This window comes from Burkholderia territorii, assembly GCF_902833055.1.
GTDB lineage: Bacteria > Pseudomonadota > Gammaproteobacteria > Burkholderiales > Burkholderiaceae > Burkholderia > Burkholderia territorii.
The window spans coordinates 1-56,056 of sequence record NZ_CADFEJ010000029.1; the positions used below are offsets into that span (position 1 = coordinate 1).

The window sequence follows — 56,056 nt, forward strand, 5'->3', positions numbered from 1 at the left end:
GACCTGCGCGCGAAGCACATCACGGGCAAGGCAGCGGAAGCGGCGCTGGGCGCGGCACACATCACGGTGAACAAGAACGCGATCCCGAACGATCCGGAAAAGCCGTTCGTGACGAGCGGGATTCGCCTGGGCTCGCCGGCGATGACGACGCGCGGCTTCGGCCCGGCGGAAGCGGAACAGGTCGGCAACCTGATCGCCGATGTGCTCGAGAACCCGGAAGATGCAGCGACGATCGAGCGCGTGCGCGCGCAAGTGGCCGAGCTGACGAAGCGCTTCCCGGTTTATCGCTGATCCGGCATGCGCTGCCCGTTCTGCCGGCACGAGGACACGCAGGTCGTCGACTCGCGCGTGTCCGAAGATGGCGCCGCGATTCGTCGGCGCCGTCGCTGCTCGGCTTGCGACAAGCGCTTCACGACATACGAGCGGGTCGAGCTGAACCTGCCGGCCGTCGTGAAGAAGGACGGCAGCCGCACGGAATTCGACCGTCGCAAGATCGTCGCCAGCATGCAACTCGCGCTGCGCAAGCGGCCGGTTGCGGCTGACGCGATCGACGCGGCGGTTGCCCGCATCGAATATCAATTGCTCGCGACCGGCGAGCGTGAAGTGCGTAGCGAGAAGCTCGGCGAACTCGTGATGAACGAGTTGCGCGGCCTCGATACGATTGCCTATGTCCGTTTCGCATCGGTTTATCGCCGGTTCGAGGATGTTTCCGAATTTGCCGACGTGATCGAAGAGTTCCGTCGCGCGTCCCCCTCCAAGCCTCCGCGTAAGCGCTGACGCGCTGCGTCCGTTCATCGTCTTCTCCGTGGGTTCAGTTCGCGCCGATTGTGTCGGCCGCGATCGCATGTCGCCAGTCGGCCGTTCGGCCAATGGCGCGTAGCCGCTTGCGTCGCTACAGTCGTCTCATCACGTTGACGGAGGGCGATGGCGATGGGACGGCACCGATCGTGCGTTGAACGATGCATGCAATGCAGCGGCGGCTTTACGCTCGTCGAGCTGATGGTCGCGATCGCGCTGGCGGCCGCGATCGGACTATACGCAGTGCCCGCATTCGATCAGTGGCACATGCGCGAACGTGTGGATGCACGCGCGCGCGCGTTGCTCGGCGCGCTGTCGTTCGCGCGCACCGAGGCGACACGTCTCGGCGTGCGCGTGACGCTGTGCAGGGCCGGGCGCGACGGCGACTGCATGCATTCCGGCGAGCGGTGTGACCTCGCGGGATGGTCGTGCGGCTGGCTCGTCAGCGGGCATTTCGACGGACGATCGCGCGTGCTGCGGCGCTATCCGCGCGATGCAGACATTGCGGTCGCGGGGGCGGCGCACGATCTGGCATTTGCTCCGCCGGCGGGCCAGGTGCTTGGCGGGATCAGGCGTTTCGAGCTGCGTCCTCAGCGCATGCTGTCCGGTGACGACACACGCGTGTCGCGCTGCATCCGGATCGCGGCGGGCGGCCGCGCGCGCGTCGTCACCGGTCGTTGCGAAGCGGCATGACGCGCGCACGCAAGTCGATGCACGGCACGTCGCTGCTCGAAGCGGTGCTCGCCGTCGCGCTGCTCGCGGCGGTGATGCTGGCCGTGACCGGCAGCCAGCTTGCGATGACGCGCGCGCAGCGGGCGACGATCTGGCGTGAACGCGCGCTGTGGCTGGCCGATGCTCGCATTGAGAGCCGGCGCGCAATGGCAGGCGCTGACGATGGCATCGCGGCGCTCGCGTCCGCATCATTGCCCGGCGGCACGAGCGCGCTCGACAATGGGCCGGCGGGAATCCGCTACGTGACGGTCGGCTGGCGTGAGCTCCGCGCTCATGCCGATGCGCCGCCATCGGCGCGCTGCGAAAGCGCACGCTCGGCGGTCGGGCCGCCGTCGTGCGTGCGGATGCCGTTTCGAGAGGCCGGGGCCGATGCCGATGAACGCTGATCGCCGCAGTCGCGCGCATACGCTGCTCGAAGTGCTGATCGCGATGACGGTCGGTCTGCTCGTGCTAGCCGCTGCCGGTGCGCTGTACCACGCCCAGCGCGTCGCGCAGCGGCGAGCGGAAGACGGGTTCCGGATGCGCGATGCGGCCGCGACAGCACTGATGCTGATCGGCCAGCAGATCCAGATGGCCGGATTTCGCCCGCTCGATGTGGCAGGGCCGGCATCGTTGCCGCCGGTGTTCGGCTGTTCCGCGGGGCGTGTGCGAGGCAATGGAGCACAGGTGCACTGCGAAGCCATGCGCGCAGCATCGGACGCATTGCTCGTTCGGTATGTCGGCGATGCGGTGTCGACGTGGCCGACTATTGGGGCGCAGGTGTCGGATTGTCTCGGGCAGGGTGTCGGTGCTGCCGGTGAGCGGGCGCTCGTGGAAAACCGCTTCGACGCGCACGTCAGTCCGTCGACGGGCGAGCCCGAGTTGTACTGCGAGGGAAGCGGGCGCCCGGGCACGCCGCAACCCGTCGTGTCCGGCATCGACCAACTGCGCGTGCGCTACCTGCGTCGCGAAACCGCGCGGTTCGTCGACGCGGGAGCGATGGGCAGTGGCGACTGGCGCAATGTCGTTGCCTTGCATGTGTGCGTCCGTGCGCGTGGCGAACCGATCCACGAGCCGGCGCGTCATGTCGATTGCGACGGCCGCTCGGCCGTTTCGTCGGACGGCCGCGCGCATCTGGTGCTGCATCGAATCGTCGCGCTGCGCAATGACGCGGCCGCATTCACCGATCCCGGCGTTGACGCGGTGCTGGATCCTGGGGTGTTGCAATGATCTGCGCAAGCCGATTCGTAGACGAGCTTGCGACGCGAATCGCGGCAGGCAACGCAACGCAAGGCAGCACAACGCACCTCAACGCGGCGTGCCGCGCTGTCCCGCGACCTGCGACACGCGGTGATGCACCCATGCTGAGCGGAACGCGTTCCCGTATAGGCGTTCCGTCCACGGGCCGCGGCTGGCGTCGCGACGCCGGCCTGGCACTGCCTGCCGTGATCGCGGTCGGCGCGGCAGTCGCCGCGCTGACCGGCACATGGTTCGAATCCGCACTGACGGAATCGCGCCGCACGCGTGCATTGTCGGATCGGCTGATCGCATTTCACGCAGCCGATGCAGCACTGGCAGCCTGCACGGCGCGATTGCTCCGAGGCGGCGCGCCGTACATCGACGAATCCGCGTCAACCGTCGAACCGGACGCATGGCGGCGTGCGCCCGCGCTGAATGTCGCCGAAGCATTCGCACCATTCGCCTCATGGCCGATGGCGAGCGAGCCGCCGCGTTGCCTGATCGAAGCCTGGCGAGGTGTCGGTCCTCGAGGGAGTCGCGCTTATCTCATCACCGCATGTGGAGTCGGTGGCCATGCGTCAAGCGCGGTCTGGCTGCAGAGCCAGACCGCGCTGCGAGACGGCCGCATCGTTGCGCAACGCTGGCGTCGCGTCGCGGCGGTTCCTCGATGAAACGGCCTGCATCGATGCGCCGGTCAGCAGCGTTCACGTTGCTCGAACTGATGGTCGTGCTTGCGATCGTTGCCGTGCTGGCCGGGTGGGGTATCCCGTCGTATCGCGAGCATGTCGCGCGCACGCATCGCGCATCCGCAGTCGCCGCACTCTATCGCGCGGCGCAGTATCTCGAAACGCTTGATGGCGCGCCGCCACGCACGCTGCCACACGCATATTCGCACGCGCCCCCGGACGGGCAGGCGGTCTACGACGTGGCCCTGCGGCTAGCAGACGGCAATGGTGCGCCGGTGGCCTACGAACTCGTTGCCCGCCCGCTCGATGCAGGCCCGATGCGCGACGACGCATGCGGCGCGTTCACGCTGCGTGCTGATGGCACCAAAGGCAACGCGGGATCGAAAGCTGCAGAAGCCGATTCGCTGCAGCGGACCTGCTGGGGCGTGCGTTGATCACACGATCACACACGGAAAACGCGCATCGGCGTGAGGCCGTGCGCGCTGGTCGTAGCTCGTCAGTCGCCGTTCGCGGCGGTTTCGCGCTCGTCGCGCGACTGTTTCCAGATCCGGTAGACCTCCCAGGCTGCGAAGCCGACGGTGCCCCACTTCAACGCCGGGCCCGCGCTCGCGCGCAGCAGCGAGCGAACGGGTTTCGCCAGCACGAGCGACGCGAGCGAACTCAACATCGGGTACTGGTTGACGAGGTGGCCGAGGCTCGCATTCAGGTTCTTGGCGGACTGGCTGAACCTGGTGCCCGACAGGCCGGGGACGAACACCTTGAGCCAACTGAAGCGCGTGACGGCGTGGCGCACTTCGGCGGCGGCTTCGGCAAGCTCGAGCCGCTCGACCTCGGATCGCAGGATTAGCAATTCCTTGCGGAGCGCGCGATGCTGCGATGCGCTCCAGTTCGATCGCGACGAATGGGGGCGGGCGGAATGGCCCGTGACGTTCTGGCTCATGGCGCGTCGGCGAAGTAGGTGAGAGAGGGGAACGCGGTTGCGTTCACGGCTTGCCGCGGAAAATTTCGCGGTCTTTCTCGAGCTCGGCGAGCGTCGCCTCGAACACGGTCGGCGCGTCGCGCAGGCCCGAACGCGCCTTCCACGCACAGGCGATGGCCGCGATTGCGTATAGCGCGGTGATGGCGGCGAGCGACTGCCAGCGATAGGTATCCCAGAATGCAATCGCGACGAGCACGGTCAGGCTGATGAGCGCCATCGTCGCGAGCATCATGGCCGCGAGCCCGAGGAACAGCACGCCCATCAGGCGTTCCTTCTCCTCGGCGAGCTCGATGCCGACCAGTTCGAGGCGCGTTTGCAGCAGGCCGATCGCGGAGCCGACGAGGCGGCGCAGCGGTCCTTGGCCGGACGGCTGCGGGTGGGTGTCTGTCGTCATGGATGAGGCGCTTGTGCGCGCAATGAGCGGCTAGGGCAATGCCAGCCGGCGGCGAACCGCCGGCTAGCCTCGGCACTCACGCGCCGCACGGGGCGGCGCATGAGGAGCAACGGCGCTGCGCGCGTTACTTGCGGTTGATCAGCAGGCCGATCAGCACACCGACGCCCGCGGCGACGCCGATCGACGTCCACGGATGCTCATGCACGTAGTCGTCGGTCGCGCGCGCGGCCTTCTTGCCTTTCTCGACCACCACGACCTGGACGTCGGTTGCCTTTTCCTTGGCCTGCTTCAGGCGCGACATGGCTTTCTCGCGCAGCTCGGCCGCACGGTCGCCCGTGCTGCTCGCTGCCTGCTTGAGCAGATCCTCGGCGTCCGCGAGAACGGTTTTGATATCCGACATCAGTTTCTCCTTGTTGATTTCCGACATTGCAACTCCCTTCATGCTGTCATGCTGCAGGTTCACATCGTAGCGAAACCCCTGCCTGCTGGCGAGCCGGGAAGACACGCGGCGGCGGTGCAAGACTACATGGTAAATGACTCGTCAGCATTGACAGAGCCGCAAATGCTGCGAAAAGTTTCCGTTGCGGACGTCCGGACTGCCCGGATACCGGGTAAAAATGACAAAAAAGTATGAATATCAAACGGAATAATCGTTCGCACGGCCCATTGCTTCCCGTAAGCTGATGGACTGTCCCGCGCCGTCCGGCGCGCGGTTTCAACCAGCATCGTTCGAGGAGGGAACATCATGAGTCTGCGTCTTGGTGACATCGCACCGGATTTCGAGCAGGAATCGAGCCTGGGCCCGATCAAGTTTCACGAGTGGCTGGGCGACAGCTGGGGCGTCCTGTTCTCGCACCCGGCCGACTACACGCCGGTATGCACGACTGAACTCGGGCTGACCGCGAAGCTGAAGGGCGAATTCGAGAAGCGCAACGTGAAGGTGATCGCGCTGTCGGTCGACGGCGTCGAATCGCACAAGGGCTGGATCAACGACATCAACGAAACGCAGTCGACCGTCGTCGGCTTCCCGATCATCGCCGACGCGGACCGCAAGGTGTCGCAGCTGTACGACATGATCCATCCGAACGCGAACGAAACGCTGACGGTGCGCTCGCTGTTCGTGATCGATCCGAACAAGAAGGTGCGGCTCATCATCACCTATCCGGCGAGCACCGGCCGCAACTTCGACGAAGTGCTGCGCGTGATCGACTCGCTGCAGCTGACGGACAACTACAAGGTCGCGACGCCCGGCAACTGGAAGGACGGCGACGACGTCGTGATCGTGCCGTCGCTGCAGGATCCGGAAGAGCTGAAGAAGCGCTTCCCGAAGGGCTTCAACGCCGTGCGTCCGTACCTGCGCCTCACGCCGCAGCCGAACAAGTAAGCAGCGTCTGTCGCATCGGCGGCGCGTGACGAACGCGTGCCGATGAAAACGGCCCGCCGGGCAGCGATGCCGGGCGGGCCGTGTCGTTTTCGGCGGCGCCCGCATGACGAGACGGGTGCCGCGTATCGCGCCGGAATGATCAGAAGAAAGCCTGGATGCCCGTCTGCGCGCGGCCGAGGATCAGTGCGTGGATGTCGTGCGTGCCTTCGTACGTGTTCACCACTTCGAGGTTCACGAGATGGCGCGCGACGCCGAATTCGTCCGAGATGCCGTTGCCGCCGAGCATGTCCCGCGCGAGCCGCGCGATGTCGAGCGCCTTGCCGCACGAGTTGCGCTTCATGATCGACGTGATCTCGACGGCCGCCGTGCCTTCGTCCTTCATCCGGCCGAGACGCAGCACGCCCTGCAGGCCGAGCGTGATCTCGGTCTGCATGTCGGCGAGCTTCTTCTGGATCAGCTGGTTCGCGGCGAGCGGCCGGCCGAACTGCTTGCGATCGAGCACGTACTGGCGCGCGGTGTGCCAGCACGATTCGGCCGCGCCGAGCGCGCCCCAGGCGATCCCGTAGCGCGCCGAGTTCAGGCATGTGAACGGGCCGCGCAGGCCGCTCACGTTCGGCATCAGGTTCTCTTCGGGCACGAACACTTCATCGAGGACGATCTCGCCGGTGATTGACGCGCGCAGCCCGACCTTGCCGTGAATCGCGGGCGCCGACAGGCCCTTCCAGCCTTTTTCGAGAATGAAGCCGCGGATCGCGTCCTTGCCGTTTTCTTCCAGTTTCGCCCACACGACGAAGACATCGGCGATCGGCGAGTTGGTGATCCACATCTTCGCGCCGGACAGCGAGTAACCGCCGGGCACCTTCTTCGCGCGCGTGACCATGCTGCCCGGGTCGGAGCCGTGGTTCGGCTCGGTCAGCCCGAAGCAGCCGATCCATTCGCCGCTCGCGAGCTTCGGCAGGTATTTCTGCTTCTGTGCGTCGGAGCCGAATTCATGGATCGGCACCATCACGAGCGACGACTGCACGGACATCATCGAGCGGTAGCCGGAGTCGACGCGCTCGACTTCGCGCGCGATCAGCCCGTAACTCACGTAATTGAGACCGGGGCCACCGTATTCTTCCGGAATCGTCGGGCCGAGCAGGCCGATCTCGCCCATCTCGCGGAAGATCTCGGCGTCGGTGCGTTCATGGCGGAACGCCTCCGTGACGCGCGGCGCGAGCTTGTCGCGCGCGTATGCGTGCGCGGCATCGCGCACCATGCGTTCTTCCTCGGTCAGTTGCTGGTCGAGCAACAGCGGATCATCCCAATGAAAAGTTGCAGCAGTCATCGTGTCATCTCCTGTCGGCCAGAGTTAGCGCTTTAGCGCTTACTCTGGCCCCATACTTCGCGGTCGGCCAGAGTTTGGCACTTCAGCGCTTACTCTGGCCCCATGCTTCGCGGTCGGCCAGAGTTTGGCACTTCAGCGCCTGCTCTGGCTCCATGCTTAGCCGTCGGCCAGAGTTGGCGCTTTCAGCGCTTGCCCTGATCCCATCGTTTATGGTCGGTCCCGGGGTGTGGCGATTCGCTGCCTCGCCCGATGTCAAAAGTTCGCTTGACTAGAGTTCCGCTGTGCGGAACAATGTTTTGCAAAACGAACCCAGTGTAGCATCACATGGCGCTTTCAACCATCGACGAAACCACGATCGACGAACGCAAGTTCGTCGTAGCGCTCGCGCGCGGCCTCGACCTGCTGCGCGCATTCCGGCCCGGCGAGACGATGCTCGGCAATCGCGACTTCGCCGAGCGCACCGGCCTGCCCAAGGCGACGGTGAACCGGCTTGCCTATACGCTGACCGTGCTCGGTTACCTGCGTTATGACGAGACGCTCGGAAAGTATGCGCTCGACGCCGGCGTGCTGTCGCTCGGCTACGCGTTGCTGTCCGGCTCGGGGACGCTCGATCTCGCCCGCCCGCACATGCAAGCGCTCGCGCGCGAAATCGGCGCGGCCGTGTCGCTCGGCTGCCGCGACGGGCTCGACATGATCTATCTGGAGACGATCCGCAGCGAAACCGCGCTGACGCTCGGGCTTGCGCCCGGCTCGCGGCTGTCGATGCTGACGAGTTCGATGGGCCGTGCGTACCTGGCCGCGCAGCCGGAGGACGTGCGCCGCGCGCTCTATGCGGATCTGCACCGGGCGGCCGGCGGCGCGGCCGACGCGGATGCGCTCGTCGCGGCCGCGCAACAGGCGGTGGCCGAGTTCTCCGCGGGCGGATGCTGCTATTCGTTCCGCGCGTGGCACATGGACGTGAACGCGGCGGCCGTGCCGTTTCGCGAGCCGCGCGAGGGGCGCTGGCTGATCCTGAGCTGCAGCGGGCCCGCGTCGTCGATGGACGAGGACGTGTTCCGCACGCAGATCGGGCCGAAGCTGAAGGCGCTCGCGCAGCGACTCGGGCAGACAGTCTGAACCGGGCATCGCGAGCGGCGCGCCGCGTCGCGCCGCGCCGGCCGCCCGTCGGATGGGCGCCGCAGCCGGTTGCGCCGCGCGCGAACCGCGCTCATCATCGTCTACGGATTGCGCGACGACGACGAGGCTCGGGATGTCCCACCTGGAAACCATGGAAGGCGGTTGTGCATGCGGGGCGATCCGCTACCGGATCGCCGGCATTCCGGCCGATGCAGGCTTTTGCCATTGCCGGCTCTGTCAGCGCACGACGGGTGCGGCGGTCGTCGCGTCGGCATCGGTGCCGCTCGACGCATTCGAATACCTGCGTGGCGAGCCGACGGTCTATGCGTCGAGCGCCTGGGGCGAGCGGCGCTTTTGCGGCCGCTGCGGCGCGCAGCTGGAGTATCGTCTGGCCGATGCGCCGAAGACCGTGGAAATCAACTATGCGACGCTCGACGAACCCGCGCTGCTGCGTCCCGCGTGGCACGTCTGGTACGGGGATCGCTTCCCGGGCATCGAGATCGACGACGATCTGCCGAAATTCGACGACGGTGGAAGGGCATAGGCGGCGGTTGTCGATGCTGCCGGCGTCGACACGTTGCGCAAGCGTGTTGGACCTTCCACGGATGAGCAGAAGCAGAAGCGGAAGCGGAAGCGGAAGCGGAAGCGGAACCGGAACCGGAACCGGAACCGGCCGGCATCGCGCAACGATGCACGCCGCCCCCCGATTCCCGCCGCAATCACCGCCCCCGGACTGCGCCATCGGACGTTTCGCACCCAGCGCGGGCCGACGATTACCCGTTCACGCCGGGACGACCTTCGCGAACACCGGCCCCTGCATGAACCGCACGTCGTGCTGGCGCAGCAGCTCGCACTGCGTCTCGTCGACGACGCCATCGAAAATCAGCGGAATCCGCACGCGCTGCGCATACGCGACCAGCGCCTTCACCATCCCGTCACGCAGCGCGATGCCCGCATCCATCTTGATGTAGTCGGGCCGCGCCATCTCCGATTCGACCGCGAGGATCCGGCCCGGGTCGGGCAGCTTGTCCGCAACCTTGAAGCCGTGATGCTGGTAGCTGCGCGTCAGGTAGCCGAGGAAGGTCTTGTGCGCGACGGCGGCCGCCGGCAGCTCGATCACGATCCGCTCGGCCGGCAGCCCGAAACGCTGCAGAACCGACGAGAAATGCTTGCCGTGGTCGTACTTCACGCTCTTGAGCAGCCGTTCGTGCACGCGCAGGAACAGCAGCCCGTGGCGTTGCGCGCCGAAGAAGTTGATCGCGTGCAGCGCGCGCGACAGCCGGTCGATCGCGACGAGCGTCTGGTCGTCGACGGCCGAGTCGACCGGATCGTGCGCCGACCCCGTGACCAGCGTGACCGCCTGGAAGCCGAGTTCGTCGCCGTAACGCTCGATCGCGTCGGCGAACGACGTCGACTGCGGCGCGCCGGGCATCGTCACGTCGTAGATCGGCTCATAGGCGCTCGCGAGCGTGCGCTCCGGCAGCGTTGCACACGCGGTGCCGCCCTCGGCAAGCGCAAGGTGTTCGCGCAGATACGGCAATTGCCCGGCACGGACGACCAACTCGGGAATGTTGGGCGGAATCATCGGCGTAGGAAGGAAAAATGGCGGCCGAAAGGGCCGCCTCATGTCTTGATATTAGCAGCGCGCGCCCGGCTCGGCTTGGCGTTTCGCTCATATCGTTATCCCGTCCTCGCGTCGATGGCTAGGGTTTACGTTGATTTCACTATTCGTAATTGGTTTTACTATTCGTAAATCCAAGGATTTGTCGCCGATCAAGAAAAGCGGCGTTCGGCGCCCGGAGCGGCGCCGTTTCCCGAATCGGATCAACAGGAAGCAAGGAGCGAGACGTGGCGGTTGACAGCAGGTGGGCGAGGCAGGGCGGGCCGCGGCAGCGGCGGGCAACGGGCACGAGCGGGACGAAGCCGTGCGCGTCGGCGAGCGCACGGCGGGGCTGAGGAGCGGATGGCGACCATGAGCATCGATTACCAGACGCTGAAGTTCGACTACAAGCCGCGCGCGACGCGGGCCGGCGGCGACGACGCGGCCATTCACCCGGTGATCGTCGTCGGCGCGGGCCCGGTGGGCCTGTCGGCCGCGATCGACCTCGCGCAGCAGGGCGTGCCGGTCGTGCTGCTCGACGACGACGACACGCTGTCGACGGGCTCGCGCGCGATCTGCTTCGCGAAGCGCACGCTCGAGATCTTCGACCGGCTCGGCTGCGGCGAGCGCTTCGTCGACAAGGGCGTGAGCTGGCACGTCGGCAAGGTGTTCCTCCAGGACGAGCAGCTGTATGCGTTCGACCTGCTGCCGGAGGAAGGCCACGCGCGTCCGGCATTCATCAACCTGCAGCAGTACTACGTCGAAGGCTATCTGGCCGAGCGTGCGTTCGCGCTGCCGAACATCGACATCCGCTGGAAGCACAAGGTAACCGGTGTCGCGCAAGCGGCCGAACACGCGACGCTCACGGTCGAGACGCCGGAAGGCATCGAGACGCTGCGCGCGCAATACGTGATCGCGGCCGACGGCTCGCGCAGTCCGATACGCGCGGCCATGGGCCTCGAGAGCCGCGGCCGCACGTTCAAGGACCGTTTCCTGATCGCCGACGTGAAGATGAAGGCGGAATTCCCGACCGAGCGCTGGTTCTGGTTCGATCCGCCGTTCCACCGCAACCAGTCGGTGCTGCTGCATCGTCAGCCCGACAACGTGTGGCGCATCGACTTCCAGCTCGGCTGGGACGCGGACCCGGTCGCGGAGAAGCAGCCGGAGCGGGTCATTCCGCGCGTGCGCGCGCTGCTCGGGCCGGACGTCGAGTTCGAGCTCGAATGGGTGAGCGTCTATACGTTCCGCTGCCAGCGGATGGATACGTTCCGGCACGGCCGCGTGCTGTTCGCGGGCGATTCCGCGCACGGCGTGTCGCCGTTCGGCGCGCGCGGCGCGAACAGCGGCGTGCAGGACGCGGACAACCTCGCGTGGAAGCTGAAGCTCGTGCTCGACGGCCGCGCGGACGACCGCCTGCTCGACACGTATGCGAGCGAACGCGAATTCGCGGCCGACGAGAACATCCGCCACTCGACGCGCTCGACCGATTTCATCACGCCGAAGAGCGCGGTGTCGCGCGTGTTCCGCGACGCGACGCTGAAGCTTGCACGCGACTGCGAATTCGCGCGCAAGCTCGTGAACAGCGGCCGTCTGTCGGTGCCGGCCGTGCTCGCCGATTCGCCGCTGAATACGCCGGACCGCGCTGGCGACGCGTTCGCGTGCGCGATGCGCCCGGGCGCGGCGGCGGCCGATGCGCCGGTGCGCGCGCAGGGCCGGTCGGGCTGGCTGCTGCGGCACCTGGGCGACGGTTTCACGGGCGTGCTGTTCGGGCTGCCGGGCGACGCCGCCGCGCTCGCGCAGGCGCTCGACGGCCTGGCGCTGCCGGTGCGGCCGGTGTTGGTCGTGCCGGCCGGGCATGCGCAGCCGGTGGCCGGGGTCGACGTCGTGGAGGACGTCGACGGCCTCGCCGCGCAACGCTACGACGCGAAGCCGGGCACGTTTTACCTGCTGCGCCCCGACCAGCATGTCTGCGCGCGGATGCGCTCGCTCGAGCGCCACGCGATCGCCGACGCGCTGGCGCGCGCGACGTGCGCGCGCCCAACACCGCATTGAACACGACAACGATAACGGAGACACTCGTCATGCCCCGACTCGACACCCGCCCGCGCCTGGCCGATCCGGATGCGTTCTACGAAGCGCTGATCGACATGCATCGCGATTTGTCCGACGCCGACAGCCAGCTCGTCAACGCGAAGCTGATCCTGCTGCTCGCGAACCATATCGGCGATGCCGACGTGCTGCGCGAAGCGATGGCGCTCGCGCGCCAGGGCGTGACGCCGCCCGTGCATCCGACGGCCGAGGTGGCGCAATGAGCGCGGCGCCGGCCGACGCGCGCGTGCTCGAAGTCGAGCGCGTGATCGACGAGACCCACCGCCCGGGTTTTCACTGGATGCTGCTCGCGTTGTGCGGGCTGTGTCTCGTGATCGACGGCTTCGATGCGCAGGCGATGGGCTATGTTGCGCCCAGCGTGATCGCCGAATGGGGCGTGCCGAAGCAGGCGCTCGGGCCGGTGTTCAGCGCGAGCCTGTTCGGGATGCTGCTCGGCGCGCTCGGGCTGTCGGTGCTGGCCGACCGGATCGGGCGGCGCCCGGTGCTGATCGGCTCGACGCTGTTCTTCGCGGCGACGATGCTCGCGACGCCGTTCGCGGGTTCGATCCCGGTGCTGATGGCGCTGCGCTTCGTCACGGGCCTCGGCCTCGGCTGCATCATGCCGAACGCGATGGCGCTGGTCGGCGAATTCAGCCCGGCCGCGCATCGCGTGAAGCGGATGATGATCGTGTCGTGCGGCTTCACGCTCGGCGCCGCGATCGGCGGCTTCATCAGCGCGGCGTTGATTCCGGCGCTCGGCTGGCGCTCGGTGTTCTTCGTCGGCGGCGCGGTGCCGCTCGTGCTGACCGTCGCGATGCTCGCGCGGCTGCCCGAGTCGCTGCAGTTCCTGGTGCTGAAGGGGCGCGACGCGCACGCGCGCGCGTGGCTCGCGCGCTTCGCGCCGCAGGCCGGCATCGATGCGAACACGCGCATCGTCGTGCGCGAGCGTGCGGCGAGCGGCGCGCCGGTCGCCGAGCTGTTCCGCGAAGGCCGCTTGCCGGTCACGCTGCTGCTGTGGGCCATCAGCTTCATGAACCTGATCGACCTGTACTTCCTGTCGAACTGGCTGCCGACGGTGATGCGCGACGCGGGCTATTCGCCGGGCACGGCCGTGATCGTCGGCACGGTGCTGCAGACGGGCGGCGTGATCGGCACGCTGTCGCTCGGCTGGTTCATCGAACGCTACGGCTTCGTGCGCGTGCTGTTCGCGTGCTTCGCGTGCGCGGCCGTCTCGGTCGGGCTGATCGGCTCGGTCGCGCATGCGCTGCCGTGGCTGCTGATCGTCGTGTTCGCGGGCGGATTCTGCGTGGTCGGCGGGCAGCCGGCCGTGAATGCGCTCGCGGGCCAGTATTACCCGACGTCGCTGCGCTCGACCGGCATCGGCTGGAGCCTCGGCATCGGCCGGATCGGCTCGGTGCTCGGGCCGCTCGTCGGCGGACAACTGATTGCGCTGAACTGGACCAACGGCGCGTTGTTCCACGCGGCCGCGGTGCCCGTGCTGTGCTCGGCGCTGTTCGTGCTGGGACTGGCCGCCGTCGCGCGGCGCAGCGGTGCGCAGGCGCCGAACGCCGCCATGAATTGATGGAGAAAGGAAACGATGACGCTTGACCTGTCGAAACCGGCGCGAGCCGGCTACCTGAGCGGTTTCGCGAACGAATTCGCGACGGAGGCACTGCCCGGCGCGCTGCCGCACGGGCGCAACTCGCCGCAGCGCGCGCCGTACGGGCTGTATGCGGAGCAACTGTCGGGCACCGCGTTTACCGCGCCGCGCAGCCACAATCGCCGCTCGTGGCTGTACCGGATCCGGCCGGCGGCCGTGCACCGGCCGTTCGAGCCGTTCGCGAGCCCGCAACGGCTCGTGTCGGAATTCGGCGACTCGGCCGACGTGCCGCCGACGCCGCCGAACCAGCTGCGCTGGGATCCGCTGCCGATGCCGGTGGAGCCGACCGATTTCGTCGAAGGGCTCGTGACGATGGCCGGCAACGGCTCGGCGGCCGCGATGAACGGCTGCGCGATCCACCTGTACGCGGCGAACCGCTCGATGCAGGACCGCTTCTTCTACAGCGCCGACGGCGAACTGCTGATCGTGCCGCAACAGGGCCGGCTCTTCATCGCGACCGAATTCGGCCGGCTCGATGTCGAGCCGTTCGAGATCGCGGTGATCCCGCGCGGCGTGCGTTTTTCCGTCGCGCTGCCGGACGGCGACGCGCGCGGCTATATCTGCGAGAACTTCGGCGCGCTGCTGCGACTGCCCGACCTTGGGCCGATCGGTTCGAACGGGCTCGCGAACCCGCGCGATTTCCTCACGCCGCAGGCCGCGTACGAGGATCGCGAAGGCGCGTTCGAGCTGATCGCGAAGCTGAACGGGCGCCTGTGGCGCGCGGATATCGGACATTCGCCGTTCGACGTCGTCGCGTGGCACGGCAACTACGCGCCGTACAAATACGACCTGCGCCTGTTCAACACGATCGGCTCGATCAGCTACGACCATCCCGATCCGTCGATCTTCCTCGTGCTGCAGTCGCCGAGCGACACGCCCGGCGTCGACACGATCGACTTCGTGATTTTTCCGCCGCGCTGGCTCGCGGCCGAGGATACGTTCCGCCCGCCGTGGTTCCACCGCAACGTCGCGAGCGAGTTCATGGGTCTCGTGCACGGCGCGTACGACGCCAAGGCCGAAGGGTTCGTGCCGGGCGGCGCGAGCCTGCACAACTGCATGTCGGGCCACGGGCCGGATGCGGACACGTTCGAGAAGGCATCGGCGAGCGACACGACGAAGCCGCACAAGGTCGACGCGACGATGGCGTTCATGTTCGAAACCCGCACGTTGATCCGTCCGACGCGCTTCGCGCTCGACACCGCGCAGCTGCAGGCCGACTACTTCGAATGCTGGCAAGGCATCAAGAAACACTTCAATCCGGAGCAAAGATGAGCGACACCCAAGACTGGCGCGCGACGCTCGACCCCGCCCGCAAGAGCTGGGTCGACACGGCGAACGATCCCGCCTGCGATTTCCCGATCCAGAACCTGCCGTTCGGGATCTTCAGCGATCCGAATCAACCGGCGCGCCGCGCGGGCGTCGCACTCGGCGACCGCATCGTCGACCTCGCCGCGCTCGCGCGTGCGGGCCTCGTGACGCTGCCGGCCGGCGCCGACGTGTTTGCCGCGCCGACGCTCAATCCGTTCATCGCGCTCGGTCGCGACGCGTGGCGCAGCGTGCGCGTGCAGCTGTCGCAGCTGTTCTCGCGCGACGACGCGCGACTGCGCGATGACGCCGCGCTGCGCGCGCAAGTGCTCGTCGCGCAGCGCGATGCGACGCTGCACCTGCCGGTCGACATTCCCGGCTACACCGATTTCTATTCGTCGAAGGAGCATGCAACCAACGTCGGCTCGATGTTTCGCGATCCGAAGAATGCGTTGCTGCCGAACTGGTCCGAGATGCCGATCGGCTACAACGGCCGCGCGTCGTCGGTGGTCGTGAGCGGCACGCCGGTGCGGCGCCCCAACGGGCAACTGAAGCTGCCCGACCAGGAGCGCCCGGTGTTCGGCGCATGCCGCAAGCTCGACATCGAGCTGGAGACCGGGTTCATCGTCGGCAAGGGCAACGCGCTCGGCGAGCCGATCGCATGCGAGGATGCCGAAGCGCACATCTTCGGGATGGTGCTGCTGAACGACTGGAGCGCGCGCGACATCCAGCAGTGGGAATACGTGCCGCTCGGCCCGTTCAATGCGAAAACCTTCGCGACGACGATCTCGCCATGGATCGTCACGCTCGACGCGCTCGAACCGTTTCGCGTCGCGCAGCCCGAGCAGTCGCCGCAGCCGCTCGAATATCTGCGGCACGCCGGCAAGCACGCGTTCGACATCGCGCTGGAAGTAACGCTGCGCCCCGAAGGCGCCGCCGAGGCGACGTCGATCTGCCGCACCAACTTCCGGTACATGTACTGGACGATGGCGCAGCAGCTCGCGCATCACACGGTCGCGGGCTGCAACACGCGCGTCGGGGATCTGATGGGTTCGGGCACGATCAGCGGGCCGACGAAGGACTCGTTCGGCAGCCTGCTCGAACTGACGTGGAACGGCAAGGAACCGCTCGCGCTGAACGGCGGCGGCAGCCGCGCGTTCATTGAGGACGGCGACGAACTGACGCTCGCGGGCTGGTGCCAGGGCGACGGCTATCGCATCGGCTTCGGCGCGTGTGCCGGCAAGATCCTGCCGGCGCACGGCGCGTGACGGACTGCACCGCGACTCGCGACGCGTAGTAGCAAGGAGAAGGCGGCCCGCATCGCGCGGGCCGTTTTCGTTGTGGCGAAGGATGGCGATGCGCCTGTGCCGGTGCGCGGCGCTTGCGTCAGCGACAGTGCCAGCGTCAGACCGCGCGCTGCAACGCGGCGCGCCGCTCCCACAGCGCGGCCGCGACGAACGCGGCGACGCACACGACCAGCACGCCGATCAGCGCGTGGCTGCCCAGTTGCTCCATCAATGCGCCCGCAACCAGTGGGCCGCCGAAGCTCGCGGCGCTCCACGATGCCGACACGAGCGAGCTCGCGGTGACGAGCGCCGCGCCGCGGAAGCGTTCGCCGCACGCGACGAGCGACAGCGTGTAGATGCTGCCGGCCGCCGCGCCCAGCACGAACAGCAACGGCCAGCACAGCCACGGGTTCGCGATCACGAGCGGCAACAGCGGCAGGCCCGCGAGCACGATCCAGCCGGCGCCGAGGTGCACGCGTTCGCGGCCGAGCTTGTCGGCGAGCCAGCCGATCGGGAACTGCATCGCGGTGTCGCCGAACAGCATGATCGACGCGAGCAGCACGGCGGTCGCGCTCGCGACGCCGTGATCCATCGCATAGAGCGGCAGCAACGACAGCGCGAGCGTATCGAACAGCGCGAAGAAGCCGGTGCCGATGATCAGCGCGGGCATGCGCGGCAGCACGGCAAGCCAGCTGTCGTGCGCCGCGTGATGCGCGTCGTCGCCGGCGAGCGGCGCGCGCCGGATGGTCGCGAGCGTCGGCAGCGCGAGCAGGAACAGCGCGCCGCACAGCGCGAAGCGGATGCTCGTCGCGCCGGCGATCTGGCTGACCAGCACGGGCCCCGCCATCTGGAACAGCGTGAAATTGGTCGCGTAGATCGCGACCACGCGGCCGCGCGTCGAATCGTCGGCGAGCTGGTTGACCCACGCCTCGCCGATCGTAAACAGCAGCATCAGCGCCGCACCGCACAGCACGCGCAGCACGCCCCAGACGATCAGGTTCGACGTGAACTGCATGAGTGCCGTGGCCGCCGCGAGCAGCACGACCGACACGACGATCGCGCGGCGTGCGCCGATGCGCCGCGCGAGCGCGGTGACGAACGGGACGATCGCGAGGCCGCCCAGCGCCTGCGCGGCCGTCAGCATGCCGACGACGTTGGTGCCGTGCCCGGCTTCGGTCAGCGCGAGCGCGGTCAGTGGCATGGTGGCGCCGGTGCCGAGACCGACGACCGCGACGCTGAGGATCAGTGCGAGGAAATCGCGATTGAGAATGGCTTTCATCGGCCGCGATGCTACACCGCGAACCCTGAAAGGTCCATGAAGGCCATCAGGTTCGCATCGCGTTGCGTGCGCAACGAATGCGGCGGGCCGCGGCGGGCCGCCGCACCGGCGCGCGTCATACGTATCCGGTCGGCCCGCTCACCGGACGGCGTTCGAGCGACGCCGACCACAGCGTGAGCGCGAGCGCGGCGAGCGCCATCGCCGCGCCGACCCACGGCAGGTTCACGAGCGACACGCCGGAGCCGATCGCCATGCCGCCGAGCCATGCGCCCGTCGCGTTGCCGAGGTTGAACGCGCCCTGGTTCAGCGTCGACGCGAGGTTCGGCGCGTCGCTCGCGCGATCGACGATCAGGATCTGTAGCGGCGGCACGATCGCGAACGCGAGGATGCCCCACACGAAGATCGTCGCGAGCGCGGCGAACGGCACGTGCATCGTGCCCGCGAACAGCGCGAGGACGATGCCGATCAGCGCGAGCGTCGCAATCAGCGACGGCATGCGGCGCCAGTCTGCGAGCTTGCCGCCGAGCGTGCCGCCGACCGTCAGGCCGAGACCGAACAGCAGCAGCACGTAGGTGACCTGGCGCGGCGAGAAGCCCGTCACGTCCTCGAGGATCGGCGTGATGTACGTGAACACGCTGAACAGGCTCGCGGACGCAAGCACGCTGATGCCGAGCACCATCAGCACCTGCGGGTGCTTGAGCACGCCGAATTCGCGCGTGATGCTGGTCTCGGGCATCGCGAGGTTCTTCGGCAGGCACACCGCGAGCGCGGCGGCCGCGGCAACGCCGATGCCGGTGACGGCCCAGAACGTCGCGCGCCAGCCATATGCCTGGCCGAGCGCGGTGCCGAGCGGCACGCCGAGCACGTTCGCGAGCGTGAGGCCGGTAAACATCAGCGCGATCGCCTGCGCACGCCGGTTCGGCGCGACGAGGTTGCTCGCGACCACCGAGCCGATGCCGAAGAACGCGCCATGACAGAACGCGGTGACCACGCGCGCGGCCATCAGCACCGCGTAGCCGGGCGCGATCGCGCAGAACAGGTTGCCCGCGATGAACAGCCCGATCAGGCCCATCAGCGCGCGCTTGCGCGGCATCTTCGCGGTGACGACCGCGAGGATCGGCGCGCCGATCGTCACGCCGAGCGCGTAGCCCGACACGAGCATGCCGGCCGCCGGAATCGACACGCCGAGGTCGCGGGCGACGTTGGGCAGCAGCCCCATGATCACGAACTCGGTGGTACCGATTCCAAATGCGGCGACGGCAAGGGCGAAAAGAGGTAATGGCATCGCGGTGGGCTGCGGAAAAGGTCGCGGCCCGGGAGCCGGCGCGGGATGCGCGGGACGGGCAGGGCGGGAGAGGTCAGCCACGATTCTACTTCAGTGAAAACCCCTATGCTTGGGGCCAAAACAGGTGTTGCCGGCGTGCGACGCGGTCACGGCCGCGTGCACCACAGTGTGGGATTGCGTGCGGGTTCGGCCGCGAATTCGGGGCGCAACGAAGCCGGGGGCGCGGCCATTGCGCGCGTATTGCCTTAGGGGAGCCCGGCCGACCGGCGATTCGGTCAGCGCTGCGGCGGGGCGCCGCCTGCCGTCGAGCCGGAGTGGTCATCCGGTTCGGCGACGGCGGGCGATGGCGATGACGGCGATGACGATTCGGCCGTCATGCCGGCGTGTGCCGTCGCGCAAGCGGCGGCCTGCGTCGCCGGCGCGTCCCAGCCGTTTTCGAACAGGCAGGCCTCGATCGGCATCCGCGCGGCCCAGCGCTCCTGTTCGAGCATCGGTTTCGCATAGAACGCATCGACGTGCCCGACGCACAGCACGGCGATCGGCTTCGCGCCGGCCGGCATGCCGAGCAGCGTGCGCAGCGCGTCGACGTCGAACAGCGACACCCAGCCCATCCCGAGCCCTTCCGCGCGCGCGGCAAGCCACATGTTCTGGATCGCGCACGCGGCGGACGCGAGGTCCATCTCCGGCAGCGTGCGGCGGCCGAATACATGGCGCTCGCGATCGTCGGTCAGCGCGACGACGAGCAACTCGCCGCATTCGCGCACGCCTTCGACCTTCAGCCGCATGAATTCGTCCTGCCGCTCGCCGAGTGCGTCGGCGGTGGCGCGGCGCTCGGTCTCGACCAGCGCGTGGATCGCGGTGCGCAGCGCGGGGTCGGTGATGCGGATGAAGCGCCATGGCTGCATGAAGCCGACGCTCGGCGCGTGGTGCGCGGCGCGCAGCAGCCGCGCGAGCGTGGCCGGATCGACGGGCGCCGGCGTGAAGTGGCGCATGTCGCGCCGTTCGAAGATGGCGCGGTAGACCGCGGCGATGGCGGAGTCGTCGAAACGCATGAGCGGCGCAAGCAAGGAGGAGTCGGCGCAACGATAGCAGACGCCGGGCATGCGGCGTTACATCAGTCGAAACAAAATGATGAACCGTTGACGGATTGCGTGCGCCGGGCGCCGGCGCTCAACGCCCGGTCGTGACGACGTTGGTCGGCGTGCCGGCGTGCCATGCCTCGATGTTTCGCAACGTCGTGTGCGCGATCTCGGCGAGCGCCTCGCGCGTGAAGAACGCCTGGTGCGACGTGACGATGACGTTCGGGAACGTCAGCAGGCGCGCGAGTACGTCGTCCTGCAGCGGCAGGTCGGAGTGATCCTCGAAGAACAGGCCGCTTTCCTCCTCGTACACGTCGAGCCCGAGATGGCCGAGCTGGCCGCTCTTGAGCGCGTCGACCAGCGCCTGCGCGTCGACGAGGCCGCCGCGGCCGGTATTGATCAGCATCGCGCCGTGCTTCATCCGCGCGAGCGTCTGCGCGTTGATCAGATGGTGCGTCGACGGCAGCAGCGGGCAGTGCAGGCTGACGATGTCCGCGTGGTGCAGCAGCTCGTCGAGTTCGACGTAGCGCGCGCCGAACGCGATCAATTCGTCGTCGTACGGCGGCATCGAGTGCGCGAGCACGTGCATGCCGAAGCCCATCATGATCTTCGCGAACACGCTGCCGATCAGGCCGGTGCCGATCACGCCGACGGTCTTGCCGTGCAGGTCGAAGCCGAGCAGGCCGTTCAGCGAGAAGTCGCCTTCGCGCGTGCGTGCGACCGCGCGCGGCAGCCGGCGGTTGAGCGCGAGGATCAGCGCGACCGCATGTTCGGCAACCGCATGCGGTGAATACGCGGGCACGCGCACGGCGGCGATGCCGAGCCGCTCGGCGGCTGCCAGGTCGACGTGGTTGAAACCCGCCGAGCGCAGCGCGATCAGTCGCGTGCCGCCGTCGGCGAGCCGTTCGAGCACGGCCGCGTCGACGGTGTCGTTGACGAACGGACAGACGACCTCGTAGCCGTGCGCGAGGATCGCGGTTTCCGCGTCGAGGTGCGACGGCTGGAAGTGCAGCCGATAGCCGAATTGCCGGTTGGCGGCGGTAAACGATTCGTCGTCGTACTGCCGGCTGCTGAACAGGATCACGCGCACGCTGCACCTCCGATGGCTGACGCGTGCAGTTTACTGCAGGCCCGTTTGCCGGCCGGTGACGATGTCGGCGCGATCGGGCGTGCGCAGGAAGCCGTAGCCGGCGCGCTCGCGGGCCGTCTGCGCGCCGAAATGCTCGAGCACGTGCTCGACGAAGCTGCGCGTGCGGGCCGGCACGTACTGGCGGTTCGGGTAGACGACGGAGAGCTGCGCGTCCGGGTCGTCGATCCGGAAGGTGGGCAACAGCCGAACGAGCGCGCCGGTGGCCAGCGCATCGGCGATGCTCGGCTCGGGCAGCACCGCGATGCCCGAGCCGGCGACGGCTGCCGCCTGCACGAGCGCCAGCTGGTTGACCGTGCAGGTCGGGCGCACCGTGATCGAGTGCGTGGCGCCGTCGTGGCCGACCAGCCGCCACGTGGGCGCATGCTGGTGCGGCGCGAGCGTGACCCAGTCGTGGCCCGGCAGGTCCTCGGGGGCGCGTGGCTCGCCGCGCCGTTCGAGATACGCGGGCGCCGCGCACGCGACGAACGGGTTCGGCGCGAGTGCGTGGCCGATGAGCGTCGGGTTGCCGTCGAGCCGGTCGCCCGTCGCGATGCCGACGTCGTAGCCGGAATCGAGCACGTCGAGCGGCCCTTCGGCGACGGTGAGCTGCACGCGCAGTTCGGGGTAGCGGTGCCGGAAGCTGTTGACGAGCGGCGTGAGCGCGAGCGGCGACAGCAGCCCCGACGCGACGACCCGCAGCGTGCCGGCCGGCTCGCGCACGGCGTGCGTGACGGACGCCTCGAGATGGTCGAATTCCTCGAGCAGCGCCCGGCAGCCGTCGAGGTAGCGCAGGCCGGCCTCGGTCAGCGACAGGTTGCGCGTGGTGCGGTGAATCAACCGCGTGTTCAGGTGAGACTCGAGCATCGCGATCGAGCGCGTGACGAGCGCGTTGGAGACGCCTAGATGGTGCGCGGCGCGCCGGAAGCTCTGCTGTTCGGCGACGCAGACGAACACACGCATGGTCTGAATCTGGTTCATGGCTCGCGAATTTCTGGCCCGGTTGATTGATTTTGGTTGTGATTTTTCGTTGTACGACCTGGAAAGCCGTCGCGTGACACCAGGTTCTGGCCCGTATCGAAAAATCCGTTTTCGATTCTGCAGACGATTGTTCAATACGGAACCGATATCCGTCAACCTGAGAAAACGGGCGGGTTGCGTGAAATCGAAATCGCGGGTATCGATTTAGCGGATCGATGCTGTGTGCGGGTGCCGGGAATAGCGGGAAGTGTATTAGGCGAAACTCCGCGTGATTCGAATATTTCCCATATAAATCAATGCATTGTTCGCGGTTATGGGTGGCCGGGGGAGCTAATGGGGGAAATCGGTCACCAATAGATGCTGCGATAGTGGATGTTTTTGCACAGGTCCGGTTTTCGTCGACCGATTCCACTCTGCGCGATTTTTATCGTGATGAACCGGTATTCCGGTCGATACGTGTATCGCGCAGAACGAGCGCATCGGGAGTGCCTCGCATTACCGTCCGAGAAAATCGCGGACATCGAACTGCCGATGGAACCGTTTCGCATGCGCATCGCAATGGCGCGGCATTGCGAAACCCGCTCGTGCGGCGCACGCGCGGCCGGCTGGCCCGGTCCGTCGACCGGGCCAGCGTCTCGCTGTCCGGCCGCGCGTGCCTCTTGCGCGCGGGCGCGGAACGCGGAATGATCGATCAGTTCGCCGTGCCGTGCGGCGAACGACGTCCAAGCGTTTTCTTCCTTCCTCCTTTACCAGCCATGTCCATCGATTACTCGCCGATTCCCTGTCCCGTCGTCGTGCCGCTCGACGCGATCCTGCCCGAAGAACCGCTGCTGATGATGGGGGCCGGCCCGGTCCCGATCCCGGCCGCCGTCGCGAAGGCGAACACGATCGTGATCAACCACCTCGGCGCGACGATGGCGAAGATCATCGAGCAGGTGAAGGAGATGGCGCGCTACGTGTTCCAGACCCGCACGAAATGGGTGCTCGGCGTGGCCGGCCCCGGCTCCGCCGCGATGGAAATGGCGATTTCGAACCTCGCGTGGCGCGGCACGCGCGTGCTGTCGATCCGCAACGGCTTCTTCAGCGCGCGGATGGCCGAGATGGCCACGCGCGTCGGCGCCGACGTCGCCACGCTCGAGGTGGCCGACCGCTCGGTCGCGAGCCTCGACGAGATCGCCGACGCGATCGCACGCGAGCGGCCCGAGATCGTCACGATCGTGCAGGGCGAGACGTCGAACACCGTGTGGAACCGCGATCTGCGCGACATCGCGGCGCTCGCGAAGGCGGCCGGCGCGCTGGTCGTGGTCGACGCGGTGTGCACGCTGTCGACGATGCCGCTCGAGATGGACGCGTGGGGCATCGACGCGGTGATCACCGGCGGCCAGAAAGGGCTGTCGTCGATTCCGGGCGTGTCGCTGATCGCATTCTCCGACGCCGCGTGGGAGCGGATGAAGCAGCGTCCGGAACCGAATGCGCACTGGTGCCTGGACATGGCGCTCGCGGAGAACTTCTGGCACAACGCGGGGTATCACTACACGGCGCCGGTGTCGGGCGTGCTTGCGCTGCACGAGGCGCTGCGTCTCGTGTGCGCGGAGACGCTCGAAAGCCGCTTCGCGCGCCACCTGCGCTGCTCGCTCGCGCTGCAGGCCGGCGTCGAGGCGATGGGGCTCTCGCTCTATGCGCCGAAAGACTGCCGGCTCAATTCGGTGGTCGGGATCGAGACGCCCGAAGGGCTCACGCCGGGCATGGTGTGCGGTCACATCTCGAAGCAGTACCAGGTCGAGATCTCGGGCTCGTTCGGCTTGCCGATCGTGCGGATCGGGCAGATGGGCGAACAGTGCCGCGAACACAACCTGTTCCGCACGCTGCACGCGTTCGGCCGCACGATGGTCGACCTGAAGGTGCCGGTCGATTTGCCGGCCGGCGTGGCCGCGCTCGAGCAGGAACTGTCGCGGCGCGGGACGTAAGCGCGGAGAGGCGAGGCGGGTGCGCTGCACGAAACCGCCTCGTGGGCAGCCGGGCCGCGGCGCCTAGCCGCCCTGCATCGCGCGCCGATACGCGTTCGGCGTCGTGCCGTGCGCGTCGCGAAAGCGGTGGCTGAAGTGGCCGGCGTTCGCGTAGCCGCATTCGGCCGCGACCTGCGCGAGCGGTAGGGCCGTCGTGCGCAGCAGCAGTCGCGCCCGCGCGAGCCGCTGCTCGGCCACCCACGCGTGCGGCGCACGGCCGAACGACAGCCTGAACATCCGCGAAAAATGGTATTCCGATAGCGCGGCCACGTTCGCCAGTTCGCCGAGCGTCAGCGGCTGCGACAGGTAGCTGTCGATATAGTCGCGCACGCGGCGGCGCACGGCCGGCGCCAGCCCGCCGCGGAACGGCACGTCGGTGCGTGTCGTGCTCTGGCCGCGTAGCAGCAGGCTCAGCACGTCGTGCGCGGCTTCGTTCACGCGCAGCCGTCCGTCGGCATCGTCCCAGCGCTCGAGCGCGAGCGCACGGAACTGCGCCGCGACGCGCGCATCCTCGAAATAGGTGCGATCGGCGAGCGTGAGTTCGCGCGGCTCGCGATCGAGTTCGCGGATCGCGCGCTGCGTGAAGTGCTCGGGCAGGAAGTACAGGTGGATGAAGTGCATCTCGCCGCGCACCCACCAGCGCGATTCATGGTCGCCCGGCAGCGCGCACAGCAGGCTCGGCGCGCCGTAGCGCGGCACGCGCTCGCGCTCCGTCCGGTAGCCGCCGTCCAGATAGCACGACAGCGTGTGGTGGCCGGGCCGTTCGTAGATCGTCTCGCTTTCGTCGGTGATGCGCGTCCATTCGGCGATCGCGAGATGGTCGCCGAGCCACGCGAAGCGCTCGAGCGTCGCGTTCGCCTCGGCAAGCGTGCGGCACACCGACTGCAGGCCGAACGGCATCGCGCCGCCGGCAAGGGCGGCCGCGTGGTCGACGGGCGGAGCGTACAGGGGCGAACTCATGATGCAGCGAGTATAAGCGCGCGCGAAGCGCGCCGTGCGGCCGCCGGAAAAAGACCGCAATTCCGGACAATCGCCGCGCGCACGGCGGCGGCACAGTCGAAGTCCGTTTCACTCGTTCCGCTTCGTTGCCGCCATGAACCTGTCGCTCTATTTCGTCACCGTGCTGATCTGGGGCACCACCTGGATCGCGATCAAATGGCAACTCGGCGCCGTGCCGCCGCCCGTGTCGATCGCGTGGCGCTTCTGGCTCGCCGCCGCCGTGCTGTTCGCGCTGCTGCGCGTGATGCGCCGGCCGGTGCGCCCGCCGCGCGAGGCGTGGCGCTACCTGGTCGCGCAGGGCTTCGCGCTGTTCTGCCTGAATTTCCTGTGCTTCTACTATTCGGAGCAGGTCGTGCCGAGCGGCCTCGTCGCCGTGATCTTCTCGACCGCGCCGCTGCTGAACTCGATCAACGGCCGGCTGTTCATGGGCCGCCCGCTGCGGCCGTCCGCGATCGCAGGCGCGCTGCTCGGGCTGACCGGCATCGCATGCCTGTTCTGGCAGCAGATGGCCGGCCACCTCGACGACCACGCCACGTGGACGGGCCTCGCGATCGCGTTCGCGGGCACGATGTGCTTCTCGGCCGGCAACCTGCTGTCGAGCCGGATGCAGTCGATGGGCCTGCACCCGCTCGCGACCAACGGCTGGGCGATGCTGATCGGCGCGGCGATCCTGACGGTCGGCAGTGCGGTGGCCGGGCTGCCGTTCATGATCGATCCGAGCCCGCGCTATCTCGGCGCGCTCGTCTATCTGGCCGTGCCGGGCTCGGTGATCGGATTCACGGCCTACCTGACGCTCGTCGGCCGGATCGGGCCCGAGCGCGCCGCGTACTGCACGGTGCTGTTCCCGATCGTCGCGCTCGCCGTGTCGACGGTCTTCGAGGGCTACCAGTGGTCGCCGCTCGCGGTGTTCGGGCTGCTGCTCGTGCTCGGGGGCAATCTCGTCGCATTCGACCTGACGCGCCGGTTGTTCCTGCGCACGGCCTGACCGCGGCGGCCGTCGCGTTGGCCGCCGCAAACGAAAAGAAAAACGCCCGCGCGATGCGGGCGTTTTGCGTTGAATGCCAGTGCAGCTGCCGCCCGGCGGCCGGCGCGCGGCTCGGTCAAGCCGCCGCGCCGCTTCCCGCGACCCGCGCCTGCCGCTGGTACAGCACCATCGACAGCGCGACACCCGCCGCGGCGGCCACCGCCGCGAACAGGAACACCTGCGGATAGCCGAACGCGCCTGCCACATAGCCCGCGAGCGGGCCGGTGATGCCTAGCGACAGGTCGAGGAACACCGAATACGCGGACAGCGCCGCGCCGCGGCTCGCCGGCGGCACGAGCGCGACGGCTTCGACGCCGAGCGCCGGGAAGATCAGCGCGAAGCCGAAGCCGGTCAGCGCGGCGCCGACGAGCGCGACGTGCGGTACGGGCGCGAGCCACAGCAGCACGAGGCCCGCGCATTCGAACGCGAACGACACGATCGCGACACGGAAGCCGCCATGCGTCTTGATCGTGTTCGCGAACAGCAGGCGCGCGCCGATGAACAGCGTGCCGAACACGGTCAGCGACAGCGCGGCGTTCGGCCAGTGGCGTGCCGCGTAGTACAGCGTGACGAACGTGGCGATCGAGCCGAAGCCCGCGGAGCCGAGCGCGAGCCCGAGGCCGTGCGGCAGCACGCGCGTGAACACGCTCGCATACGACATCCGTTCGCCGTGCACGAGCGGCACAGAATCGATCAGGCGTGCGAGATAGAAGCCGGTCGCGGCCAGCGCGATCACGATCACGCCGATCAGCGCCGGATTGAGCGTATGCGCGATCGCGACGCCGATCGGCGCGCCGAGCGCGAGCGCGCCGTAGGTCGCGATGCCGTTCCACGAGATCACCTTCGCATTGTGCGCGACGCCGACCCGCCCGATGCCCCACAGGATCGCGCCGGTGCCGCACAGGCTCTCGCCGACGCCGAGCACCAGCCGGCTCGCGACCAGCAGCACGAGGCTCGCGACCGGCCAGTGGGCCAGCAGCAGCGCGACGAGCAGCAGCACGCCCGACACGCCGCAGCCGATCAGCCCGCGCAGCACCGTCTGCTTCGGCCCGAGCGTATCGGCGAAGCGCCCGGCGAGCGGGCGCGACGCGAGCGTCGCGAAATACTGGACGCTGATCGCTGCGCCCGCGACGATCGCGGAAAAGCCGAGATCGTCGTGGACGAAGCCCGGCAGCACGGCGAGCGGCAGGCCGATGGTCAGGTAGCAGATGAACGTGAAGCAGACGACGGACACGATTTGCAGCGTGACGGCAACGCCGCTGCGCGGCGGTGTGGCGGAATCGGTTGACATGGGGTCGGAACGAATGAGCGAAACGGAACGGAAGGCGGCGAAAAACGGAATCGGGATTTTCCCATGGAACCGGTTTTCCCGCAGGTACCGCTTAGTTAATCGCGCCCCGTTTCCGATGCCGACGAATCGCCGACGAAATGGTGCAGGCCGGCCCGAAACCCTGATGGGGCAACGCGCGAGCCGTCCGTCGGGCAGGCCGCGGCGCTCATATCGCGGCAGTTATATGGGCCGCATGCGCGCTGGGCTATGGGTTGCGGAATTTGATGGTGATAGCGTGCAAACTGTCAGAGAAACGTCGGTCGAGCGCCCCGCGCAGGCCGCCTTGCCCCCACTTGAAGAACGATAGAGACATGAGTGAGCCGATCCGCTTTTACCATCGTCACGCGGTCCGCGAAGTCAGCGGCGCGGACGTCACCCGCACCGTGCTGCAGTATCTGCGCGAGGATGCGCACTGCACCGGCACCAAGGAAGGTTGCGCGGAAGGCGACTGCGGCGCGTGCACGGTCGTCGTCGGCGAGCTGACCGACGCGGGCACCGTCGCGTTCAAGGCCGTCAACGCGTGCATCCAGTTCCTGCCGACGCTCGACGGCAAGGCGCTGCTGACGGTGGAGGACCTGCGCCAGCCTGACGGTTCGCTGCACCCGGTGCAGCAGGCGATGGTCGATTGCCATGGCTCGCAGTGCGGGTTCTGCACGCCCGGTTTCGTGATGTCGATGTGGGCGCTGTACGAGAAGCATGGCCACGAAGGCTGCGGCAGCGCGTGCGCGAAGGCGAAGGATGTGCCGACGCGCACCGAGATCGCCGATGCGCTGACGGGCAACCTGTGCCGCTGCACCGGCTACCGGCCGATCGTCGATGCGGCTGTGCGGATGTTCGATGTGGCCGGCGAAGGCGCGACCGGCGACGGTGCGCCCGCGCATTGCGCGCCGGTCGAACCGGCCGCGCTGGCCCGCACGCTCGCCTCGCTCGCGCGCGACGGCACGTTCGACTACACGACGCCCGACGGCGCGCGCTTTGCCGCGCCGCGCACGCTCGACGCGCTGGCCGCGCTGAAGATCGAGCGTCCCGCCGCGCGGATCCTCGCCGGCAGCACGGACATCGGCCTGTGGGTCACCAAGCAGATGCGCCGGCTGGACGACCTGATCTACGTCGGCCAGATCGCCGAACTGCAGCGCGTCGCGCACGGCGACGACTGGATCGAGATCGGCGCGGGCGTGACGGTCGAGAACGCGTATGCGGCGCTCGCCGGCACGTATCCGGAACTGACCGAAATGTGGAAGCGCTTCGCGTCGCTGCCGATCCGCAACGCGGGGACGCTCGGCGGCAACGTCGCGAACGGCTCGCCGATCGGCGACTCGATGCCGGGCCTGATCGCGCTGGGCGCACGCGTCGTGCTGCGCGGCGGCGACACGGTGCGCGAGCTGCCGCTCGAGGCGCTCTACACCGGTTACCAGCAAAAGGACATGGCGCCGCACGAATTCGTCGTCGGCCTGAAGGTGCCGACCCGCAGCGGCGCGCGCGCGAAGCTGCAGTTCCGCACGTACAAGCTGTCGAAGCGGTTCGACTCCGACATTTCGGCGGTGTGCGCGGCGTTCGCGTTCATCGCGGACGGCGAGTTGATCCGCGAGCCGCGCATCGCATTCGGCGGGATGGCCGCGACGCCGAAGCGCGCGACGCATGCCGAAAGCGTGCTCGACGGCGCGCAGTGGCACGAAGCCACCGCGCAGGCCGCGATGCAGGCGCTCGAGCGCGACTACCAGCCGCTCACCGACATGCGTGCGACGAGCGCGTATCGCCTCGATACCGCGAAGAACCTGATGTACCGATTCTGGCTGGAGACGCGCCCGCACGACCCGCTGCCGCCGCAAGCGCTGAACGTGCGTGAAGTGGCCGCCGAAGCCGGCGCCGATGTTGCCGATGCGCCGGCGCGCGTCTGAAGACGGAGAACACGAACATGAACCAGCAAGCAGAACCGTTCCTGAACACCCTCGACCCGCAGGCCGACGCCGCGCAGGTGCACGTGTCGCGCGCGCACGAATCGGCGCACCTGCACGTCAGCGGGCGCGCGACCTACACCGACGACATTCCGCTCGTCGCGGGCACGCTGCACGCGGCGCTCGGGTTGTCCGCGAAGCCGCACGCAAAGATCGTGTCGATGAACTTCGACGCGGTGCGCGCGACGCCCGGCGTGGTCGCCGTCTTCACGGCCGACGACATTCCCGGCGTGAACGACTGCGGGCCGATCATCCACGACGACCCGGTGCTCGCGAAGGGCATCGTGCAGTACGTCGGCCAGCCGATGTTCATCGTCGTCGCGACGTCGCACGAAATCGCGCGGCTTGCCGCGCGCCGCGCGCAGGTCGACTACGAGGAGCTGCCCGCGATCCTGACCGCGCAGGACGCGCGCAAGGCCGAGACCTACGTGATCCCGCCGCTGAAGCTCGCGCGCGGCGACGCGGCCGCGCGGCTGGCTGCCGCGCCGCATCGCGAGTCGGGCGAGATGACGCTCGGCGGCCAGGAGCAGTTCTACCTGGAAGGGCAGATCGCGTACGCGGTGCCGAAGGACGACGACGGGATGCACGTGTATTGCTCGACGCAGCACCCGAGCGAGATGCAGCATCTGGTCGCGCACGTGCTCGGCGTCGCGTCGCACAACGTGCTGGTCGAATGCCGCCGGATGGGCGGCGGGTTCGGCGGCAAGGAATCGCAGTCGGGCCTGTTCGCGTGCTGCGCGGCGCTCGCCGCATGGAAGCTGCTGTGCCCGGTGAAGCTGCGTCCGGACCGCGACGACGACATGATGATCACCGGCAAGCGGCACGACTTCCATTACCGCTTCGACGTCGGCTACGACGACGACGGCCGTCTCGACGGCGTCGCGCTCGACATGACGTCGCGCTGCGGCTTCTCGGCGGACCTGTCGGGCCCCGTGATGACGCGCGCGGTGTGCCACTTCGACAACGCTTACTGGCTCGGCGACGTGGACATCGCCGGCTACTGCGGCAAGACCAACACGCAGTCGAACACCGCGTTCCGCGGTTTCGGCGGCCCGCAGGGCGCATTCGCGATCGAGTACATCCTCGACGACATCGCGCGCTCGCTCGGCCGCGATCCGCTCGACGTGCGCTACGCGAACCTGTACGGCAAGACCGAACGCAACGTCACGCCTTACGGGCAGACGGTCGAGGACAACGTGCTGCACGAGCTGCTCGGCGAACTCGAGACGACGAGCGACTATCGCGCACGGCGCGCGGGCGTGCGCGAATTCAATGCACGCAACGCGGTGCTCAAGAAGGGCATCGCGCTCACGCCGGTGAAGTTCGGCATCGCGTTCAACGTTACCCATTTCAACCAGGCCGGCGCGCTGGTGCACATCTACACCGACGGCTCGGTGCTCGTGAACCACGGCGGCACGGAGATGGGGCAGGGGCTCAACACGAAGGTCGCGCAGGTCGTCGCGCACGAGCTCGGCATCCGCTTCGGCCGCATCCGCGTGACGGCGACCGACACGAGCAAGGTCGCAAACACGTCCGCGACGGCCGCGTCGACGGGCTCCGACCTGAACGGCAAGGCCGCGCAGGACGCCGCGCGCCAGTTGCGCGAGCGCCTCGCGGCATTCGCGGCGAAGCAGTTCGGCGACGGCACGGTCGACGCGGCCGACGTGAAATTCGCCAACGACTTCGTGTGGATCGGCGGCGCGAGCGTGCCGTTCGGCGAGGTGATCGCGAAGGCGTATCTCGCGCGCGTGCAGTTGTGGTCCGACGGTTTCTACGCGACGCCGAAACTGTACTGGGACCAGTCGAAGCTGCAGGGGCGGCCGTTCTACTACTACTCGTACGGCGCGGCCGTGTCGGAAGTCGTGATCGACACGCTGACGGGCGAGATGCGCACGTTGCGCGTCGACGCGCTGCACGACGTCGGCGCGTCGCTGAACCCGGCGCTCGACATCGGCCAGGTGGAGGGCGCGTTCATCCAGGGCATGGGCTGGCTCACGACCGAGGAGCTTTGGTGGAACGCGGGCGGCAAGCTGATGACGCATGCGCCGTCCACGTACAAGATTCCGACCGTCAACGACACGCCGCCCGAGTTCAACGTGCGGCTGTTCCAGAACCGCAACGTGGAGGACAGCATCCATCGGTCGAAAGCAGTCGGCGAGCCGCCGTTGCTGCTGCCGTTCTCGGTGTTCTTCGCGGTGCGCGACGCGATTGCCGCGGTCGGCGACTACCGGGTGAATCCGCCGCTCGACGCACCGGCCACCGGCGAGTCGATCCTGCGCGCGGTGAATGCGGTGCGCGCGAGCGCCGCGCGGGCAGGTTGAGATGAAGCAGCTCCCGGGCTCACCGCGCTCGCTGCAACGCGCGTCTGATGCGAGCGCCGCCGGTTGCGACGGCGCGTGCGGCAACGCGCCGTCGCCGATGCAGCCGTTCGCGCCAGGCACCGGCATGCGCCCCCGCGCGCGCGCGGCGCAGCCGCCGATGCACATCGTGCTGTTCGGCGCGGGGCACGTCGGCCATGCGCTCGTCACGCTGCTCGGCGCACTGCCGTGCGTCGTGCAGTGGGTCGATACGCGCGACGAGCTGTTCCCGGACGAATGTCCGCCGAACGTGCAGCCGGAGCCGACCGACACGCCGGAGGCCGTGGTCGACGCGGCACCGCCCGGCGCGTACTTCCTCGTGATGACGCACAACCACGCGCTCGATTTCTCGCTGGCCGCGCAGATCATGCGGCGGCGCGACTTCGCGTATTTCGGGATGATCGGCTCGCGCACCAAGCGCGTGAAGTTCGAGCGCCGGCTCGCGGCGCGCGGCGTCGATCCGGCGCGGCTCACGGAGATGGTGTGCCCGATCGGCATCGCGGGCATCGTCGACAAGGCGCCCGGCGCGATCGCGGTGGCCGTCTGCGCGGAACTGCTGCAGGCCCGCTCGGGGATGCCGGTGGCCGATACGAAGGCGGCCGCGGCGGCGCGCCTGCGCGACGACGCGAGCTGCGCGCGATAACGACGCGAGCCGGCGCGCACGACGCACGTCCGGCCGTTTTTGCCTACACTGCACGAATCGCGCGGCATCGGGCCGCGCGTCCTTTCATGCAGGCATCATGTTCGATCCACAGGTCTATCTCGACGCACTCGATGCAAGCATCGCCGACATCGAACGCTGGCTGTCCGGCACCGATACTTCACCTGCGGCGCTCGATGCGCTGCTCGCCGCTTTTTCCGCCGATTTCACGATGATCATGACCGACGGCCGCGTGCTCGACCGCGCCGGCATGCGCGCGCTGTTCGCGACGCTCGGCGGCGCGAAGCCGGGGCTGCGCATTGCGCTGTCGGACATCCGCGTGCGCGTGGCCGATGCATCGCATGCGGTTCTCACCTATCTCGAGGCGCAGCATGCGGCGTCGGGCGAACTGCCCGCGCGTCGCGCGACCGCCGTGTTCGCGCGCGACGCGGCAGGCAGCGTGCGCTGGAGCCATCTGCAGGAAACTTTCTGCACGGCGTGAGCGCTGGCCGCTGCTGCTGCCCGCAGCTACTGCCCGCCGCGCAGGCAATGCGGCGTCAGCGCTTGCGGCCGCGCGCGGCCGTCAGCTCGTCGGACACGCTCTGCATCAGCGCGCACAGCCACGCGATGTCGGTCGGGCGGTCGGGCTGCGGGTGCGTGAGCAGGTAGCTCTTGATGCGCGGGAACGGCACGGGCGGCGCGACGACGACGAGCGGCAGCAATCGCGCATAGTGCGTTGCGAAGCGGCGCGTCGTCGTGAAGATCAGGTCGGACTGCAGCAGCACCTGCGGCACGATCCCGAAGTACGGCAGCGTCGTCACGATCCGCCGCGTAAGGCGCGCGCGTGCGAGGCCGATCTCGATCGCATTGCGCTTGTCGCCGGTGTACGGCGTCGGCGCGACGTGCGCGGCCGACGCGTACGCTTCGCGCGTGAGCGGCTCGTGCGCGAGCGGATGCGCGTCGCGCATCAGGCACACGATCGTGTCGGAGAACAGGTCCTGGCGCGCGAACTGCGGGTCGGGTTTCGGCCAGTTGCCGATCACGAGATCGAGCGCGCCCGATTCGAGCGCCTCCGCGTGATCGAGCGCCGGGTTCAGCGAATCGATTTCCAGATGCGCATGCGGCGCCGCGTCGCGAAAGCGCTCGATCAGCGTCGGCATGAAGAAGTCGTTCAGGTAGTCGGGCGCGGCGACGCGAAACGTGCGCCGCGCCGACGACGGGTCGAAGTCGCCGTGCGGCGTCGCGATGAAGTCGACCTCGCGCAGCGCGCGCGACGCGGCGCCGAGCAGCGACGCGCCATACTCGGTCGGCACCATCCCGGACTTGCCGCGTACGAGAATCGGGTCGTTCAGCGTCTCGCGCAGCTTGCGCAGCGCGGTGCTGATCGCGGGCTGCGTCTGGTTCAGCCGCAGCGCGGCCTGCGTGACGCTGCGCTCGAGCAGCAGCGTGCGCAATACGCGCACGAGCCAGATATCGAGCGAGGCGGTACGGTCGTCGTCTTCCATCGGTGCGCGGTGATTCGGGAGAAGCGTAACCTTACCGCAGCCACGCGTCGCGGTGCGTGATACCGGCCATCACGCGCGGCCCTTCGGCAGCGTGCTGATCCGCTTGACCTCGCGCGAGTCGAGCCAGTTCGGCGTGCGCGCGCAGTACAGCACCATCGGCAGCGCGTCCTCGCCCCAGAACAGCTGCTGGTTCATCCAGAACGTCGGTACGCCGAACACGCCGAGCGCGATCGCGTCGTCGGTGTTACGGCGCAACTGCGCGCTGGTTTCCTCGAATTCGATCAGTTCGTCGCCGTGCCCGACGCCGACGCGCTCGCACAGCGCGGCGAATCCGTCCGGCGTCGACGGATCGTTGCCGTCGTGCCAGATGAAGCGGAACATTTCCAGCACGGTCGCGATGTCGGCGCGCAGCGCGATCGCGAGGCGCAGCACCTTGTCGGAGTCGAACGGATGCGCGGGCGGCATCTTGAAGCGGATGCCGAGTTGTTCGGCGCGAAACAGCGCATGGCGGTACGTGAACACGCGCTTGGCCGGCACGTCGGCGCTCGAACGCTGTCCCCAGTGGCGCTGCAGGTCGGGCAGCGACACGGCGACGGGGTCGAACGGCACGTCCGGCCACTTGTCATGCTGTTCGAGCAGCAGGTAGGAGAACGGCGACACGAAGTCGAAGAACCAGGCGGGCTGGGCAGTGTCGAGGCCGGTTGTCATGGAGATCTCCAGAGAATGGGGCGTGTGCGCCTCGCGGCGGCCTTCATGTTACGCGGCGGCGCGCGGATGCGGTCGCGCGGATGCAGCAATGATCGCGGATCGGCCGCTCATGCGGAACCGGGAGTCGCCCGGGGGGCCTCGCCGGCGGGCGCCGTCGCGACGCCGCCGGCGCCGGGCCTGGACGGCGTGCCCGGTGCGGCGTCGTGGTCGTGCGCGGTGAGGCGCTCGCGCACGAAGCCGATGTGCTCGCGCAGCACGTAAAACTGCCCCGCATACGCGAGCGGCATCTTCATCCGGTTCACGGCTTCCTCGATGTCGTCGAGCTCGTCGAGCAGATGGATGCGCTCCTCCGCCGTATGCTCGCCGAGCGCGCGGCGCTCCAGCGCGATCAGCGCGCCGTACCAGCGGTAGATGCGCGAACGCACGCGCCAGCCATACAGCGACGGCACCAACCGGAGCCCGGGAATCAGCACGACGATCAGCGGCACCACGACGACCAGCAGCCGGTCGACGAGACTCGCGACCCAGAACGGCAGCCGCCGGTACAGGAAGGTCTTGCCCGATTTGTAGTAACGCGCCGCGTCGTCGGACAGCGGGAAGCCGCGCGTGACGGCCGACGGGAATTCGCCCGCGTGCTGGAGGATCGTCGCGTGACCGTGCACTTCGCGCGCGGCCTCGATCAGCAGGTCGGACAGCGCGGGGTGCAACGAGTCGCGCGCGACCAGTTCGATCGTCGGCGCAACCGTATGGATGTCGGCGGGCGGCAGGTTGCGGCCGAGATCGTAGACGCCCATCGGCAGCGTGATCGCGGTCAGGTACGGAAAGCGCCGCGCGTACGCCTCGGCCTGCGTGAACGAGTACACATGGACGCCGGGCGCGCGGAACAGCTTCGCCATTACCGGGATCTGCGTCGAGTCGCCGGACAGGAAGGCGGCGTCGATCCTGCCGTCGAGCAGCGCGGTCGCCGCATCCTCGCCGGCCGTCGGCAGCAGCTCCGTCGAGCCGCCCGGCACGATGCCGTTCATCTTCAGCAGCGCGAGGCTCAGTTCGCGCGCGCCGCTGCCTTCCGCGCCGAGCGCGAGCCGCTTGCCCTTGAAGTCGGACAGGCGCTCGACCACCGGGCCGCGATACATGATCGCGAGCGGCACGTAGCCGATGCTGCCGAGCGACACCAGATGCTCGTCGCGCTCCTTCGGGCCGATGCCGCTCTGCACGAAGCCGACGTCGACCGGCGCGTTCGGGTTCGACAGCCGCGCGAGGTTCTGCGCGGATCCTTCCGACGACTCGACGTCGAGCGTGACGCCGTTCTTCGCGAGGATCGCCTTGTATTTCTGCGCGGCGTTCCAGTACGTGCTGCCGGGCGGGCCGGACGAAATCACGAGCGTGGACGGCGGCGCCGGCTGGATCAGCCTGACCGCGAGCCACACCGCCGCGACTGCAAGCAGCACGGTCGGGCCGATCGACAGCGCGAGGTCGCGCCACGACACCGCGACGAAGCGGGCAAGGATGCGGCGGGGCGGGCGAGGGCGGGCAGGCTTCATTGAATTGGTGGGTGACACGGGCGTGACGCGTCGATGACGGGCGTCACGAACGATGTACGCGATGCAGGTTCTCGCGGCGATGGTACCCGGTTTCGCCCGGCATGCGCGAGTCCGGCGCCGTGGCGCGGCGGCCGATGCGGGCGGCCCTGACGGCGGCTGCCGGGAGGCCGCGCGTCAAAAGCTTTGCGCTTCGGCGGGCGCTGGATTACATTGTGCGTCGCAGCCGCGACCGAATCGCGCGCGACCCGGCACGCAATGAGACCGGGCGCGTCCGGCCGGCGGCTGTCCGGCCCGGCCGGCCCGCATTCGCGTGCGCCGGTCGCCGGCCCGTGTCGCCTCTCTCGCATCGCCGTGGAAATCATCGGCCGTCCCGCCCGTTCGCGCGCGGGTTGGCCGCCTTTGGGGGTATCCGGCCGTACTGTGCACGGCCGTTCCGAAGTCATAAGGAGATAGCATGAAGTCGATCGTGTTGAGAGCGTTGGGTGTTGCGGCCGTGGCGGCCTGTCTGTCGGGCAGCGTGTATGCGCAGTCGAGCGACGCGGCGGCAACCGAGGCGCCGGCTGCGGCAGCGAGCTCGCCGAAGGCCGCGGCCAAGACCGCGAAGAAGGCGAACCGCAAGCTCGGCTACGCGGTGCGCAAGGCAATTACGAAGGCAGGCGGCATCGACGTGGCGAACATCGTCGTGCGCTCGAAGGGCGGCGCGATCTCGCTGGAGGGCACGGTGCCCGACCAGGCACAGATCGACAAGGCGGAAGAGGCAGCGAAGAGCGTCAAGGGCGTGACGTCGGTCACGAACAAGCTGACGGTCCAGCAGCAATGATGCCGGGCGGCGGCGCGCCAGCGCCGCGCGCCCGTTTGCGGCGGGTCCCGGTGTACCGGGGCCCGTTTGCGCTGTGAGCCTCGGGCCTGCCGCGTTGCGTCAGGCCCCCCGAATGAGTATCCCCGAGGCGACGTCCTGCGGGGCGGAAAACGCCGGGCGACCCTGCGTTTCCATCAGAGGTCGTCAGCCGCGCGCGACACGGCGGCGGACCGATAACGATATCGAGAGGGCGGCAATGACGACGCACGGGTGGGGCAGTCGGATTCTCTTGGGCGCGGTGCTGGTCGCGGTCGCGATGCTCGGCGCCTGCAACGGCGACGATTCGGGCGAGCGCAACCGGTTGCCCGGCTTCGTGTCGGGCAGCGTGCGCACGACCGCCTATGACGGCACCAGCGACGATTTGCTGACGGCCGGCCTCGGCAAGACCGGCCTCGCCGCCGCCACCGCGCCTTCGTTCGTGAATCCGTCCCGGCCGACCAGCGCCGAGCTGCGTCGGCTCGCGATCTGGTCGAACTACCGCGCGCTCGTCGACATGAGCGCCAACGGCGGCTATGGCCGTTTCTGGGGGCCGAACGTCGACCTCGACGGAAACGACACGCTCGGCGAAGGCAAGATTCCTGGCACCGAGTACCTCGCGTATTCCGACGACGGCAGCGGCCGCAAGAACGTGACGCTGCTCGTGCAGGTGCCCGCGAGCTTCGATCCGGCGCAGCCGTGCATCGTCACGGCCACGTCGTCCGGTTCGCGCGGCGTGTACGGCGCGATTTCGGCGGCCGGCGAGTGGGGCCTCAAGCGCGGTTGCGCGGTCGCATACAACGACAAGGGCGGCGGCAATGGCGCCCACGAGCTCGGCTCCGACACGATCACGCTGATCGACGGCACGCTCGCCAACGCGGTGCTCGCCGGCAATGCCAGCCTCTTCACCGCCAACGTGACGAGCGGCGAGCTTGCCGCGTTCAACAGCCGGTTCCCGAACCGCTACGCGTTCAAGCATGCGCATTCGCAGCAGAACCCCGAGCAGGACTGGGGGCACGTGACGCTACAGGCGGTCGAATTCGCCTACTGGGCACTCAACGAGCAGTTCGGGCCGCTGCTCGACGGCTCGCATCACGGCGTGCGCTACCACCCGGGCGACATCACGACGATCGCCGCGTCCGTCAGCAACGGCGGCGGCGCGGCGCTCGCGGCGGCCGAGCAGGACACGCGTCGCTGGATCACCGCGGTCGTGGTCGGCGAGCCGCAGGTCAACGTGCGGATGGCGCCGAACGCGGTCGTGCGCGAGGGCGGCCAGCCGGTGCCGTCGTTCGGCCGGCCGCTGGCCGACTACGCGACGCTCGCGAACCTGCTGGAACCGTGCGCGGCCGCGTCGGCGTCGCTCGCGGATGCGCCGTACCTGAGCACGCTGCCCGCCGCCACCACGCAGTCGATCCGCACGCAGCGCTGCGCGACGCTCGCGGCTGCCGGGCTCGTATCCGGCGCCGATACGCAGAGCCAGGCCGCCGATGCGCTTGCGCAGCTGCATGCGGCCGGCTATCTCGCCGATTCCGATCTGCTGCACGCGCCGATGTGGGATTCGCAGGCGATTCCGGCGATCGCGGTCACCTATGCGAACGCGTACACGCGCTCGCGCGTGACCGACAATCTGTGCAATTTCAGCTTCGCGACGACGAGCGCTGCGACGGGCGCGGTCGCGCCGCCCGCCGCGTCGCCGATGCCGGCCGTGTTCGGCCTCGGCAACGGCGTGCCGCCCACAGCGGGCGTCAATCTCGTGTTCAACACCGGCGCGGGCGTCGACCACCGGCTCGCGACGCCCGACGCGAGCTTCGCGGGCGCGCTATGCCTGCGGCAGCTGTGGACCAACGGGATGCTCGACATGCCGGCGAATGTCGACGCGGTGCGCGTGAACGCGAACCTGCAGGGCAAGCCCGCGATCATTGTGCAGGGCCGCAGCGACGCGCTCGTGCCCGTGAATCACGCATCGCGCGCATACGTCGCGCAGAACGGCATCAGTGAGGGCGGGCGCAGCCAGCTCGTGTTCTACGAGGTGACGAACGGGCAGCACTTCGATGCGTTCCTGCCGGTCGCGGGCTTCGACACGCGCTTCGTGCCGGTTCACTACTACAACCTGCAAGCGCTGAACCTGATGTGGCGGCACCTGAAGAGCGGTGCCGCGCTGCCGCCGTCGCAGGTGATCCGCACGGTGCCGCGCGGCGGCACACCGGGCGCCGCACCGGCGCTGACGAGCGCGAACCTGCCGCCGATCTCGGCGTCCCCCGGCGCCAACGCGATCACGACCGGCGCCGGCGCGATCGACGTGCCGCTCTGACGGCGCCCGCCGCGCCGCGATACGGAAGCCGGACAGTCGTCCGGCTTTTTCTTTTCTGCGCCTGGAATCGGTCCCGCACTGCTCCTTATCGCAGCGGCACGCGCTGTAACAAATTATTACTTTACGACGGAAAACCCGGAATCTATTATGCGCCGATATTTTCACTTAATTTAATAAATTACCGTAAAGACAATATTCCTTTCCGTATAGTTAATCAATCCTTTCGAATTTATTAAATCGGCTCGAAATGCGGTTGGTCGCCGTTTTGCGATTGATCGGCATTTCGCCGAGAGGGATTGTTCGTCTGTTGGAAGCGAAGGCGCCTTGCAGGGTGGGCTTTGCGGGGAAGGTTATTGCCTGGCGGTTTCGCGCTTGCGGATGACGGGGGCTGAATCCGCATTGCCGCGCATTATCGAATCGTCGTTTGCAATGGAATTGATTCCAGTGCGTTCGCGGAATATGGGTGGGGTAAATCGTGCCGATCGGTATTCGCCGATCCGGTAAAAAACTCGGAGTGCATCGCAAAACGAATGCGCTCCCGGTGCGGAGCGCCGGCGCAAATGATCCTTTGCGAGCGGCGGTATTTATCGTTCTGTTCGAGAGGCAATAATGACGACACTGAAGTCCTTGAAAGACGGTTTCGCGCTATTTGGAACGACACTTGGCGTGCCGCTCGCCGCAGCCGCGGCTGCGGCGCTGCTCGTCACGGGATGCGGCGGCGACGACGGGTCCGGCCCGACGGCCGCCACCGCGGCGGCCGCGACGACGTCAAACGGCAGCACGGCGGCCAGCACCAATGCAACGGCCGCCGTCCCGGCCGACCAGCCGTACGTCGACAACGACGTGTACGGCACCGGGCCGAACGACGCGGTCACGGATTCGACCGAAGGGGCCGCGGTCGTGCACCGCCAGGTCACGATCGGCGGCAAGACCATCCAGTACACGGCCACCACGGGCCACCTGACCACGATCGATCCGATCACGTCCGCGCCCAACGCGAAGATGTTCTATGTCGCGTACACGCAGGACAACCCGGACCCGTCGAAGCCGCGCCCGGTCACGTTCTTCTACAACGGCGGCCCCGGCTCGTCGTCGGTCTACCTGCTGCTCGGCTCGTACGGGCCGAAGCGCCTGCAGTCGTCGTTCCCGAACTTCACGCCGCCGGCTCCGTACAAGCTGCTCGACAACCCGGACAGCCTGCTCGACCGCACCGACCTCGTGTTCATCAACCCGGTCGGCACCGGCTACTCGGCGGCGATCGCCCCGGCGAAGAACAAGGACTTCTGGGGTACCGACCAGGACGCGCGCTCGATCGATCGCTTCATCCAGCGCTACCTGACCAAGTACTCGCGCTGGAACTCGCCGAAATTCCTGTATGGCGAGTCGTACGGCACGGCGCGCAGCGCGGTCGTGTCGTGGGTGCTGCATGAGGATGGCATCGATCTGAACGGGATCACGCTGCAATCGTCGATCCTCGACTATGCGAATGCACTGTCGGCGCCCGGCACGTTCCCGACGCTCGCGGCCGACGCGTTCTACTGGAAGAAGACGACGCTCAACCCGACGCCGACCGATCTCGACGCGTACATGGTGCAGGCCCGCAACTACGCGGACAACACGCTCGCGCCGCTCGCGCAGAAGCCGAACCCGCAGGACGGCGGCTTCGTGAACGTGCGGCTGAACCTGAACCTGCAGACCGCGCAGCAGATGGGCTCGTACATCGGCACGGATCCGACGTCGCTGATCCAGACGTTCGGCAATCCGGCCGCGCTCGGCAACGTGCCGTCGTCGGACGACAACCCGCCGTACACGTTCTTCCTGACGCTCGTGCCGGGCACGCAGATCGGCCAGTACGACGGTCGCGCGAACTTCACGGGCAAGGGTATCGCGCCGTACATCCTGCCGAACTCGGGCAGCAACGATCCGTCGATCACGAACGTCAGCGGCGCGTACACGGTGCTGTGGAACAGCTACATCAACACCGACCTCAAGTACACGTCGACGTCGTCGTTCGTGGACCTGAACGACCAGGTCTTCAACAACTGGGACTTCAGCCATACGGACCCGACCGGCGCGAACAAGGGCGGCGGCAATACGCTGTACACGGCCGGCGACCTGGCGGCGACGATGAGCGTGAACCCGGACCTGAAGGTGCTGTCGGCGAACGGCTATTTCGATGCGGTCACGCCGTTCCACCAGACGGAGCTGACGCTCGCGCAGATGCCGCTCGATCCGACGCTCAAGGCGCAGAACCTGACGATCAAGAACTACCCGTCGGGCCACATGATCTACCTGAACGACGCGTCCCGGACCGCGCTGAAGGGCGATCTGGCCAACTTCTACGACGGCGTGCTCGCGAACCGTGCGGCGCTGCAGCGCGTGCTGAAGCTGCAGATGCGCACGCAGCAGCTCAAGCAGCAGCAACTGAAGCAGCAGGGGCAGTAAGCGCGGCGGGCGGCGTGCGCGCCGCCCGTGGCAACGCGATTCGCGTCACCCGGTTCGCCGTCGGGCCGTGCGCGAATCGCACCGCTCCGGATGGACGACAGCCCGATCGGCATAGGCCGGTCGGGCTGTTTTTCTTGTGCGCCAGGGCGCGGGGCCCGGGGCGCCGCGCACCGGCCGGACAGCGGATTTTTCTGCGGAGGGAAAGGCGCCCGTGCCGCTTAAGCGAGCACGAGCCGCACGCCGACCGCGACGAGCGTCGCGGCGAGCAGGTTGCGCAGCAGCCGCTCGGGCGCGCGCGCGGACAGCAGGCTGCCGAGCACGATGCCGGGCAGCGAGCCGAGCAGCAGCGACAGCAGCATCGACCAGTCGACCGAGCCGAGCAGCCAGTGGCCCATGCCGGCGACGAGCGTGAGCGGCACCGCGTGCGCGATGTCGGAGCCGACGATGCGCGTGGTCGCGAGCGCCGGATACAACAGCAGCAGCACGGTCACGCCGATCGCGCCTGCGCCGACCGACGTCATCGACACGAGCACGCCGAGCACGGCGCCTGTCAGCACCGTCGACCACAGCGTGCGCGCCGGGCTCGGCGCGAGCGGATTGCGCGCGGCGAACGCGGTCAATTGCGGGCGAAAGATCAGCGCGAGCGACGTGAGCAGCAGCGCAACGCCGAGCACCAGCTGGATCAGCCGCGCGGTGCCGGGCGAATTCATCCCGTGCGTATGCAGCACCCACAGCGTGACGGCGGCGGCCGGGACGCTGCCTGCCGCGAGCCGGCCCGTGATGCGCCAGTCGACCGACCCCTTCAGCCCGTGCACGAGCGTGCCGGTGGCCTTGGTCGCGGCCGCGTACAGCAGGTCGGTGCCGACCGCCGTCGCGGGGTGGACGCCGAACAGCAGCACGAGGATCGGCGTCATCAGCGAACCGCCGCCGACGCCCGTCAGGCCGACGAGGATGCCGACGAACAGGCCGGACAGGGAGTACAGCAGATCGATATGGGGAAGCGACATCGGAAGCAGGCGGTTATGCGGCGTTCGGCGGCGGCGCGCGGCCGCGGCGCGCGCATCAAAGTCCGCCATTGTCGCAAAAGTGGCGCGTCGGTGTACGACTACGTTAAAAATCGGCCGGGATGGCCGGCCGGACGGGCCGCTCGCGGTGGGTGAAACGATCGTTTGAACGGATACTGGACCTGATGGTGCCGTGCGTCGGCGTCGGCGGGCGTGCGATCGCCGCCCGGTTACCGCGCGTGGAGGAGGGCGGGGCGACGCGCGCCCCGCTTCGTCGTCAATGCATCGCTGGACCGACGCCGGCGACCGCGTCCTGGCGGCGGATGCGCAGCGCGAGGCCGAGCAGCCCGGCCGCGGCCGCGAATGCCGCACCGACCGCGAATGCGACGTGGTAGCCGCCGTTCAGTGCATCGAGCGGGCTGGCGTGCGCGACCGCGAGCGCATCGGTGCGCGCGGCGGCGAGGCTCGCGAGCACGGCGAGGCCGAGCGCGCCGCCCATCATGAACGCGGTGTTGACGATGCCCGACGCAAGCCCCGAATCGGCCGGGTCGACATCGCTCATCGCGGCGAGCAGCACCGGATTGAACGCGACGCCGGCGCCGATGCCGAGCAGCGTCATGCCCGGCAGCACGTGCCAGACGAAGCTGCCGTCCGCCGGCGCGCGCGAGAACAGCGCGAGGCCGCACGCGGCGATCAGCAGGCCGGCCGCGATCGGGCCGCGAATGCCGAAGCGCATCACGATGCGCGCGGACAGCCCGAGCGAGAACGCGGCCATGATCAGGTTCGCCGGCAGGAACGCAAGCCCGACCTGCAGCGGACCGTAGCCGAGCACGCGCTGCATGTAGAGCGCGGACAGGAAAAACCACGCGAACATGGCCGCCGCCCACAGCACGCCGATCACGTTCGCGAGCGCGACGTTGCGCGCGGCGAACAGCGTGAGCGGCATCAGCGGATGCGCGACGCGTGCCTCGATCGCGATGAACACCGCGAGCAGCGCCACGGCCGCGCCGATCAGCACGACGGTCTGCGTCGACAGCCAGCCGGCCTCGTTGCCGCCGACGATCCCGTAGACCGCGAGCATCAGCGACGCGGTCACGGTGATCGCGCCCGCGACGTCGAGCCGCGCGGCGCCGGCCGGCGCGCGCATGCGCGGCAGCAGCGCGACGCACATCGCATAGACCGCGATGCCGATCGGCAAATTGACGAGAAAGATCCAGTGCCACGACAGCGTGCTCGTCAGGAGCCCGCCGAGCAGCACGCCGATGCTGCCGCCGCCCGCGCAGACGAAGCCGTAGACGCCCATCGCGCGCGCCCGTTCGCCCGGTTCGGTGAAGAGATTCATGATCAGCGACAGCGACACGGCCGACACGACCGCGCCGCCGAAGCCCTGCACCGCGCGCGCGGCGATCAGCATCGTCTGCGACTGCGCGAGGCCGCAGGCGAGCGACGCGAACGTGAATACGACGAGGCCCGCGAGGAACATGCGCCGCTGGCCGTACAGGTCGCCGAGCCGGCCGCCGAGCAGCAGGCAGCCGCCGAATGTCAGCAGGTAGGCGTTGACGACCCATACGAGGGCCGTCTCGGTGAAATGGAGGTCGGTACTGATCGAAGGCAGCGCAACGTTCACGATCGTGCTGTCGAGCACGATCATCAGCACGCCGAGGCAAAGGACGATCAACGCGTACCAGCGCTTCTCGCCGTGGATACCGTGGGTCATGGGCCGGCCGCCTTCTCTCTGATAGTTATTTGAAAGGCTGCATTGTAGACGTCATTCGCGCGCGCTTCCTGCCGGTTTGTGGCAGGAGCGACGCGTAGCGGCGGCGCGCGTCGCGCGGCGCCGGAGGTTATCCGCGCGGCGGCAGCTCGCAGCCGTCGGGGCCGCATGCGGCGGCGTCGCCGCCGGCGGATTCGACGACGGCGCCGTCGCGCCACGCCTGTTCGAGCGCCTGCGCGAACACATCGGCCGGCTGTGCGCCCGATACCGCGTAGCGGCCGCCGAACACGAACAGCGGCACGCCGCGTCCGCCGATCTGCGCCGCGCGCGCGATGTCGGCTTCGACTTCGTCGCGGTATGCGTCGCTGCGCAGCACGGCTTCGACGGCCGAGCGCTCGAGGCCCGCTTCGACCGCGAAGTCGATCAGCGCCGCGTGGTCGAACAGCGAACCGTGCTCGCAGAAATACGCGCGGTACAGCCGCTCGGTCAGCGCGTGCGCACGGCCGGTCGTTTCCGCGAGCTTCACGAGCCGGTGACCGTCGAGCGTGTCGCCGACGAACGTGCCGGGCAGGTCGTAGTCGAGCCCGACGCTCGCGGCCGCGTCGGTCACCTGGCGCAGCATCTGGTCGACCTGAGCGGGCGACATCCGATACTTGCCGGCGAGCATTGCCTCGACCGGCTCGACCGGCTGGCCCGGCATCAGCCGATACGCGCGCAGCGCGACGTCGACGTGCTCGGCGTGCGCGAACGCGGCGAGCGCCTCGTCGAAGCGGCGCTTGCCGATCCAGCACCAGGGGCAGATCAGGTCCGACCAGATTTCGGCGGTCAGGCTCGGGCGGGTAGTCGGGGCAGGGAGGGTTGTCATGGGGAATCCGAGGCGGCAAATAAATGTAACTGAGACTATATCATTTATGCTTCGATGCCTCGGCGGGTTCCGCCCGGGCGCAACGGGCCGCGCCGCGCGATTCACGAAGGATCGACACGACGGCGCGTGCCGGTTGTGATTGTCGATGTCGATGCCGGAGGTGAACCCGCGACCGATCCCGCTGCACGCGCCGCTTACGCGTCGCCCTGCGTTTCCTTCAGATGCTTCAGGTGCTTGTAGACGGTCGCGCGTCCCATCCCGAGCACGTTCGCGACGTAGTTCGCGGCGCTCTTGCCGCGGAACGCGCCTTCCGCGTACAGCGCTTCGACGAGCTCGCGCCGGTGCTCGCGCGTGAGCCCGTTCAGGCCGACCTGCCGCTCGCGCAGCCAGCCGTGCAGGAACGTGTTGATGCGCTCCTGCCAGTCGTCGCGGAACAGCTCGTCCGGCTGCGCGACGATGCCCGCGCCCTTGATGAACACGTCGAGCGTCGCGCGCACGTCGTCGAACACCGCGATGTTGAAGTTGATGCACATCATCCCGGCCGGGCGGCCTTCGTCGTCGAACAGCACGTTGCTCACGCAACGCATGCGCCGGCCATCCCAGTTCAGCTTCTCGTACGGGCCGATCACGCGCTCGCGCGCCGAATGATCGATTTCCTCGAGTGCCGAGTCGTCGCCGACTTCGCGCTTGGACAGGTTGTTCGCGAGGTAGAGCACGGTCTGGTCGTGCAGGTCGTGGATCACCACTTCCGCATACGGGAAGAACAGCGCCGCGATGCCGTCGGCGATCGGTGCGTAGCGGGTGAGCAGCAGGTCTTTGACGGGGGATTGCTTCTTGCGCATCGGAATCGCCATCTCGGGTGAGCGGGGGCCGGGCGGTGCGTCGGCGCGGCGCGCCGGCATGCCGCCGACCGGCTGGGCCGTGCGCCCGCGCGCCGCCGCCACGGCGGTTGCGCCATTGTATCGGCTCCGCGTGCGCGTGCTGCTCATGCGCGCGTCAGATGCATGTACAGCGCATGCGCGATCGCGATGTCCTCGAGGCCGAGGCCGATCGAGCGGAAGAACGCATGACGCGTGCGCGACGGCGCCGCGCAGGTGCCGGCGACAAGCGCCGGCAGGTCGCCGACGATCCGCTCGGGCGTCCAGCCGTGCGCGGCCGCCGCGATCTGCATCTCGCCCGCGCTCGCGGGCGTCGTGTGCCGGTAGTCGCAATACACGTCCATGTCGGGCAGCCACGCGGGCGGAATCTCGTGCGCGCGCGCGACGTTGGTGCTGATCGACGTGACGAGCGCCGCACGCGTGAGCATGCCGTCGGCGAGCACCGGCGTGCCCGACGACGTACACAGCATCACGACGTCCGCGTCGCGCACGCATGCGTCGACGCTGGCGGCCGCACGGGCCCGCGGATCGATCCGCGCGAGCGTCGCCTGCAGCGCCGCATCGTCGGCGAGCGCGGGCGAATGGACGCTGATCGACGCCCAGTCGCGCAACGCCGCGGTGTGGCGCAGATGCGCGAGGCCGACCGCGCCCGTGCCGATCACGGCGAGCCGGCGCGCGTCGCGCGGCGCGAGGCAGTCGACCGCGAGCGCCGTCGTGCCGGCTGTGCGCTCGACCGTCAGCAACCCCGCGTCGCACCACATCAGCGGCTGGCCGGTGCGCATCGACATCAGCGCGGTCCATGCTGTGACGATCGGCTTCGCGCCCGTCACGACGTACGGCGACAGCTTCGCGCCGAACACCTGCTCGTCGGCGAGTGCGCCGAGATACGTGATGAAATCGCCGGCCTGCTCGGGAAACAGCGTGAGGGTCTGCGGCGGCTGCACCGCGCGGGCCGACGCGAGCGACGCGAACATGCGGCGCAGCGTGCCGAGCACGTCCAGCGACGGCAGCGCTGCGCGTACCGCGGCTTCGTCGACGGTCAGCGGCAGGGTCGGGGCGGGTTGCGTCATGGAACTTCTCCGGTCGGGGCCGGACAGGACAGTCTCGAAAACAGGTGTCCGGCGATGTTCGTGATGGATTAAAAGTCTAATATAGACAAAAACGGCCGGGTGAATTTTTCTTTTCGACGCGCGACTGGCGTGCGCATCTTCTGAAAAACATCCACAAATCAACGGCGTTTCGTGTGATTGGTGGAACGTCTCCGGACGAACGGGCCGCCGCGATTATCGTATCCCCTATAGTCTATAGTAGACTAAGAGTCTATATTTCGCGTGCAGGCCGTCGTGTCGTCGCACGATGACCGCTCTTCATCGCCTCAATCCGGAATCGAAGGACATCCGTCATGAACTGGAAGCTTTCCCTCTGCGCCGTCGCGGCGCTTGCGTGCGCGGCCGTCACGGCCCACGCGGAACAGACCACGTTGCGCTTCGGGATCGAAGCCGCGTATCCGCCGTTCGAGAGCAAGACGCCGGCCGGTCAGTTGCAGGGTTTCGACGTCGACATCGGCAATGCGGTGTGCGCGAAGCTGAACATGAAGTGCGTGTGGGTCGAGAATGCGTTCGACGGGCTGATCCCGGCGCTGCAGGCGCGCAAGTTCGACGCGATCAATTCGGCGATGAACATCACCGCGAAGCGCAAGCAGAGCATCGATTTCACGCCGGCGATCTACGTGGTGCCGATCGTGATGGTCGCGCATCGCGGCTCGCCGCTGCGCCCCGATGCCGCGAGCCTGCGCGGCAAGCACGTCGGCGTGCTGCAGGGCTCGTCGCAGGAGGATTTCCTGAAGGCGCACTGGGCCAATGCGGGCGTGGCCGTCGTCTCGTACCAGGATCAGGACCAGATCTATGCCGATCTCGTCGCCGGACGTCTCGACGCGGCCGTGCAGGAAGCGCAGACCGCGCAGGACGGTTTCCTCGACAAGCCGGCCGGCCGCGACTACCAGATCGTCGGCGATGCGCTGAAGGATCCCGCGACGCTCGGCGAAGGCACCGGCTTCGGGATGCGCAAGGGCGACAAGGCGCTGCAGGCGAAGCTCGTCGCCGCGCTCGACGCGCTGAAGAAGGACGGCACGCTGAGCGCGCTGTCGCAGAAGTACTTCAAGCGCGACATCATCGCGAAGTAAGCGTGGCCGCGCGCCGGACGCGGTACCGGCGCGCGTCGCATCGAATCTCGACGCAGTACGGGGAAGCATGGATTTCGACGTCATCGTTCTGGGGGCCGGCATCGTCGGCGTGTCGTCGGCGCTGCATCTGCAGGATCGCGGGCTGCGCGTCGCACTCGTCGACCGGCGCGATCCCGGTGAGGAAACGAGTCACGGCAATGCCGGGCTGATCGAGCGCTCGTCCGTCGTGCCGTACGCGTTCCCGCGCCGTCTCGGCACGCTGCTGCGCTACGCGCGCAACCGCTCGGTCGATCTCTACTGGGACTACAAGGCATTGCCCGCGTATGCGGGCTGGCTCGCGCGCTTCTGGCGCGAATCGTCGCCGCAGCGGCTCGCAGCCGCCGCGCGCGACATGCTGCCCCTTGTCGCGGCGAGCGTCGTCGAGCACGACGCGCTGCTCGCGCGCACCGACGCGCAACCGCTCGTGCATGACGGCGGGTGGATCGAGGCGTTCCGGTCGCCTGCGCTGTTCGACGCGGAAGCGCGGGCGCAGCAGCGGATGGCCGACGCGCACGGGTTGCGGATGAGCGTGCTCGACGCGCGCGCGTTGCGCGAACGCGAGCCCGGCATCGGCGATGCATTCTGCGGCGCATTCCACTGGCAGGACCCGAAGACCGTGTCGAGCCCCGGCGGTCTGACGAAGGCGTACGCGCGGTTGTTCGAGCGCGACGGCGGCACGTTCGTGCGCGGCGACGCAACGACGCTCGCGCAGGTGCGCGATGGCTGGCAGGTCGATACCGGACATGGGCCGATCGCGGCGCGCTCGGCGGTGGTCGCGCTCGGGCCGTGGTCCGATCACGTGTTCGCGCCGCTCGGCTACCGGATTCCGCTGCGCGCCAAACGTGGTTACCACATGCATTACCGGCCGACCCGCGCGCCGCTGAACGTGCCCGTGTGCGATACCGAGGAGGGCTTCGTCGTCGCGCCGATGGACGGCGGCCGCCTGCGGCTCACGACCGGCGTCGAGATCGCGTTGCGCGGCGCGCCGCCGACCGGCGTGCAGCTCGCGCGCGCCGAGCCGCTGGCGCGCGACGCGTTCGGCATCGGCGAACGGCTCGATCCGGCGCCGTGGCTCGGGATGCGGCCGTGCACGCCCGACATGCGGCCGGTGATCGGGCCTGCGCCGCGCCATCGTCATCTGTGGTTCGCGTTCGGCCATTGCCATCACGGGCTCACGCTCGGCCCTGCAACCGGCCGCCTGCTCGCCGAGATGATGACGGGCGAGCCCACCTACATCGATCCCCGTCCGTATCGCCCCGCGCGCTTCGGTTGAGCCGTTTCGATACGGCGGCCGCCCCGAGTGCGGCCGTCACATTTTTTCGATTGGCTATCCGGATAATCCGGGGCCTGCGAAAATGGAAATGATCTGCGTAATCGATCGGAAAGAAATCGCGAAATAAGAAAATAGGCAAACACGCGATTTATTAATGCATTTTCATGAAAATGAAATGCAAATCAGGCGAGCCGGCCGGGCAATCCGGCGGCGCTTTCGTAACGGACGTTCCGATGCGGCACGCAATGTACCGGAACACGTTACTTCGGGCCTCGCAAACGTTACGTTACATCCGCCCCTTGGACGCCTTATTCATCAGATGATTATGGCGATCTGATCGATTCATTTGCCCGGAAATCCATATAAAACCGTTATTGGCTTGAAATAGGCCGACGAATCGATCCCGCTTTATCCGGATGGCACGCTTCGTGCAATCCGTCCCCATGCTTTATCAACGTAGTGCCAACCGAGATGGGGTAAATAACGATGGGACAAAGTCTTAAATTGACGGGTGTGGCGCTGTCGGTCGCGACGGTGTTCGGGGTACTGGCTTCCGGTTCGGCTATCGCGGGGACGCTCGATGCGCTGCCGCTTCCGCAGGTAATCGTGAATCCGCCGACGAACAGCGTCTCGGTTGGGCTGGCCGCGACCGGCACGTCGCCGCTGGGTTCGGTCACCGTGGCGGCGGGCGGGTCGGGCGCGATTCAGACGTCGCTCGGCGATCCCGCGCAGGCATTGTCGGGCGCGGTGAACGCGCTGCAAGGCGCGCTCGGCGGCGCGGGCGGCACGGTGAGCCCGCTCGCGCCGGTGCAAGGCGTGGTGAACGGGGTGACGGGTGCGCTTGGCGGTGGCAATCCGGCGGGTGCATTGACCGGTGCGCTGGGTACGGTCACGGGGGCACTCGGCAGTGTTGGCGGCGGTTTGAACCCGCTCGCTCCGGTTCAAGGTGTCGTCAATCAAGTGACGGGGACGCTTGGTGGCGGCAATCCGGCAGGTGCGTTGACGGGTGCGCTGGGCACGGTGACGGGTGCACTGGGTAACGTGGGTGGCGGTGCGAATCCGCTTGCGCCGGTTCAAGGCGTCGTCAATCAAGTGACGGGTGCGCTGGGCGGTGGCAATCCGGCCGGTGCATTGACCGGCGCGCTGGGCACGGTCACGGGTGCTCTGGGCAACGTGGGTGGCTCGAATCCGCTGGCTCCGGTTCAAGGCGTCGTCAACCAAGTGACGGGTGCGCTGGGCGGTGGTAATCCGGCCGGCGCATTGACCGGCGCGCTGGGCACGGTCACGGGTGCTCTAGGCAACGTGGGTGGCTCGAATCCGCTGGCTCCGGTTCAAGGCGTCGTCAATCAAGTGACGGGCGCGCTGGGCGGTGGCAATCCGGCCGGCGCATTGACCGGCGCGCTGGGCACGGTCACGGGTGCTCTGGGTAACGTGGGTGGCGGCTCGAATCCGCTTGCTCCGGTTCAAGGTGTGGTCAATCAAGTGACGGGTGCGCTGGGCGGTGGTAATCCGGCCGGCGCATTGACGGGTGCGCTCGGCACGGTGACGGGCGCACTGGGTAACGTGGGTGGCGGCTCGAATCCGCTTGCTCCGGTTCAAGGTGTGGTCAATCAAGTGACGGGTGCGCTGGGCGGTGGTAATCCGGCCGGCGCGCTGACGGGTGCGCTCGGCACGGTGACGGGCGCACTGGGTAACGTGGGTGGCGGTTCGAACCCGCTCGCTCCGGTTCAAGGTGTCGTCAACCAAGTGACGGGTGCGCTGGGTAGCGGCAACCCGGCAGGTGCATTGACCGGTGCGCTCGGCACGGTGACGGGCGCACTGGGTAACGTGGGTGGCGGTTCGAACCCGCTCGCTCCGGTTCAAGGCGTCGTCAACCAAGTGACGGGTGCGCTGGGCGGCGGCAATCCGGCCGGCGCATTGACCGGCGCGCTGGGCACGGTGACGGGTGCTCTGGGCGGCGTTGGCGGCACGAACCCGCTGGCACCGATCCAGAACGTCGTTGACCAGGTTACGGGCACGCTGGGCAGCGGCAATCCTGCCGGTGCACTGAGCAACGCGGTCAACACGATCACGGGGACGCTCGGCAACATCGGCGGCGCGTCCAGCCCGCTGGCACCGGTGCAAGGTGCCGTCACGCAGCTCGCCGGCACGCTCGGCAACGGCAATCCGGCCGGTGCACTGACGGACGCGGTGAACTCGGTGACGGGTGCACTCGGCAATCTCGGCGGCACGAATCCGCTGGCGCCGGTGCAGGGTGTCGTGAACCAGGTCGTCGGCACGCTTTCGGGCGCAGGCGGCGGCAGCCCGATCGCGCCGATCACGAACCTCGTCAGCGGCCTGCAGAACGCACTCCCGACGGCTGGCAATGCGGCGGGCGCGCTGACCGGTGCGCTCGGTTCGGTCACGAGCACCCTTGGCAATCTCGGCAGCTCGAACCCGCTGGCGCCGGTGCAGGGCGTCGTGAACCAGGTCGTCGGCACGCTCGGCAGCGGCAACCCGGCAGGCGCACTGAGCAATGCAGTCAGCTCGGTGACCGGCGCGCTGGGCAACCTCGGCGGCACGAACCCGCTGGCGCCGGTGCAGGGCGTCGTGAACCAGGTGGTCGGCACACTTGGCAGCGGCAATCCGGCAGGCGCGCTGAGCAATGCGGTCAGCTCGGTGACGGGCGCGCTGGGCAACCTCGGCGGCACGAACCCGCTGGCGCCGGTGCAGGGCGTCGTGAACCAGGTCGTCGGCACGCTGTCGGGCGCGGGCGGCAGCCCGATCGCGCCGATCACGAACCTCGTCAGCGGCCTGACCGGCGGCAGCAATCCGGCCGGCGCACTGACCGGTGCGCTCGGTTCGGTGACGGGCGCCCTCGCGAACGGTCCGGCAGCCCTCGGGCAGGCGGCCGGCGCGCTGTCGGGCGTGGCCGGTTCGGCAGCGGCGGCGGGCGGCAGCCTGCTCGGCTCCGGCGCGGGCGCGGCCGGCAGCACGGCGGGCGCTACCGGTTCGCTGGTGTCGACGACCGGCAACGCGACGGCGACGATCGTCAATGCTGTCGGCACGACGGTCGGCACGGCGCTGGGCTCCACGCCGAGCCTGTCGGTCACGCCGCACTCGGGCAACGGCTCAGCGAACAACCCGCTCGCACCGGTGTCGACGCTGCTGCAGGCGGTGACTGGCGCATTGCCGAGGTAATCGGCGGGAACGCGCGGCGGCGGTTCATTGCTCGCCGCGCGCAATGGGTCGAACGACGCGGCATGACAGCAATGTCATGCCGCGTTTTCTTTGGGTTCCCGAAGTTTTCCCGGTGCGGGCACGCATGGCGCCGCGTTGCGCGGCGGCACGGAATAACTTGCCGGATTCGTCCGTTTACATACCGAGTCTCGATGCGGCCGGACGGCGGGATAATGACCATGATGGAGTCGACGTCCCGTCCGACGGCGCCGTGCCGCAATGCCACGCCAAGGAGAACGGGAATGAAGACGATGCTGTTCGCCATCGCGCTGACGGCCGCGATCGCGCGGCCCGCGGCCGCCGAGCCGCCGCAGGCCGGCGACGGAAAACTGGTCGACGAAGATCACATGACGCTGTACGTGTTCGATCGCGACGCGCCGGGCAAGAGTACCTGCACCGGCACCTGCGCGACCAACTGGCCGCCGGCGCTCGCCGACGGATACGACAAGGCGTCGGGTGCGCTGAGTCTCGTCACGCGCGACGACGGCCGCAAGCAATGGGCTTACCACGGCCGTCCGCTGTATCGCTGGAAGATGGACGGCAAGCCCGGCGATGCGGGCGGCGACGGGATCGGCGGCATGTGGCACGTCGCGCGTCCCTGAGGATCGACCGACGGACGACGGCGCGGCGACGCGCGAGGCATCCGGATGAGCTACGAATCGGACCTGCTGGTGTGGCTGCCGCATCTCACGCGATATGCGCGCGCGCTGACGGGCGACCGGGCGTGGGCGGACGATCTCGTGCAGGACACGCTCGAGCGCGCGCTGAACCGGCCGCCGCGCGACGGCGGCAACCTGCGTGCGTGGCTGCTGACGCTGCTGCGCCATCGCTTCATCGACCAATTGCGCGCACGGCACGAGATCGCGGTCGACGATGCGACCGCGCCATGGCAGACGATGGCCGCACCGACCGACGAGATCGGCGGCCTGCTGCTGCGCGACGTGCAGCGCGCGTTGTACCGGCTGCCCGTCGAGCAGCGCGAGGTGCTGCTGCTGGTCGCGCTCGAGGAATTGAGTTACCGCGATGCCGCCCAGGTGCTCGGCGTGCCGGTCGGGACGGTGATGTCGCGCCTGTCGCGCGCGCGTGAACAGATGCGTGCGCTGTTGTCCGGCGAGCCGCCGGCGCGTGGCGCGGCCGCGTTACGGGTGATCGGGAAGACATGATGGACGACGATCCGCGCAAAGCCTCGAACGATCGGGACGACAATGCCGACGCATCGGCGCAACTGCTGTCGGCGCTGCTCGACGGCGAGCTGTCCGGGCAGGAGCGCCGCGAGGTGCTCGAACGGCTGGCGTCCGATCCGCGGGAAGCCGACCGGTTCGCGCATTACGGCGCGCAGCGCGCCGCGTTGCAAGCGCTGTTCCCGCTGCCGGCCGCCACGCCGGCGCTGTTCGTGCAGCGGCGCGCGCCGCGCTGGCGCGGCGTCGCGTATGCGTTCGCGGGGCTGGCGGCCGGGCTCGTGATCGGCGTGGCGCTGCACGCGGGCTGGACGACGTTCGGCGCCGAGCCGGCCTTCGCCGCGCGCGCGTCCGTCGCGTACGCCGTGTACGCGGCCGACCGGGAGCATCCGGTCGAGGTCGACGCGCGCGATCCGGCGCGCCTTGCCGCGTGGCTGTCCGCGCGTCTCGGGCGGCCCGTGCGCGCGCCGTCGCTCGACGAATACGGCTATGCATTGCTGGGCGGCCGGCTGTTGGCGGACGACGCGGGGCCGGCCGCGCAACTGATGTACCAGCGTGCGGACGGCGAGCGCGTGACGCTCTACATGACCGCCTACGATGCGCGGCGCTTTGCGCCCCGGGCGATATCGGCCGGCGCCCGCGACACGTATTTCTGGTCCGATCGCGGCATGGGTTTTGCGCTCTCCGGACGTGCCGACGAACGACGCCTGCGCGAGCTCGCGATCGAAGCATGCGGCGCGCTTGGCGGACCGACCGACGCGTGGAGGGGATGACGCGGGCGACCTCGGCAGGGAGTCGACGATGAACACGATGGCGGCGATGGTGACGGTTGCACTCGTGGCGGGCGCCGGGCTCGCGCGGGCGGACGGCGATGCGCCGGTGCGCGTGCCGGTCGACGCCGACGGCGTGCAGCGGGTGGCGATCGTCGGCGGCAGTTATTTCTTTCGTCCGAATCACGTGATCGTCCGCGCGCAGGTGCCGGTCGAGCTGACCGTGTCGGCCGAATCGGGCGTCGTGCCGCACAGTTTCGAGATCGACGCGCCGCAGGCCGGCATCGCGGTGCATACCGAGCTCGGCGCGACCCCGCGCACGTTTCGCTTCACGCCGACCGCCCCCGGCCGCTTCGCCTACTATTGCACGCATCGGCTGCTGTTCCTGCGCAGCCATCGCGAGCGCGGCATGGAAGGTGTGCTCGACGTCGAGGCGGCGCCGTGATCGCCGCGTTGCTGGCCGCCGGCCTGATAGGAGCGAGCATGACAGCCGATCCCGTGACCATTGCTCAGGCGCATTTCGACCAGGTCCAGTCGTACCGCGCGACGATCCGCTCGTCGGCGCGCAGCGGCGAGCACGCCGAATTCCGCTACGCATACCGCAAACCAGGTTTCGTGCGGATGGACTTCGTGTCGCCGCATCACGGCGCGGTGCTCGCGTACGACCCCGGCGACGGCAAGGTGCGTCTGCGCCCGTTCGGCGAGCATGCGCTGCCCGCGCTGACGCTGTCGCCGTCCAATCCGCTGCTGCGCGACCGCAGCGGGCATCGCGTCGACCGCTCGGACGTCGGCGTGCTGCTGCGCAACGTGCATGCGCTGCAGCAGGGCGGTGTGACCGTGACCGAAGGCCAGGAGACGATCGGCGGGCACACCGCACTGCGCGTGTCGGTGACGGGCGCGCCCGCGCACGTGGTCGACGGCGTGCATCGCTATCGTCTGTGGCTGGACACCGAGG

Annotated in this window: 51 protein-coding genes and 1 pseudogene (1 of these 52 cut by a window edge); 32 read left to right on the forward strand and 20 right to left on the reverse strand. The window is 68.5% G+C overall.

The genetic code is table 11. The features are described from left to right. The 7 genes and pseudogenes from glyA to HW466_RS28850 form a co-directional block, all read left to right on the forward strand. Positions 1–291, forward strand: a pseudogene (glyA, locus tag HW466_RS28820) (serine hydroxymethyltransferase); the annotation flags it as partial. Positions 292–297: 6 nt separating this feature from the next. Beyond that, complete coding sequence (nrdR, locus tag HW466_RS28825; RefSeq protein ID WP_006760615.1) at positions 298–777, forward strand: transcriptional regulator NrdR; 480 nt, start codon at positions 298–300, stop codon at positions 775–777. A 153-nt stretch (positions 778–930) separates the two neighbouring features. After that, a complete protein-coding gene (locus HW466_RS28830; RefSeq protein WP_059543737.1) occupies positions 931–1,491 on the forward strand; it encodes a GspH/FimT family pseudopilin in 561 nt (186 codons plus the stop codon). Then, on the forward strand, positions 1,488–1,916 hold the full coding sequence (locus tag HW466_RS28835; protein WP_059543565.1) for a hypothetical protein: 429 nt from the start codon (positions 1,488–1,490) through the stop codon (positions 1,914–1,916). Before HW466_RS28830 ends, HW466_RS28835 begins: the two co-directional genes overlap by 4 nt. Then, positions 1,900–2,739, forward strand: a complete 840-nt coding sequence (locus HW466_RS28840) for a PilW family protein (protein WP_151005417.1) — start codon at positions 1,900–1,902, stop codon at positions 2,737–2,739. Before HW466_RS28835 ends, HW466_RS28840 begins: the two co-directional genes overlap by 17 nt. Before the next feature lie 218 nt (positions 2,740–2,957). Then, the gene (locus HW466_RS28845) at positions 2,958–3,419 is read left to right on the forward strand and encodes a pilus assembly protein (RefSeq protein WP_059868972.1); all 462 of its coding nucleotides are present in this window, start codon (positions 2,958–2,960) and stop codon (positions 3,417–3,419) included. Continuing rightward, the gene (locus tag HW466_RS28850) at positions 3,416–3,868 is read left to right on the forward strand and encodes a type IV pilin protein (protein ID WP_059507009.1); all 453 of its coding nucleotides are present in this window, start codon (positions 3,416–3,418) and stop codon (positions 3,866–3,868) included. The genes HW466_RS28845 and HW466_RS28850 overlap by 4 nt, the downstream gene beginning before the upstream one ends. Before the next feature lie 62 nt (positions 3,869–3,930). Here the strand turns inward: HW466_RS28850 and HW466_RS28855 are convergent, their stop codons facing one another. The 3 genes from HW466_RS28855 to HW466_RS28865 all read right to left on the reverse strand — a co-directional run bounded on the left by HW466_RS28855 (position 3,931) and on the right by HW466_RS28865 (position 5,234). Continuing rightward, entirely contained in the window at positions 3,931–4,374 is a 444-nt protein-coding gene (locus tag HW466_RS28855) for a DUF3318 domain-containing protein (RefSeq protein ID WP_059450911.1), read from the reverse strand. Between the two features lie 43 nt (positions 4,375–4,417). Then, positions 4,418–4,807, reverse strand: a complete 390-nt coding sequence (locus HW466_RS28860) for a phage holin family protein (RefSeq protein ID WP_059450910.1) — start codon at positions 4,805–4,807, stop codon at positions 4,418–4,420. A 124-nt stretch (positions 4,808–4,931) separates the two neighbouring features. Further along, on the reverse strand, positions 4,932–5,234 hold the full coding sequence (locus HW466_RS28865) for an ElaB/YgaM/YqjD family protein (protein WP_006754606.1): 303 nt from the start codon (positions 5,232–5,234) through the stop codon (positions 4,932–4,934). Between the two features lie 318 nt (positions 5,235–5,552). Between HW466_RS28865 and HW466_RS28870 the strand changes: the two genes are divergently transcribed. After that, positions 5,553–6,191 carry a peroxiredoxin gene (locus tag HW466_RS28870; RefSeq protein ID WP_059450909.1) on the forward strand — a complete coding sequence of 213 codons (639 nt, stop codon included), beginning with the start codon at positions 5,553–5,555 and terminating at the stop codon, positions 6,189–6,191. A gap of 139 nt (positions 6,192–6,330) precedes the next feature. Here HW466_RS28870 and HW466_RS28875 read toward each other — a convergent pair whose 3' ends face one another. Then, positions 6,331–7,518: an acyl-CoA dehydrogenase gene (locus tag HW466_RS28875; RefSeq protein WP_059450908.1), complete on the reverse strand. Its 1,188-nt coding sequence runs from the start codon at positions 7,516–7,518 to the stop codon at positions 6,331–6,333. Positions 7,519–7,842: 324 nt separating this feature from the next. On the opposite strand from HW466_RS28875, the gene HW466_RS28880 reads away from it, so the two are divergent. Next, the gene (locus tag HW466_RS28880; RefSeq protein WP_059543566.1) at positions 7,843–8,634 is read left to right on the forward strand and encodes an IclR family transcriptional regulator; all 792 of its coding nucleotides are present in this window, start codon (positions 7,843–7,845) and stop codon (positions 8,632–8,634) included. 133 nt (positions 8,635–8,767) lie between these two features. Beyond that, positions 8,768–9,178: a GFA family protein gene (locus HW466_RS28885; RefSeq protein WP_059450906.1), complete on the forward strand. Its 411-nt coding sequence runs from the start codon at positions 8,768–8,770 to the stop codon at positions 9,176–9,178. A 237-nt stretch (positions 9,179–9,415) separates the two neighbouring features. Here HW466_RS28885 and HW466_RS28890 read toward each other — a convergent pair whose 3' ends face one another. Continuing rightward, the gene (locus HW466_RS28890; protein ID WP_059450905.1) at positions 9,416–10,219 is read right to left on the reverse strand and encodes an EAL domain-containing protein; all 804 of its coding nucleotides are present in this window, start codon (positions 10,217–10,219) and stop codon (positions 9,416–9,418) included. A gap of 378 nt (positions 10,220–10,597) precedes the next feature. Here HW466_RS28890 and HW466_RS28895 point away from each other — a divergent pair, with 378 nt between their 5' ends. The 5 genes from HW466_RS28895 to fahA are packed head-to-tail and all read left to right on the forward strand — an operon-like array spanning position 10,598 to position 16,555. After that, on the forward strand, positions 10,598–12,286 hold the full coding sequence (locus HW466_RS28895) for an FAD-dependent oxidoreductase (protein WP_174905550.1): 1,689 nt from the start codon (positions 10,598–10,600) through the stop codon (positions 12,284–12,286). Between the two features lie 29 nt (positions 12,287–12,315). Further along, positions 12,316–12,546, forward strand: coding sequence for a DUF2783 domain-containing protein (locus HW466_RS28900; RefSeq protein WP_059450903.1), 231 nt, complete (start codon positions 12,316–12,318; stop codon positions 12,544–12,546). Beyond that, positions 12,543–13,904, forward strand: coding sequence for an MFS transporter (locus tag HW466_RS28905; RefSeq protein WP_059450902.1), 1,362 nt, complete (start codon positions 12,543–12,545; stop codon positions 13,902–13,904). Before HW466_RS28900 ends, HW466_RS28905 begins: the two co-directional genes overlap by 4 nt. A 15-nt stretch (positions 13,905–13,919) precedes the next feature. Then, positions 13,920–15,254: a homogentisate 1,2-dioxygenase gene (gene hmgA, locus HW466_RS28910; RefSeq protein ID WP_059507013.1), complete on the forward strand. Its 1,335-nt coding sequence runs from the start codon at positions 13,920–13,922 to the stop codon at positions 15,252–15,254. After that, positions 15,251–16,555, forward strand: a complete 1,305-nt coding sequence (gene fahA / locus HW466_RS28915; RefSeq protein ID WP_151006358.1) for a fumarylacetoacetase — start codon at positions 15,251–15,253, stop codon at positions 16,553–16,555. Before hmgA ends, fahA begins: the two co-directional genes overlap by 4 nt. Before the next feature lie 136 nt (positions 16,556–16,691). Here fahA and HW466_RS28920 read toward each other — a convergent pair whose 3' ends face one another. The 5 genes from HW466_RS28920 to HW466_RS28940 all read right to left on the reverse strand — a co-directional run bounded on the left by HW466_RS28920 (position 16,692) and on the right by HW466_RS28940 (position 22,323). Then, on the reverse strand, positions 16,692–17,852 hold the full coding sequence (locus tag HW466_RS28920; RefSeq protein ID WP_059543571.1) for an MFS transporter: 1,161 nt from the start codon (positions 17,850–17,852) through the stop codon (positions 16,692–16,694). 115 nt (positions 17,853–17,967) lie between these two features. Further along, a complete protein-coding gene (locus HW466_RS28925) occupies positions 17,968–19,137 on the reverse strand; it encodes an MFS transporter (RefSeq protein WP_059543572.1) in 1,170 nt (389 codons plus the stop codon). A gap of 275 nt (positions 19,138–19,412) precedes the next feature. Next, entirely contained in the window at positions 19,413–20,189 is a 777-nt protein-coding gene (gene bluB, locus HW466_RS28930; protein ID WP_151005805.1) for a 5,6-dimethylbenzimidazole synthase, read from the reverse strand. Between the two features lie 118 nt (positions 20,190–20,307). Next, complete coding sequence (locus tag HW466_RS28935; protein WP_151005804.1) at positions 20,308–21,306, reverse strand: 2-hydroxyacid dehydrogenase; 999 nt, start codon at positions 21,304–21,306, stop codon at positions 20,308–20,310. A gap of 30 nt (positions 21,307–21,336) precedes the next feature. After that, positions 21,337–22,323: a LysR family transcriptional regulator gene (locus HW466_RS28940; RefSeq protein ID WP_059800259.1), complete on the reverse strand. Its 987-nt coding sequence runs from the start codon at positions 22,321–22,323 to the stop codon at positions 21,337–21,339. A gap of 755 nt (positions 22,324–23,078) precedes the next feature. On the opposite strand from HW466_RS28940, the gene HW466_RS28945 reads away from it, so the two are divergent. Beyond that, complete coding sequence (locus HW466_RS28945) at positions 23,079–24,290, forward strand: pyridoxal-phosphate-dependent aminotransferase family protein (RefSeq protein ID WP_059450894.1); 1,212 nt, start codon at positions 23,079–23,081, stop codon at positions 24,288–24,290. A gap of 63 nt (positions 24,291–24,353) precedes the next feature. Here the strand turns inward: HW466_RS28945 and HW466_RS28950 are convergent, their stop codons facing one another. Further along, positions 24,354–25,289 carry a helix-turn-helix domain-containing protein gene (locus HW466_RS28950; protein WP_059450893.1) on the reverse strand — a complete coding sequence of 312 codons (936 nt, stop codon included), beginning with the start codon at positions 25,287–25,289 and terminating at the stop codon, positions 24,354–24,356. A gap of 133 nt (positions 25,290–25,422) precedes the next feature. Between HW466_RS28950 and HW466_RS28955 the strand changes: the two genes are divergently transcribed. Next, positions 25,423–26,313: a DMT family transporter gene (locus HW466_RS28955; protein WP_059450892.1), complete on the forward strand. Its 891-nt coding sequence runs from the start codon at positions 25,423–25,425 to the stop codon at positions 26,311–26,313. Positions 26,314–26,428: 115 nt separating this feature from the next. Here the strand turns inward: HW466_RS28955 and HW466_RS28960 are convergent, their stop codons facing one another. Beyond that, positions 26,429–27,643, reverse strand: a complete 1,215-nt coding sequence (locus HW466_RS28960; RefSeq protein WP_059543573.1) for an MFS transporter — start codon at positions 27,641–27,643, stop codon at positions 26,429–26,431. Between the two features lie 350 nt (positions 27,644–27,993). Between HW466_RS28960 and xdhA the strand changes: the two genes are divergently transcribed. The 4 genes from xdhA (at position 27,994) to HW466_RS28980 (ending at position 33,136) form a co-directional block, all read left to right on the forward strand. Continuing rightward, on the forward strand, positions 27,994–29,580 hold the full coding sequence (xdhA, locus tag HW466_RS28965; RefSeq protein WP_174905549.1) for a xanthine dehydrogenase small subunit: 1,587 nt from the start codon (positions 27,994–27,996) through the stop codon (positions 29,578–29,580). 17 nt (positions 29,581–29,597) lie between these two features. Further along, positions 29,598–31,958, forward strand: coding sequence for a xanthine dehydrogenase molybdopterin binding subunit (gene xdhB, locus HW466_RS28970; RefSeq protein ID WP_059543575.1), 2,361 nt, complete (start codon positions 29,598–29,600; stop codon positions 31,956–31,958). Position 31,959: 1 nt separating this feature from the next. Further along, positions 31,960–32,637, forward strand: a complete 678-nt coding sequence (gene xdhC, locus HW466_RS28975; protein ID WP_059450915.1) for a xanthine dehydrogenase accessory protein XdhC — start codon at positions 31,960–31,962, stop codon at positions 32,635–32,637. A gap of 97 nt (positions 32,638–32,734) precedes the next feature. Next, a complete protein-coding gene (locus HW466_RS28980) occupies positions 32,735–33,136 on the forward strand; it encodes a nuclear transport factor 2 family protein (RefSeq protein WP_059543576.1) in 402 nt (133 codons plus the stop codon). A 55-nt stretch (positions 33,137–33,191) separates the two neighbouring features. Here HW466_RS28980 and HW466_RS28985 read toward each other — a convergent pair whose 3' ends face one another. From HW466_RS28985 to HW466_RS28995, 3 genes are all read right to left on the reverse strand, one after another. Beyond that, on the reverse strand, positions 33,192–34,139 hold the full coding sequence (locus HW466_RS28985) for a LysR family transcriptional regulator (RefSeq protein WP_059450887.1): 948 nt from the start codon (positions 34,137–34,139) through the stop codon (positions 33,192–33,194). 69 nt (positions 34,140–34,208) lie between these two features. After that, positions 34,209–34,847 carry a 2-hydroxychromene-2-carboxylate isomerase gene (locus tag HW466_RS28990; RefSeq protein ID WP_059507025.1) on the reverse strand — a complete coding sequence of 213 codons (639 nt, stop codon included), beginning with the start codon at positions 34,845–34,847 and terminating at the stop codon, positions 34,209–34,211. Positions 34,848–34,954: 107 nt separating this feature from the next. After that, positions 34,955–36,388, reverse strand: coding sequence for a TAXI family TRAP transporter solute-binding subunit (locus HW466_RS28995; protein ID WP_060345984.1), 1,434 nt, complete (start codon positions 36,386–36,388; stop codon positions 34,955–34,957). Between the two features lie 454 nt (positions 36,389–36,842). Here HW466_RS28995 and HW466_RS29000 point away from each other — a divergent pair, with 454 nt between their 5' ends. The 3 genes from HW466_RS29000 to HW466_RS29010 all read left to right on the forward strand — a co-directional run bounded on the left by HW466_RS29000 (position 36,843) and on the right by HW466_RS29010 (position 41,979). Next, the gene (locus HW466_RS29000; RefSeq protein ID WP_059468523.1) at positions 36,843–37,208 is read left to right on the forward strand and encodes a BON domain-containing protein; all 366 of its coding nucleotides are present in this window, start codon (positions 36,843–36,845) and stop codon (positions 37,206–37,208) included. A 235-nt stretch (positions 37,209–37,443) separates the two neighbouring features. Next, positions 37,444–39,534 (forward strand): D-(-)-3-hydroxybutyrate oligomer hydrolase, encoded by a 2,091-nt coding sequence (locus HW466_RS29005; RefSeq protein ID WP_174905548.1) that lies wholly within the window; start codon positions 37,444–37,446, stop codon positions 39,532–39,534. Positions 39,535–40,143: 609 nt separating this feature from the next. Beyond that, a complete protein-coding gene (locus HW466_RS29010) occupies positions 40,144–41,979 on the forward strand; it encodes a S10 family peptidase (protein WP_174905547.1) in 1,836 nt (611 codons plus the stop codon). A 218-nt stretch (positions 41,980–42,197) separates the two neighbouring features. Here HW466_RS29010 and HW466_RS29015 read toward each other — a convergent pair whose 3' ends face one another. The 5 genes from HW466_RS29015 to HW466_RS29035 form a co-directional block, all read right to left on the reverse strand. Beyond that, positions 42,198–42,986, reverse strand: coding sequence for a sulfite exporter TauE/SafE family protein (locus tag HW466_RS29015; RefSeq protein WP_059507164.1), 789 nt, complete (start codon positions 42,984–42,986; stop codon positions 42,198–42,200). A 274-nt stretch (positions 42,987–43,260) separates the two neighbouring features. Beyond that, the gene (locus HW466_RS29020; RefSeq protein ID WP_174905546.1) at positions 43,261–44,700 is read right to left on the reverse strand and encodes a DHA2 family efflux MFS transporter permease subunit; all 1,440 of its coding nucleotides are present in this window, start codon (positions 44,698–44,700) and stop codon (positions 43,261–43,263) included. A 127-nt stretch (positions 44,701–44,827) separates the two neighbouring features. Continuing rightward, positions 44,828–45,562: a DsbA family oxidoreductase gene (locus HW466_RS29025; protein ID WP_174905545.1), complete on the reverse strand. Its 735-nt coding sequence runs from the start codon at positions 45,560–45,562 to the stop codon at positions 44,828–44,830. Between the two features lie 194 nt (positions 45,563–45,756). Next, the gene (locus tag HW466_RS29030) at positions 45,757–46,551 is read right to left on the reverse strand and encodes a helix-turn-helix transcriptional regulator (RefSeq protein ID WP_174905544.1); all 795 of its coding nucleotides are present in this window, start codon (positions 46,549–46,551) and stop codon (positions 45,757–45,759) included. Continuing rightward, positions 46,548–47,510, reverse strand: a complete 963-nt coding sequence (locus HW466_RS29035; RefSeq protein WP_059543585.1) for an ornithine cyclodeaminase family protein — start codon at positions 47,508–47,510, stop codon at positions 46,548–46,550. Before HW466_RS29035 ends, HW466_RS29030 begins: the two co-directional genes overlap by 4 nt. Before the next feature lie 332 nt (positions 47,511–47,842). Here HW466_RS29035 and HW466_RS29040 point away from each other — a divergent pair, with 332 nt between their 5' ends. The 8 genes from HW466_RS29040 to HW466_RS29075 all read left to right on the forward strand — a co-directional run. After that, entirely contained in the window at positions 47,843–48,622 is a 780-nt protein-coding gene (locus tag HW466_RS29040; protein ID WP_059507032.1) for an ABC transporter substrate-binding protein, read from the forward strand. 67 nt (positions 48,623–48,689) lie between these two features. Further along, entirely contained in the window at positions 48,690–49,934 is a 1,245-nt protein-coding gene (locus HW466_RS29045) for an NAD(P)/FAD-dependent oxidoreductase (RefSeq protein ID WP_059507033.1), read from the forward strand. A gap of 486 nt (positions 49,935–50,420) precedes the next feature. After that, positions 50,421–53,114 carry a beta strand repeat-containing protein gene (locus HW466_RS29050; protein ID WP_176316122.1) on the forward strand — a complete coding sequence of 898 codons (2,694 nt, stop codon included), beginning with the start codon at positions 50,421–50,423 and terminating at the stop codon, positions 53,112–53,114. 281 nt (positions 53,115–53,395) lie between these two features. Beyond that, positions 53,396–53,755 carry a COG4315 family predicted lipoprotein gene (locus HW466_RS29055; RefSeq protein ID WP_059772339.1) on the forward strand — a complete coding sequence of 120 codons (360 nt, stop codon included), beginning with the start codon at positions 53,396–53,398 and terminating at the stop codon, positions 53,753–53,755. A 45-nt stretch (positions 53,756–53,800) separates the two neighbouring features. Then, complete coding sequence (locus tag HW466_RS29060; RefSeq protein ID WP_059507036.1) at positions 53,801–54,316, forward strand: sigma-70 family RNA polymerase sigma factor; 516 nt, start codon at positions 53,801–53,803, stop codon at positions 54,314–54,316. Then, the gene (locus HW466_RS29065) at positions 54,316–55,104 is read left to right on the forward strand and encodes an anti-sigma factor family protein (RefSeq protein WP_174905561.1); all 789 of its coding nucleotides are present in this window, start codon (positions 54,316–54,318) and stop codon (positions 55,102–55,104) included. Before HW466_RS29060 ends, HW466_RS29065 begins: the two co-directional genes overlap by 1 nt. Before the next feature lie 28 nt (positions 55,105–55,132). Beyond that, the gene (locus HW466_RS29070) at positions 55,133–55,546 is read left to right on the forward strand and encodes a cupredoxin domain-containing protein (RefSeq protein WP_151006024.1); all 414 of its coding nucleotides are present in this window, start codon (positions 55,133–55,135) and stop codon (positions 55,544–55,546) included. Next, positions 55,543–56,056, forward strand: the 5' portion of a protein-coding gene (locus HW466_RS29075; RefSeq protein WP_060345991.1) for a LolA family protein. 119 nt of this gene lie beyond the right edge of the window; only the first 514 of its 633 coding nucleotides appear in the window; the start codon lies at positions 55,543–55,545; its stop codon lies beyond the right edge, outside the window. The genes HW466_RS29070 and HW466_RS29075 overlap by 4 nt, the downstream gene beginning before the upstream one ends.

What these genes read in the sequence shown, in the direction of transcription:
- nrdR (WP_006760615.1), top strand. Translation starts at nt 298, where the DNA reads ATGCGCTGCCCGTTCTGCCGGCACGAGGACACGCAGGTCGTCGACTCG.
- HW466_RS28830 (WP_059543737.1), top strand. Translation starts at nt 931, where the DNA reads ATGGGACGGCACCGATCGTGCGTTGAACGATGCATGCAATGCAGCGGC.
- HW466_RS28835 (WP_059543565.1), top strand. Translation starts at nt 1,488, where the DNA reads ATGACGCGCGCACGCAAGTCGATGCACGGCACGTCGCTGCTCGAAGCG.
- HW466_RS28840 (WP_151005417.1), top strand. Translation starts at nt 1,900, where the DNA reads ATGCCGATGAACGCTGATCGCCGCAGTCGCGCGCATACGCTGCTCGAA.
- HW466_RS28850 (WP_059507009.1), top strand. Translation starts at nt 3,416, where the DNA reads ATGAAACGGCCTGCATCGATGCGCCGGTCAGCAGCGTTCACGTTGCTC.
- HW466_RS28855 (WP_059450911.1), bottom strand. Translation starts at nt 4,374, where the DNA reads ATGAGCCAGAACGTCACGGGCCATTCCGCCCGCCCCCATTCGTCGCGA.
- HW466_RS28860 (WP_059450910.1), bottom strand. Translation starts at nt 4,807, where the DNA reads ATGACGACAGACACCCACCCGCAGCCGTCCGGCCAAGGACCGCTGCGC.
- HW466_RS28865 (WP_006754606.1), bottom strand. Translation starts at nt 5,234, where the DNA reads ATGTCGGAAATCAACAAGGAGAAACTGATGTCGGATATCAAAACCGTT.
- HW466_RS28870 (WP_059450909.1), top strand. Translation starts at nt 5,553, where the DNA reads ATGAGTCTGCGTCTTGGTGACATCGCACCGGATTTCGAGCAGGAATCG.
- HW466_RS28875 (WP_059450908.1), bottom strand. Translation starts at nt 7,518, where the DNA reads ATGACTGCTGCAACTTTTCATTGGGATGATCCGCTGTTGCTCGACCAG.
- HW466_RS28880 (WP_059543566.1), top strand. Translation starts at nt 7,843, where the DNA reads ATGGCGCTTTCAACCATCGACGAAACCACGATCGACGAACGCAAGTTC.
- HW466_RS28885 (WP_059450906.1), top strand. Translation starts at nt 8,768, where the DNA reads ATGTCCCACCTGGAAACCATGGAAGGCGGTTGTGCATGCGGGGCGATC.
- HW466_RS28890 (WP_059450905.1), bottom strand. Translation starts at nt 10,219, where the DNA reads ATGATTCCGCCCAACATTCCCGAGTTGGTCGTCCGTGCCGGGCAATTG.
- HW466_RS28895 (WP_174905550.1), top strand. Translation starts at nt 10,598, where the DNA reads ATGGCGACCATGAGCATCGATTACCAGACGCTGAAGTTCGACTACAAG.
- HW466_RS28900 (WP_059450903.1), top strand. Translation starts at nt 12,316, where the DNA reads ATGCCCCGACTCGACACCCGCCCGCGCCTGGCCGATCCGGATGCGTTC.
- HW466_RS28905 (WP_059450902.1), top strand. Translation starts at nt 12,543, where the DNA reads ATGAGCGCGGCGCCGGCCGACGCGCGCGTGCTCGAAGTCGAGCGCGTG.
- hmgA (WP_059507013.1), top strand. Translation starts at nt 13,920, where the DNA reads ATGACGCTTGACCTGTCGAAACCGGCGCGAGCCGGCTACCTGAGCGGT.
- fahA (WP_151006358.1), top strand. Translation starts at nt 15,251, where the DNA reads ATGAGCGACACCCAAGACTGGCGCGCGACGCTCGACCCCGCCCGCAAG.
- HW466_RS28920 (WP_059543571.1), bottom strand. Translation starts at nt 17,852, where the DNA reads ATGAAAGCCATTCTCAATCGCGATTTCCTCGCACTGATCCTCAGCGTC.
- HW466_RS28925 (WP_059543572.1), bottom strand. Translation starts at nt 19,137, where the DNA reads ATGCCATTACCTCTTTTCGCCCTTGCCGTCGCCGCATTTGGAATCGGT.
- bluB (WP_151005805.1), bottom strand. Translation starts at nt 20,189, where the DNA reads ATGCGTTTCGACGACTCCGCCATCGCCGCGGTCTACCGCGCCATCTTC.
- HW466_RS28940 (WP_059800259.1), bottom strand. Translation starts at nt 22,323, where the DNA reads ATGAACCAGATTCAGACCATGCGTGTGTTCGTCTGCGTCGCCGAACAG.
- HW466_RS28945 (WP_059450894.1), top strand. Translation starts at nt 23,079, where the DNA reads ATGTCCATCGATTACTCGCCGATTCCCTGTCCCGTCGTCGTGCCGCTC.
- HW466_RS28950 (WP_059450893.1), bottom strand. Translation starts at nt 25,289, where the DNA reads ATGAGTTCGCCCCTGTACGCTCCGCCCGTCGACCACGCGGCCGCCCTT.
- HW466_RS28955 (WP_059450892.1), top strand. Translation starts at nt 25,423, where the DNA reads ATGAACCTGTCGCTCTATTTCGTCACCGTGCTGATCTGGGGCACCACC.
- HW466_RS28960 (WP_059543573.1), bottom strand. Translation starts at nt 27,643, where the DNA reads ATGTCAACCGATTCCGCCACACCGCCGCGCAGCGGCGTTGCCGTCACG.
- xdhA (WP_174905549.1), top strand. Translation starts at nt 27,994, where the DNA reads ATGAGTGAGCCGATCCGCTTTTACCATCGTCACGCGGTCCGCGAAGTC.
- xdhB (WP_059543575.1), top strand. Translation starts at nt 29,598, where the DNA reads ATGAACCAGCAAGCAGAACCGTTCCTGAACACCCTCGACCCGCAGGCC.
- xdhC (WP_059450915.1), top strand. Translation starts at nt 31,960, where the DNA reads ATGAAGCAGCTCCCGGGCTCACCGCGCTCGCTGCAACGCGCGTCTGAT.
- HW466_RS28980 (WP_059543576.1), top strand. Translation starts at nt 32,735, where the DNA reads ATGTTCGATCCACAGGTCTATCTCGACGCACTCGATGCAAGCATCGCC.
- HW466_RS28985 (WP_059450887.1), bottom strand. Translation starts at nt 34,139, where the DNA reads ATGGAAGACGACGACCGTACCGCCTCGCTCGATATCTGGCTCGTGCGC.
- HW466_RS28990 (WP_059507025.1), bottom strand. Translation starts at nt 34,847, where the DNA reads ATGACAACCGGCCTCGACACTGCCCAGCCCGCCTGGTTCTTCGACTTC.
- HW466_RS28995 (WP_060345984.1), bottom strand. Translation starts at nt 36,388, where the DNA reads ATGAAGCCTGCCCGCCCTCGCCCGCCCCGCCGCATCCTTGCCCGCTTC.
- HW466_RS29000 (WP_059468523.1), top strand. Translation starts at nt 36,843, where the DNA reads ATGAAGTCGATCGTGTTGAGAGCGTTGGGTGTTGCGGCCGTGGCGGCC.
- HW466_RS29005 (WP_174905548.1), top strand. Translation starts at nt 37,444, where the DNA reads ATGACGACGCACGGGTGGGGCAGTCGGATTCTCTTGGGCGCGGTGCTG.
- HW466_RS29010 (WP_174905547.1), top strand. Translation starts at nt 40,144, where the DNA reads ATGACGACACTGAAGTCCTTGAAAGACGGTTTCGCGCTATTTGGAACG.
- HW466_RS29015 (WP_059507164.1), bottom strand. Translation starts at nt 42,986, where the DNA reads ATGTCGCTTCCCCATATCGATCTGCTGTACTCCCTGTCCGGCCTGTTC.
- HW466_RS29020 (WP_174905546.1), bottom strand. Translation starts at nt 44,700, where the DNA reads ATGACCCACGGTATCCACGGCGAGAAGCGCTGGTACGCGTTGATCGTC.
- HW466_RS29025 (WP_174905545.1), bottom strand. Translation starts at nt 45,562, where the DNA reads ATGACAACCCTCCCTGCCCCGACTACCCGCCCGAGCCTGACCGCCGAA.
- HW466_RS29030 (WP_174905544.1), bottom strand. Translation starts at nt 46,551, where the DNA reads ATGAGCAGCACGCGCACGCGGAGCCGATACAATGGCGCAACCGCCGTG.
- HW466_RS29035 (WP_059543585.1), bottom strand. Translation starts at nt 47,510, where the DNA reads ATGACGCAACCCGCCCCGACCCTGCCGCTGACCGTCGACGAAGCCGCG.
- HW466_RS29040 (WP_059507032.1), top strand. Translation starts at nt 47,843, where the DNA reads ATGAACTGGAAGCTTTCCCTCTGCGCCGTCGCGGCGCTTGCGTGCGCG.
- HW466_RS29045 (WP_059507033.1), top strand. Translation starts at nt 48,690, where the DNA reads ATGGATTTCGACGTCATCGTTCTGGGGGCCGGCATCGTCGGCGTGTCG.
- HW466_RS29050 (WP_176316122.1), top strand. Translation starts at nt 50,421, where the DNA reads ATGGGACAAAGTCTTAAATTGACGGGTGTGGCGCTGTCGGTCGCGACG.
- HW466_RS29055 (WP_059772339.1), top strand. Translation starts at nt 53,396, where the DNA reads ATGAAGACGATGCTGTTCGCCATCGCGCTGACGGCCGCGATCGCGCGG.
- HW466_RS29060 (WP_059507036.1), top strand. Translation starts at nt 53,801, where the DNA reads ATGAGCTACGAATCGGACCTGCTGGTGTGGCTGCCGCATCTCACGCGA.
- HW466_RS29065 (WP_174905561.1), top strand. Translation starts at nt 54,316, where the DNA reads ATGGACGACGATCCGCGCAAAGCCTCGAACGATCGGGACGACAATGCC.
- HW466_RS29070 (WP_151006024.1), top strand. Translation starts at nt 55,133, where the DNA reads ATGAACACGATGGCGGCGATGGTGACGGTTGCACTCGTGGCGGGCGCC.